This window comes from Rhodospirillum centenum SW (assembly GCF_000016185.1).
Lineage (GTDB): Bacteria > Pseudomonadota > Alphaproteobacteria > Azospirillales > Azospirillaceae > Rhodocista > Rhodocista centena.
Window position 1 is genome coordinate 2,135,317 of sequence record NC_011420.2, and the last position, 57,402, is coordinate 2,192,718.

Consider the following 57,402-nt stretch of genomic DNA (forward strand, 5'->3'; position numbering starts at 1 on the left):
GTGCCGCTGGAGGGCCACTGGTGGTTGCTGGTCGCCGGCGTCATCCTGGCCGGACCGCTGGTCTGCGCCACCAGCCAGGCCGTCAACGACTGGTTCGACCGCCATGTGGACGCCATCAACGAGCCGCACCGGCCGATCCCGTCGGGCCGGATGCCGGGCCGCTGGGGCCTCTATGTCGCCATCCTCTGGACCGCCGTCTCCCTGCTCTGGTCGATGATGCTGGGCCCGTGGGTGGTGTATGCCGCCATCGTCGGGCTGGCGCTGGCCTGGGCCTACAGCGCGCCGCCGTTCCGGCTGAAGCTGAACGGCTGGTGGGGCAATGCGGCCGTGGGCGCCTGCTACGAGGGCCTGCCCTGGCTGACCGGCGCCGCCGTGATGCTGATGCAGCAGCCGGACTGGCGCATCTTCGCGCTGGCCGGGCTCTACAGCTTCGGCGCCCACGGCATCATGACGCTGAACGATTTCAAGTCGATCAAGGGCGACACGAAGATCGGCATTGCCTCGCTGCCGGTGCAGCTCGGCGCCGACAACGCGGCCCTGATCGCCTGCGTCTTCATGGCGGCACCGCAGGTCATCGTGATCGCGCTGCTGCTGCAGTGGGGCCAGCCCCTGCACGCCCTGGCCGTCGCCGGGCTGCTGGCGGTGCAGGCCCTGATGATGGTGCGGTTCCTGAAGGACCCGATCAAGCGGGACGTCTGGTACAGCGGGTTCGGCGTCCCGGTCTATGTCTCCGGCATGATGGTCAGCGCGTTCGCGCTGCGCTACGCCCCCGACCTTGCGGCTGCGGTGACGCCATGATCCCTGGGACCTCCCTTCGGCCCCTGCCCCCGCTGGGGTGGCTGGGCATCGTGCGTCTGGCCCTGGTGCAGACGGCACTGGGCGCCATCGTGGTGCTCACCACCTCGACCATGAACCGGGTGATGGTGGTGGAGCTGGTCCTGCCGGCCATGCTGCCGGGCTTCCTGGTGGCGATGCACCACATCATCCAGATTTCGCGGCCGCGCCTGGGCTACGGCTCGGACGTCGGCGGCCGGCGCACGCCCTGGATCATCGGCGGCATGGCGGTGCTGGCCGCCGGCGGCGCCGGCTCGGCCGTGGCGACGGCGCTGATGGTGACCTCCCCCGTGCTCGGCACGGTGGTCGCCATCGTCGCCTTCCTGGCCATCGGCCTGGGCGTCGGCGCCTGCGGCACCTCGCTGCTGGTCCTGCTGGCCAAGCGGGTGCCCGCGCAGCGCCGGCCGGCCGCGGCGACGATCTGCTGGGTGATGATGATCATCGGCTTCATCGTCACGGCCCAGACCGCCGGCCATTTCCTGGACCCCTTCTCGCTCGGCCGGCTGGTGGCGGTGACCTGCACCGTCTCGGCCATCGCCATGGTCGTCACCGTGCTGGCCGTCTGGGGCGTGGAGGGCCGCGCCACAGCGCCGGCCCCGGCCGCGTCCGACGAGCCGGCGGTGCCCTTCGCGGTCGCCTTCCGGCAGGTCTGGGACGAGCCGGCGGCCCGCGGCTTCGCGGTCTTCGTCTTCGTCTCCATGCTGGCCTACAGCGCCCAGGACCTGATCCTGGAACCGTTCGCCGGCACCGTGTTCGGCATGACGCCGGGTGAATCCACGAAGATGGCCGGCATCCAGAACGCCGGCGTGCTGCTGGGCATGATCCTGGTCGGCGTGATCGGCACGCTGACCGGCGGCCGCTCGCAGAACGCCCTGCGCGCCTGGACGGTGGGCGGCTGCATCGCCTCGGCCGCGGCGCTGACGGCGCTGGCGGTGGGCGGCAGCGTCGGCCCGGGCTGGCCGCTGCTGCCGACCGTGTTCGCCCTGGGTGTGTCGAACGGCGTCTTCGCCGTGGCCGCCATCGGGTCCATGATGGAGCGCGTGGGGGCGGGCCGTGAATCCCGCGAGGGCGTGCGCATGGGCCTGTGGGGCGCAGCACAGGCCGTCGCCTTCGGGCTGGGCGGCTTCATCGGCACCGCCGCGGCCGACGCGGCCCGCGTCTTCTTCGAGACCCCCGCCACGGCCTACGGTGCCGTCTTCGTGGCGGAGGGGCTCCTGTTCCTCGTCTCCGCGCTGATGGCCCTGCGGCTGGGCGCGGACAGGCTCCAGGGGGCGGGCTCCCGTGCCGTCCCCGCTGGCGCGCGCTGAATTCTGTCAGGCTTGAGGGGGTGTGAACGCCATGTCTGACCTGGAGACCTTCGACGCGGTGGTGGTCGGCGGCGGGCCCGCCGGCGCCACCGCCGCCACCGATCTGGCCCGCGCCGGGCGCAAGGTGCTGCTGCTGGACAAGGCCGGCCGCATCAAGCCCTGCGGCGGCGCCATCCCGCCGCGGGCGATCCGCGACTTCGACATTCCCGACGCGCTGCTGGTGGCGAAGATCACCTCGGCCCGCATGATCTCGCCGTCCGGCAAGGCGGTGGACATGCCGATCGACGGCGGCTTCGTCGGCATGGTGGACCGCGACGTGTTCGACGAGTGGCTGCGCAAGCGCGCCGCCACCTCCGGCGCCGACCGCCGCACCGGCACCTTCGAGGCGCTGGACCGCGACACCGACGGCACCGCCATCGTGCGCTACCAGCCGAAGGGCTCGCCCGACGGGACGCTGGAGAGCGTGCGCGCCCGCGTCGTGATCGGCGCGGACGGCGCCAATTCCGCCGTGGCGCGGCTGGCCCTGCCGGACGAGCAGGTGCCGCTGGTCTTCGCCTACCACGAGATCATCGAGACCCCGGCGGACGCCCGGCCCGGCGGCACCGTGGACGGCGCCCGCTGCGACGTCTACTACCAGGGCAAGTTCTCCCCGGACTTCTATTCCTGGGTCTTCCCGCACGGCCCGGCGACCAGCATCGGCACCGGCAGCATGCACAAGGGCTTCTCCCTGCGCGGCTCCATCGCCGACCTGCGGGTGGCGCTGAAGCTGGACGGCTGCAGGACCATCCGCAAGGAGGGCGCGCCGATCCCGCTGAAGCCGCGCAAGCGCTGGGACAACGGGCGCGACGTGCTGCTGGCCGGCGATGCCGCCGGCGTCGTCGCCCCGGCCTCGGGCGAGGGCATCTACTATGCGCTGGCCTGCGGCCGCGTCGCCGCCGAAGCGGTGGACGGCTTCCTGAAGACCGGCGACGTGCGCGAACTGGCGCAGGCGCGCAAGCGCTTCATGAAGGCGCATGGCCGCGTGTTCTGGATTCTCGGCATCCTCCAGAAATTCTGGTACAGCAGCGACAAACGGCGGGAACGCTTCGTCAGCATCTGCCAGGACAAGGACGTCCAGAAGCTGACGTGGGAAGCCTACATGAACAAGGAACTGGTGCGCGCCCGGCCCGCCGCCCATGTGCGCATCTTCTTCAAGGATCTGGCGCACCTGTTCGGACTGGTGCCGCCCTGAGGCCGACGATGACCGACGCCACGATGACTGGAACCAAGGGACTGCGGGAGTGATGAAGAAGATGGATGCCGACTCCCCGGGCTCCGTGATGGAGCGCGCCCCCGCCGTCGCCGCGACGAAGGGGGCCGCCAAGCGCGCTCCCCGCGGCAAGCGGGCCGAGGAGACGCCGGTCGCGGCCCCGGCCGAGGCCCCCAAGCGCCTGCCCTTCCCCTTCTCAGCCATCGTCGGGCAGGAGGAGATGAAGCTGGCGCTGCTGATCGCCGCCGTGGATCAGAGCGTCGGCGGCGTCATGGTCTTCGGTGACCGCGGCACCGGCAAGTCCACGGCCGTCCGCGCCCTGGCCGCCCTGCTGCCGCCCATGCTGGCGATCGACGGCTGCCGCTACAACTGCGACCCGGCCAAGCCCTGCGCCGAATGCCGCGCCCGGGCGGCGGACGCGCCGCTGCACGCCAAGCGCGTCCCGGTGCCGGTGGTGGACCTGCCGCTGGGCGCCACGGAGGACCGCGTGGTCGGTGCGCTGGACCTGGAGCGCGCCCTGGCGAAAGGCGAGAAGGCGTTCGAGCCGGGCCTGCTGGCCCGCGCCCACCGCGGCTTCCTCTACATCGACGAGGTGAACCTGCTGGAGGATCACCTGGTCGATCTGCTGCTGGACGTCGCCGCCTCGGGCGAGAACGTCGTCGAGCGCGAGGGGCTGAGCATCCGCCATCCGGCCCGCTTCGTCCTGGTCGGCTCCGGCAATCCCGAGGAGGGCGAGCTGCGGCCGCAGCTCCTGGACCGCTTCGGCCTGTCGGTGGAGGTGAAGACCCCGACCGTGCTGCAGGACCGGATCGAGGTGGTGCGCCGCCGCGACGCGTTCGAGCACGATCCCGCCGCCTTCTGCGAGCGCTGGCACAAGGAAGAAGCGGCGCTGAGCCGCCGCATCGAATCCGCCCGCGACCATCTTTCCTCGGTCAAGGTGCCGGACACGGTGCTGGAGCATGCCGCCCAGCTCTGCATGACGCTGGGGGCCGACGGCCTGCGCGGCGAGCTGACCCTGATGCGGGCTGCGCGGGCGCTGGCCGCGCTGGACGGCGATGCGGAGGTGACGGACGCGCATCTGCGCAAGGTCGCCCCCGCCGCCCTGCGCCACCGCCTGCGGCGCAACCCGCTGGACGAGGCCGGTTCCTCCGTGCGCATCGAGCGGGCGTTGCAGGAGATGTTCGGCGAATGAGCACGGACGCCGCCCGCGCGACTCCCGGTGCCGATCCGCGCTGGGTGGACGCGGCGACGGCAGCCGCCCTGTTCGCCGTCGATCCCGTGGGCACCCAGGGCGTGGCCATCCGCGCCCTGGCGGGTCCGGTGCGCGACCGCTGGCTGGACCTGCTGCGCACCCTGATGCCGTCCGGCGCACCGATCCGGCGGATGCCGCTGCACGTCACCGACGGCAACCTGCTGGGCGGGCTGGATCTGGCCGCGACCCTCAGGGCCGGCCGCCCCGTCGTCGGCCGCGGCCTGCTGGCCGAGGCGGACGGCGGCGCCGTCGTCGTCGCCATGGCCGAGCGGCTGCCGCCCGGCACGGCGGCGAAGCTGGCGGCCGTGCTCGATTCGGGCGAGGTGCGGATGGAGCGCGACGGTATCGCGCTGAGCAGCCGCGCCGCGCTGGGCATCGTCGCCCTGGACGAGGGGATCGAGGAGGACGAGCGTCCGCCCGAAGCCCTGATGGACCGGCTGGCCTTCCACATCGACCTGGCCGGACTGCCCTACCGCGAGATCGACCTGACCCCTGTCGAGACCGACGAGGTGCTGGAGGCGCGCGCCCTGCTGCCGCAGGTCGTCCTCGGTCCCGAGACGGTGGAGGCGATGTGCTCCACGGCCATGGCGCTGGGCATCGACAGCGTGCGCGCGCCCCTGCTGGCCCTGCGCGTGGCGCGGGCCGCGGCCGCCCTGGCCGGCCGTACCGCCGTCGGGCGGGAGGAGGCGTCCATCGCCGCCCGGCTGGTGCTGGCGCCGCGCGCCACCATGCTGCCGCCGTCCGATGAGCCGCAGGAGGAGGACGAGCCCCCGCCGCCGGAGGAGCCGGACGAGCCCGAGACCCCGCCCGATCCGCCCGAACAGAACGAGGGCGACGAGAACAAGCCCCTGGAGGACGTGGTGCTGGAGGCGGCCAAGGCCGCCATCCCCGCCGGGCTGCTGGCGAAGCTGATGGCCGAGGGGCTGTCGCGCTCCCGCTCGCCCCAGGGCGGCCGGGCCGGCGCCACCCAGACCGGCGGCACCCGCGGCCGCCCGGCCGGCGTGCGCCGGGGCGAGCCCAAGGCCGGCACCCGGCTGAACGTGATCGAGACCCTGCGCGCCGCCGCCCCCTGGCAGCCGCTGCGCCGCCGCGCCGGCGGCGAGGGCCAGACCCGGGTCGAGGTCCGCAAGGACGACATGCGGGTCAACCGCATCAAACGGAAGTCGCAGACGGCGACCATCTTCGTCGTCGATGCCTCCGGTTCCGCCGCCTTCCAGCGGCTGGCCGAGGCGAAGGGCGCGGTCGAGCTGCTGCTGGCGGACTGCTACGTGCGCCGCGACCAGGTGGCGCTGCTGGCCTTCCGTGGCATGGAGGCGGAGCTGCTGCTGCCGCCCACCCGGTCGCTGGTGCGCGCCAAGCGCAGCCTGGCCGGGCTGCCGGGCGGCGGCGGCACGCCGCTGGCCGCCGGCATTGACGCCGCCGGCGCCCTGGCCGACGCGCTGCGCCGGCGGGGCGTCACGCCCACCGTGGTGATGCTGACCGACGGTCGCGCCAACGTGGCGCGCGACGGCGGCAAGGGCCGGCAGAAGGGCGAGCAGGATGCGCTGGCGGCGGCGAAGCAGTTCCGCATCACGGGGCTGACGGCGCTGGTGATCGACACCTCGCAGCGCCCCGACCCGGCGGCGCGGCAGGTGGCGGGGGAGATGGGGGCGCTCTACGTGCCCCTCCCCTATGCCGACGCGGCGGCCCTGTCGGGCGTCGTGCGGGCGGCGGCTCCCCGCCCGGCCTCGCAGGTCCGGTGAGGGGACGCATGCTCCGGAGTCGCCCCGCATGATCCCGATGAACGGGCCGGACTGGTCGCAGGAGGGCCGGGACTGGCCGAACCGCGAGTTCAGCAGCTTCGTCACGGCGGCGGGGCTGCGCTGGCATGTGCAGCGGATGGGCAGCGGCCCGGTGCTGCTGCTGGTCCACGGCACCGGCGCGGCGACGCATTCCTGGCGCGACCTCGCCCCGCTTCTCTCCAAGTGGTTCACGGTGGTGGCGCCGGACCTGCCCGGGCACGGCTTCACCGCGGCGCCGTCGGTCAGCCGGCTCTCGCTGCCGGGCATGGCGCGGGCGCTGGACGGGCTGCTGAAGACGCTGGGCGTCACGCCGTCGCTGGTGGTGGGCCATTCCGCCGGCGCCGCCATCCTGACGCGGATGGCGCTGGACGGCATGATCGCGCCGCGGGCGATCATCTCCCTGAACGGGGCCTTTCTGCCCTTCCGGGAGGAGCAGGGCCGGTTCTTCTCCACCCTGGCCAAGCTGCTGGTGCTGAACCCGTTCGTGCCGCGCCTGTTCGCCTGGCGTGCGGCCGACCGGCACTCGGTGGAGCGGCTGATCGCGGGCACCGGCTCCGCCCTGGGCGGGTCGGGGGTGGACTATTACACGCGGGTGCTGCGCTATCCGCGTCATGTCGCCGCCGCCCTGGGCATGATGGCGAACTGGGATCTGGTGCCGCTGGTCCGCGACCTGCCCCGGCTGAAGTGCCGGCTGGTGCTGGTGGCCGGCAGCGCCGACCATGCCGTGCCGCCGCATCAGGCCGAGCGGATCGCGGCACGGGTGCCCGAGTCGGACATCGAGACCCTGCCGAAACTGGGCCATCTGGCGCATGAGGAACGGCCCGACCTGGTGGCCGACATCATCCTGCGCGTGGCGCGGCAGACCGGCGTCATCCGCTGATCCGCCCTGCACCGCCCGCGGCGGCGTGCCTCACCCCCGCTGCTTGCGGGGCACCTTCCGCGGTCCAATGTGTTTGCCGAGGCAGACCGCGGACCGAAGGAGCCCTGCCATGACGCGTGCGTATTCCCCCCTGCCGCCGGCCGTCGCCGGCGATTTCCGCGAAACCGTGGGACGGGCGGGCCGGCTGGGATTCTATGTCGGCGGACCGATGCCGGGCGACGGCGAGCATCCCCTGCTGCTGATCCACTCCATCAACGCCGCCGGCTCCGCCTACGAGGTGCGGCCGATCTTCGAGCGCGCCGTGCGGACGCGGCGGGTCTTCGCCGTGGACCTGCCCGGCTTCGGCCGCTCTGACCGCAGCGACCGCCGGTACGACCCGCGGCTCTACACCGATGCGGTGCACGAGATGCTGGACGTGATCGCGGCGGAGCACGGGATGCGGCCGGTGGACGTGCTGGCCCTGTCGCTCTCTTCCGAATTCGCGGCCCGCGCCACGGCGGAACGACCCGAGCGGGTCCGCACCCTGACCCTGGTCACGCCGACCGGCTTCAGCCGCCCGGAGTCGCGGGTGATGCGCGTGCCCGGCGGGACGCGGGAGGTGCCGGGTCTCTATGCCGCCCTGTCCGTGCGGCTGTGGAGCCAGGGGCTCTACGACCTGCTGGTGAAGCCGCGGAGCATCCGCTACTTCCTGAAGCGCACCTGGGGGGCCGACCACTTCGACGAGGGGCTGGCCGACTACGACGACCTGACGACGCACCAGCCCGGCGCCCGCTTCGCGCCCTTGGCCTTCCTCTCCGGCCGGCTGTTCAGCGCCGACATCCGGCTGGTCTACGAGAAGCTGGCCCTGCCGGTCTGGGTGCCGCACGCGACCCGCGGCGACTTCCAGAACTTCAGCGGCGCGGGCTGGGCCCGGAACCTGCCGAACTGGCATTTCCAGCCCTGTCCGACCGGCGCCCTGCCGCATTTCGAGATGCCGGACGTGTTCATGGCGGATCTCTACCGCTTCCTGGCCCAGACGCGCGCCGAAGCCGCCTGAGCCTCGCCCGGCGACGGTGTCGCGGGGGAGGCGTCGGGGACCCTGTACCGCCGTGGGGGTAGGCGGATAAGCCTTTGGCCTGCAAAAGATTCCGCGGTTCTTCCGGAGATCGTCCGGGAGACCGCGATGCTATGTCGCCGGGCCTAGCCAAGTGTCCATTTCCTGGTAAATACTCATGCCATGAACGGACAGACTTCCCAGGGCACGCGGCACCCGCGCTCAACGCCGCCCCATGCGATCGTCATCGGCAGCGGCTTCGGCGGCCTGGCCGCTGCGGTCAGGCTCGGCGCGCGCGGCTACAGGGTCACGGTGCTGGAGCGGCTGGACGCGCCCGGCGGCCGGGCCTCCGTATTCCGGCAGGACGGGTTCACCTTCGACGCGGGGCCGACCATCGTGACGGCCCCGTTCCTGTTCGAGGATCTGTGGACGCTCTGCGGCAAGCGGATGGCGGACGATGTGGAACTGCGGGAGATGAACCCGTACTACCGCATCCGCTTCCACGACGGTGAGGTCTTCACCTACAGCGGCGACCCCGAAGCCATGCGGGCCGAGGTGGGGCGCATCTCCCCTGAGGACGTCGCCGGGTACGAGGGCTTCCTCAAGGCCAGCGAGGAGCGCTTCCGCATCGGCTTCACCGAGCTGGCGCACGCCCCCTTCGGCTCCGTCATGGACATGCTGAAGGTGGCGCCGGACCTGCTGCGCCTCTCCGGCTACCGTTCCGTCTACGATCTGGTGGCGAAACACCTGCGCAACGAACGGCTGCGGACCATCTTCAGCTACCATCCGCTGCTGGTCGGCGGGAACCCGTTCGCCGCCAGCTCCATCTACGCCATGATCGCGTATCTGGAGCGGCACTGGGGCGTCCACTGGGCCATGGGCGGCACCGGCAGTCTGGTGAAGGGGCTGGTCGGGCTGATCGAGGGCCAGGGCAACACGGTCCGCTGCAACGCCGACGTCGCCCGCATCCTGGTGAAGGATGGCCGCGCCGTGGGCGTCCGGCTCGCCTCGGGCGAGGAGCTGGCGTCCGACATCGTCGTCTCCAACGCCGATTCGGCCTGGACCTACCGGCATCTGCTGGCACCGGAGGAGCGCCACCGCTGGACCGACCGCAAGGTGGAGCGGTCGCGCTATTCGATGGGCCTGTTCGTCTGGTACTTCGGCACGAACCGCCGCTACGACGACGTCACCCACCACACGATCATGATGGGCCCGCGCTACCGCGGCCTGCTGGACGACATCTTCAACCGCAAGATCCTGGCGGACGATTTCAGCATCTACCTGCACCGGCCGACGGCGACCGATCCGGCGATGGCGCCGGAGGGCTGCGACACCTTCTATGCCCTGGTCCCCGTTCCCAACCTGGACGGCGGCCCGGACTGGAGCGGGCCGGCGGCCGAGCAGTTCCGCCAGCGGGTGCAGCGCCACCTGTCGGCGACGCTGCTGCCCGGGCTGGAGGAGACCGTCGTCACCTCCAAGGTGATGACGCCGCTGGATTTCCGCGACCGCTACCTGTCCCTCAAGGGGGCCGGGTTCGGGCTGGAGCCGGTGCTGCTGCAGAGCGCCTGGTTCCGCCCGCACAATGCCAGCGAGGAGGTCAAGGGCCTGTACCTCGTGGGCGCCGGCACGCATCCCGGAGCGGGCATGCCGGGCGTGCTCTCCTCCGCCCGGGTCCTCGATACGGTGGTGCCGGATGCAGCAGCCCTTGCTTGAGTCGGCCCCCCGGCCCGTCCTCAACCGCTTCGCGCCGGAGCGGGGCGATCTCGTCGTCTGTCGGGAGATGCTGCGGACGGGATCGCGCAGCTTCCAGGCCGCCTCGCTGCTGCTGCCGACGCAGGTGCGGGAGGCGGCGACCGGGCTCTACGCCTTCTGCCGCATGGCGGACGATGCCGTGGACCTGGGCGACGGCGGGCAGGACGTGCTGGACCGGCTGAACGAGCGGCTGGACCGTGCCTATGCAGGGACTCCCATCGACGATCCGGTCGATCGCGCCTTCGCCCGTGTGGTGGCCCGCTACGGCATCCCGAAGGCCCTGCCGGCGGCGCTGATCGAGGGCTTCGCCTGGGACGCTGCCGGCCGGCGTTATGAGGATCTGTCGGGCCTGTTCGACTATTCGGCCCGCGTCGCCGGCACGGTCGGCGCCATGATGACCCTGCTGATGGGGGTGCGCGACCCGGGGGCGCTGGCGCGGGCTGCCGACCTGGGCGTGGCGATGCAGCTTTCCAACATCGCCCGCGACGTGGGCGAGGATGCCCGCAACGGCCGCATCTATCTGCCGCTCTCCTGGCTGCGCGAGGCGGGGATCGACCCCGAGGCGTGGCTGGCCGACCCCGACGGCACCCCCGGCATCGACCGGCTGGTGCGCCGCCTGCTGAAGGTGGCGGATGATCTCTATGTCCGGGCCGAGTCCGGCATCGTCCGGCTGCCGGTGGGCTGCCGTCCGGGCATCTATGCCGCGCGCTTCCTCTATGCCGAGATCGGCCGCGAGGTGGAGCGGCTGGGACCGCAGGCGGTGTGCCGCCGCGCCGTCGTCTCCGGCCGGCGCAAGCTGGCGCTGCTGCTGCGGGCACTGGCCGCCAGCCCGCATCCGCGCGGCCCGGCCTCGGCCCCCCCGCTGGCGGAGACCGCCTTCCTGGTGGAGGCCGTGCGCAACCATCCCGCCCCGGCCCATCGCCACGCCGGTCCCCAGCGCCTGGAAGACCGGCTGATCTGGGTCCTGGATCTGTTCGAACGCCTGGAACGCTCCGAGCGCGAGTCCAATCCCGACTACCGATACCGTCGGCGGCCCGTGGTGGGCCTGGAAAACACCTGATCGTCTTCGACCCCAAGAGGGAAAGTCCGCGCCATGTTCAGCTTCGGCCTCCTCAAGATGACCTTCGCCTTCGGGCTGTTCCTGGCCTTCCTGTTCTACGAACTGTGGTCCATCCGGCGCGAACTCGCCCGCACGCGGGCACAGGCTGCCGCCGCACCGGTGGAATCCCCGGCCGCCGATTCGCCCCCCCTGGCCGCCGCCCCGGTCGCCCTGGCCGCTGCCGCCGTGGTGGCCGCGACCGCGGACACTGCCGCCGCCGCTGAAACCGCGGCAGAGCCGGTGGCAACCGACTCCGCTCCTGTCGAGCCGGTTTCTGCCGAAGAGCCGACGGCAGAGCCGGTGGCTACCGACTCCGCGGAGGAGCCGGCCACGCCCGGGACGGATACCGTGACCGCCGCCGCGGAGACGGACAGCGTCGCCATCGAGACCGCCGCCGAGACCGCCGCCGAGACCGAGGAGCCCGCGACGGTTCCCGCCGCCGGAATCAGCGCCTGAAACCCGACGACAGGGGGGCCGGCCACGGTCCGCCCCCCTGCCCCCTCTTCTGATCTTTTCTCCGGCCCTTGCCCGTTGCCCTGACGGCCCGCGGAACACCGCCCAGGGCTTCCCAGGGCCTCAGCCGGCAGACCCAGCCGTTGCGGGCCGTTCCGCGCGGCTGTCATCTTCCTCCCTTGGAGATCATCCCATCGGGAACGCCCGTCCGACCCGCCTGTTGAGCGCGGGAACGGGTGGGCGTGACCGCATGACGGCAGCCCGCCTCCCGAGACACTGACGGAGGACAGGCAGCCATGGGCGATCTCATGACCGGCAATTTCATCTTCATCCTGGCCCTTGGGACTCTGGTGATCGTGCTCGCCTACGCGGTCTACCAGTGGGCGCACATCCGGAAGAAGCGGAAGGACGCTGGCGAGACCGAAGGCGTCGGCGCCGGCACGCGCCAGGTCCTCATGGAGAACGAGGCCATCGCCCGCGAGAAGGGCAGCGCCACCACCCGCCCGGCCGGCGCCGACCGCCGGCCCTGACGGACCAGCTCCGGGGCGGTCGGCGTCAGAGCCGGCCGCCCCGGGCGTTCCTTTCGCCCTGGCCCGTCCGCGAGCCGCCCTTCAGCGGGCGAGGCGCGGCATCCGGAAGGGCAGCAGCACCTGCACCCAGGTACTGTCGAAGCGGTCCAGCGACAGGCTCTCGTGGATCGCGGTCACGTCCTGTCCCGCCATCCGGGTCGCCACCACCGAGCGCGCATAGAACGGCGCATCCACCAGGGTTTCCCTGACGGCCGCCGTGCCTCCCGATTCGCAGCGGACGCCGCGGTTGATCCGCCACCAGAAGCTTCCCGGCAGCGCCACGCGCGGCGGCACCGCGAACGACTCGACCTGGCCCGCCCGGTCGATCCGGATGGCGATGACCTTGCCGCTGCCGTCGCGCCGGCGCACGTCGTAGACGATGGCCGCTCCGTCTCGGCCCTGCGGTCCGACGGGGGCGCGACACCAGTCCCAGTCCGGGAAGTCCTGCGCCAGCGGCGCATCGCCCCAGTTGCAGTCGAAGTATCCGGCACCGCTCCAGCGCAGCGACGGGCGATCAAGCTCCACCTCGACGCGCGAGGCCGGAGCGACCGGCCACCAGCGATGGCGCCCCTCCGCGTCCAGTGTCTCCACATGGGAGGTCACGGCGGACGGGCGGACCCGGACCCGGCCGCGGACCCGGCCGGGCAGCGGCATGGTGGCCTCGTCGATCTCGAAGACCAGCCCCTCCCCGTCCCAGCGGACGGAGCTGGGGCCGATTCCCAGACCCTGCGACTCGGCGGTCAGGCTGGAGCGCCCGCGCTCGGTCATGCACCAGCGGTTGGCCCCCGGCCCGGAGAGCACGACGTTCAGGGAGCAGAAATTCTCCGGGTCGCCCTCGCCGCGGCGCCGCGCCCAGGCGTAGTAGGGCGAGAAGACGCTGCCGATGAAGGCGATCAGGGTCAGGCCGTAACGGCCGTCGTCGCTGAGCGCATCGACATACCACCAGGCATAGCCGTCGCGCGGGACCTTGCGGTCGAACCCGAGTCTCAGGCCCGCAGATCCCGCAGCAGGCTCTCCACCGCCATCCGGCCGGACAGGGCCGCCATCGGCACCCCCGGTCCCGGATGGGCGCTGCCCCCCGCCAGGTAGAAGCGTGGAATCCTGGTCCGCCCCGGCGGACGCTGGAACGACGCCTTCCAGCCGTGCGACGCCCGGCCGTACAGGGCTCCCCCCGTCGCCGGGAACATCCGGCCGAAGTCCGCCGGAGTCGTCACCACCGTGTCCGACCCGGTCCGGGTCACCGTCAGGCCGCAGCGTTCCAGCAGGCCGAAGGTCCTCTCCGTGCATCGTTCGATCTCCGCGGCATCGAAGGGGTTGGCGTCGCCGTCCGGCGGCGCGTTGACAAGGCAGAGCAGCCGCTCCCGGGTGCCGGGCGGCGGTGCTGCCGCGTCCAGGCCGGCGCCACGGTCCTGTGCACAGATATAGACAGTGGGCACACGGGGCAGGCGCCGGCGGACGAAGATGTCATCGAACTCGCCGGCATAGTCGTCGGAGAAGAAGACCGTGTGCCGCAGCAGCGGGAAGCCCGACGTCTCGGCCAGCATGGACCAGGTGACGGCGGAGAGCGACCGCTGCTCCCGCGCCACCGGCGCGACCGCCGGGGCGACACCGCTGCCCAGCAGCCCGTCCGCCACCGCGCCCACGTCGCCGTTGCAGATGACGGCATCGGCGTCCAGGCGCTCCCCGTCCGCCAGTTCGACTCCGCAGGCACGCCCGTCGCGCAGGAGCACCTGCCGGACCTCTGTCCCGTAGCGGAACGCCGCCCCGTGCGACCGGGCCAGCCCCTCCAGCGCCTGGGCGACCTTGTGCATGCCGCCCTGCACCAGCCAGACGCCCTCCTGTTCCACATGCGCGACCAGCATCAGGATCGCCGTCGCCTGGAACGGGGAGGACCCGCAGTAGGTTGAATAGCGGCCGAACAGCTGGCGCAGGCGGGGATCGCGGAAGTGGTCGCCGAGCGCGTTCCACAGCGTGGCAAAGGGTCGCGCCCGCAGCAGGTTCAGCATCCCGAACGGCCCGGCGGTGGTCGCCATGGTGCGCATGCCGGGGCTCGGGGCCCGCATGAAGGGGCGGTCCAGCGTGCGGAAGGTGCGGGCCGCGTCGCGGCAGAACCGGCGGTAGCCGTCGGCTTCCGCCGGGCCGGCGAAGGCGGCGATGGCATCCGCGGAGCGGTCGATGTCGGCGAACAGATCCAGCCGCCCGCCCTCGACCCAGGCATGGCGGGCAAGGATTTCCGCGCGTTCCAGGGTGAGATGGTCGCCCAGCGAGGCCCCGGCCTCGGCGAAGATCTGCTCCAGCACCGGGAGCATGGTGAAGACCGTGGGGCCGGAGTCGATACGGGCATCGCCGATGGCGATCTGGCGCATCTTGCCGCCAGGGGCCGGCCCCTTCTCCAGTACGGTGACCTGGAGCCCACGGGCGGACAACAGGACCGCGGAAACGAGCCCTGCGACACCGCCGCCGATGACCGCGACATGATAACGTGGCACGTCCGGTCCACTCCCGTGGAATGTCGTTGCGTTAACGGCAAGGGACTGTCAATATCACCTGACATACGGGCGTGACAACGCTTGTTTACACTAGGCGGTCACTGTCCGATACGGTCTGGAGGATCGGAATGGACGTGATGGCACGCATCGAACTGGCGCTTGAATCGGCAATCAAGGGGACCGAGGTCTCGGGGACACCCCCGCGACTCGCCGAGGCGATGCGATATTCGGTCTTCCCGGGCGGGCACCGTCTGCGCCCCCGCCTGTGCGTGGCCGTCGCCCGCGCCTGCGGCGACGACGCCCCGGAACTGACCGACGCCGCCGCCGCCTCCATCGAGCTGCTGCACTGCGCCTCGCTGGTCCATGACGACCTGCCCTGCTTCGACGATGCCAGCATCCGACGCTCCAAGCCGTCGGTCCACAAGGCGTTCGGGGAACCGCTCGCCGTTCTGGCGGGCGACGGACTGATCGTGCTCGCCTTCGATCTCCTGGCCCGCGCGGCCGCACAGCGCCCGGACCGGCTGATCCCCCTGATGGGGGTCGTCAGCCGCTCCGTCGGCGTGCCGTCCGGCATCATCGCCGGGCAGGCCTGGGAGTGCGAGCCGGAGGCCGACCTGTCCGAATATCACCGCGCCAAGACCGGCGCCCTGTTCGCCGGGGCGACGATGGCCGGCGCCGCCGCAGCGGGCGCCGATCCGACTCCGTGGCGCTTCCTGGGTGAGCGCCTGGGCGAAGCCTATCAGGTCGCCGACGATCTGCGCGACGTGGCCGCCGACCCGGAGGAGATCGGCAAGCCGGTGGGGCGCGATGCCGCGCTGGGCCGCAGCAGCGCGGTGCGCGAGCTGGGCATCGCCGGCAGCCTGAAGCGCCTGGACGAGCTGGCCGAATCCGCCATCGACTCCATCCCCGCCTGCCCCGGCCAGGCCGAACTGCAGGCCCTGATCCGGATGGAGTCCCGCCGCTTCCTGCCCAAGGATCTGGCGCGCGCCGCCGCCTGAAAGGATGGCGGCTCCCCGCCCGCCGACCGGTAAGGCGCCCACGACGGCGCCCCGGTTCTGCGGGCGGGGTCTTCCCTGCCGCCCCCGTCCCTGGGACCGGGGGCGGACTGATTTGCCGCAGACCGGCGCGGCGGCCGGAAGGCCCGCGCCGGCGGACGGAGAGACGAATGGCATCAGCGGATCATCCCGCGGCGGATCACCCCGCGGACGCTCCCGGCACGGGGGCTGCCCTGCTGGACCGGCTGCTTTCGCTGCGCGACCGGCTGGTCGCCAGCCCGCGCTTCCGCCACTGGGCGGCGCGCTTCCCCCTCACCCGCCCGGTCGCGCGGCGCCGTGCCCGGGCGCTGTTCGATCTCTGTGCCGGCTTCGTCTATTCGCAGGTGCTGCTGGCCTGCGTGCGGCTGAAGCTGTTCGACATCCTGGCCGAGGGGCCGCAGACGCCCGAGGCCCTGGCGCCCCGCCTGGACCTGCCGCTCGACTCGACGACGACGCTGCTGCGCGCCGCCGCGGCGCTGCGGCTGGCCGAAGCGCGCAGCGGCGGCCGCTACGGGCTGGGCCCGCTGGGCGCCGCCATGCTGGGCAATGACGGGCTGGCCGCCATGGTGGAGCATCACGGCCTGCTGTATGCCGATCTGGCCGACCCGGTTGCCCTGCTGCGGGCCGGGCGGACCCGGACGGGACTCGGCGGTTTCTGGGCCTATGCGGCGGCCGAGCAGCCCGCCGGCCTGGAGCGCGGCACCGTCACCGCCTACACGGCGCTGATGGCCGCCTCGCAGCCGATGGTCGCGGCGGAGGTGCTGGGCGCCTATCCGGTGCGCCGGCACCGCTGCATCCTGGATATCGGCGGCGGCAACGGCACCTTCCTGATGCAGGTGGCGCAGCGTGCGCCGAACCTGCGGCTGATGCTGTTCGATCTGCCCGCCGTGGCCGAGCAGGCGCGCGAGCGCTTCGCCGCCGCCGGGCTGTCGGAGCGCGCGACCGCGGTCGGCGGCAGTTTCCGCAGCGATCCGCTGCCGACGGGCGCCGACCTCATCACCCTGGTCCGCATCGTCCACGACCATGACGATGCGACCGTGCTGGCGCTCTTCCGGGCCATCGCCGAGGCGCTGGGCCCCGACGGCACGCTGCTGATCGCCGAACCCATGTCCGGCACCGCCGGGGCCGAGCCCGTGGGCGACGCTTACTTCGGTCTGTACCTGATGGCCATGGGCAGCGGCCGGCCGCGCACGCCGGCCGAACTGGAGGCGCTGCTGCGCCAGGCCGGCTTCGGCCATGTCGAAATGGCTAGGACGAGCACCCCCTTGGTGGCGAGCGTCCTGGTCGCGCGTCTTGGTCGCACCGGCTGAGTAGTAAGCCTGCCTTGACATTGGAACCTGTCAAGCTAGACTGACATTCATCAAATCGGACCCACCGTTTCGCGTGGTTGGCGGACCTTCATGAACACCCTTGCGGTAGTGCTGGAAGAGCCTGAGCGCCTGTCGTTGCGCCAGCTCGAACTCGCACCCCAGACGGATGACGACGTGACTGTCGATATCCTCTGGAGCGGGATCAGCACGGGCACGGAAAGACTGCTCTGGCAAGGCCGGATGCCCCCCTTCCCGGGGATGGGCTATCCGCTGGTGCCCGGGTACGAGTCCGTCGGCCGCGTCGTGTCGGCCGGCAGCGCCGCGGGGCGGCAGGTCGGGGAGATGGTCTTCGTTCCCGGCGCCCGCTGCTATGGCGAGGTGCGGGGGCTGTTCGGCGGGGCGGCGTCCCGGGTCGTGGTGCCCGGTGCCCGCGTCATCCCGGTGGACGAGCGGCTGGGCGAACGGGCCGTGCTGCTGGCGCTGGCGGCAACCGCGTACCACGCGGTGGTGGGCGGCGGCCGGCCGGACCTGATCATCGGACACGGTGTGCTCGGCCGGCTGCTGGCGCGGCTGGCGGTTGAGGCCGGCGGCGCGCCGGTGGTGTGGGAGACCAATCCCACCCGCCGCGGTGGCGCTGAGGGCTATGCCGTCGTCGATCCCGCCACGGACGAGCGCCGCGACTATCAGGCGATCTATGATGTCAGCGGGGATTCGAAGCTGCTGGACACCCTGGTCGGGCGCCTTGCCCGCGGCGGGGAGATCGTTCTCGCCGGGTTCTACAGCGAACCCCTCTCCTTCACCTTTCCCCCGGCCTTCATGCGCGAAGCGCGCTTCAGGGTCGCGGCGGAATGGCGTGACCCGGACCTGGTGGCGGTCAAAGACCTCATCGACTCCGGGAGGCTGTCTCTCGACGGCCTCATTACCCACAGGCAAGAAGCCAAGGACGCGGACGCTGCCTATCGGACGGCGTTCGGAGATCCGGCCTGCCTGAAAATGATCCTGGATTGGAGGGGTTAGTGATGACTGCTGTGCTGCGCGCGACGGAGACCGCGCCTGCCGCCAAGCCGGCGGTAGAGGCGCTGCGCGACCGCCTGCGGGCGGAGGCCGAGGTTGAGCCCGACCCGGTTCACACCGAGCCTGCGACCAAGAAGACCCAGATCATCGCCATCTATGGCAAGGGCGGTATCGGCAAGAGCTTCACGCTCGCCAACCTGAGCTACATGATGGCGCAGCAGGGCAAGAAGGTCCTGCTCATCGGCTGCGACCCGAAGAGCGACACCACGTCGCTTTTGTTCGGGGGCAAGGCCTGTCCTACAATCATCGAAACGTCCACCCGCAAGAAGCTTGCGGGTGAACAGGTCGAAATCGGTGATGTGTGTTTCAAGCGGGATGGCGTCTTCGCCATGGAGCTGGGCGGGCCGGAAGTCGGCCGCGGCTGCGGCGGGCGGGGCATCATCCACGGCTTCGAGACGCTGGAGAAGCTGGGGTTCCATGACTGGGGGTTCGACTTCGTCCTTCTGGACTTCCTGGGTGACGTCGTGTGCGGCGGTTTCGGCCTGCCGATCGCCCGGGACATGTGCCAGAAGGTGATCGTCGTCGGATCGAACGACCTGCAGTCTCTCTACGTCGCCAACAACGTCTGCTCCGCTGTCGAGTATTTCCGCAAACTGGGTGGCAATGTGGGCGTCGCCGGTATGGTCATCAACAAGGATGACGGCACCGGCGAGGCTGCGGCCTTCGCCGAGGCGGCGGGCATTCCCGTCCTCGCCTCGATCCCGGCGAACGAGGATATCCGGCGCAAGAGCGCGAACTACGAGATCGTCGCAAGGCCTGGCGCCCAGTGGGGGCCGATGTTCGAGGAGCTGGCGCGAAACGTCGCGGATGCTCCGCCGCGTCGCCCCTCCCCTCTCTCCCAGGACGGGCTTCTCGGCCTGTTCAAGGGCGAGAGCGTGGGCCGCAATGTGGTTCTTGAGCCTGCGACGATGGAGGACATGTGCGGAAGCACCGCAGTTTCTAAGCCGTCGCTTGAAGTAATCTACGACAACGTCTGAAGCCGCTGAGCAGAGACCGAGCAAGAGACCATGGACAAGTACGACACGGATACGGCGAAAGCCGCCAGGACGACGACGGAGGTCGTGTACGACCCCGTCGGCGCGGCGGCCCTGGCCGACCCTGTGCCGGCAGGGTCCTCGGCCGGCGGCTGCGCTCCCCAGACCGACGCTTCCGGCGACGGGCTCGGGTGCCACAACAAGATGGGAATGCGCGAGGCCGCTGCCAAGGCCGGCCTCGGCGATGTGATGCAGCGCTATGCGGAAGATTATCCGCAGGGCCCGCATGACCAGCCGCAGAGCATGTGCCCGGCCTTCGGGTCCCTGCGAGTCGGCCTGCGCATGCGCCGCACGGCGACGGTGCTGTCCGGTTCCGCCTGCTGCGTCTACGGCCTGACCTTCACGTCGCACTTCTACGGCGCCAAGCGCTCGGTGGGCTATGTGCCCTTCAGCTCCGAGACGCTGGTCACCGGCAAGCTGTTCGAGGACATCCGCGAGGCTGTCTACAAGCTGGCCGACCCGGAGAAGTATGACGCGGTGGTCATCACCAACCTCTGCGTCCCCACCGCCTCGGGCGTGCCGCTGCGGCTCCTGCCGAAGGAGATCAACGGCGTCCGCATCATCGGGATCGACGTGCCGGGCTTCGGCGTGCCGACCCATGCGGAGGCGAAGGACGTGCTGGCCGGTGCCATGCTGAACTATGCCCGGCTTGAGGCCGAGCAGGGTCCGGTGCAGGCGCCGCGCCAGGGCCGCAGCGAGCGGCCGACGGTCACCCTGGTCGGGGAGATGTTCCCCGCCGATCCGGTCGGCATCGGCATGATGCTGGAGCCGCTGGGTCTGGCCGCCGGTCCGGTCGTCCCGACCCGCGAGTGGCGTGAGCTGTATGCCGCGCTGGACTGCGCGGCTGTGGCGGCGATCCATCCCTTCTACACGGCCTCCTACCGGGAGTTCGAGGCGGCCGGCCGCGCCATCGTGGGCTCCGCCCCGGTGGGCCATGACGGCACCGCCGCCTGGCTGGAGGCCATCGGCAAGGCCTGCAACGTCTCCGACGATCTGGTCGCCGCCGCGAAGAACCGGTTCCTGCCGGCGATCCGGGGTGCCCTGTCGAAGATGCCGATCAAGGGCCGCATCACGCTGTCGGGCTATGAGGGCTCGGAGCTGCTGGTCGCGCGCCTGCTGATCGAGAGCGGGGCCGAGGTGCCCTATGTCGGCACCGCCTGCCCGCGCACCCGCTGGTCCGAGGCGGACCGCGAGTGGCTGGCCGAGCGCGGGGTGCATGTGCAGTACCGCGCCTCGCTGGAGCAGGACATCGCCGCCATGAAGGAGGTCCGGCCGGACCTCGCCATCGGCACCACCCCGGTGGTGCAGAAGGCGAAGGAAATGGCGATCCCGGCCCTCTACTTCACGAACCTGATCTCCGCCCGCCCGCTGATGGGTCCGGCCGGAGCCGGGTCGCTGGCCCAGGTCATCAACGCAGCACTCGGGAACAAGGCCCGCTTCGATACGATGCGGGAGTTCTTCGAGGGTGTGGGCACCGGCTTCGCGGCCGGTGTCTGGGAGGACGTGCCGCACGACCGCCCCGAGTTCCGCAAGAAGAACCTTGCTCAGTTCGCCAAGGCGGCGAAGGAGAAGGCTTCGGTCGCGGAGGACGCGCCATGCTGATCCAGGATCTGGACCGCGCCGGCGGCTACTGGGGCTCCGTCTACGTCTTCACGGCGATCAAGGGGCTGCAGGTCATCATCGACGGACCCGTGGGTTGCGAAAACCTGCCGGTGACTTCGGTGCTGCACTACACCGATGCCCTGCCCCCGCATGAGCTGCCGATCGTGGTGACCGGATTGGCCGAGGAGGAACTCGGCCAGCACGGGACCGAGAAGGCGATGAAGCGGGCGCACCGGACCCTGGACCCGGCTCTGCCGAGCGTGGTCGTCACCGGCTCCATCGCCGAGATGATCGGCGGCGGCGTGACCCCGGAAGGCACCGGCATCCAGCGCTTCCTGCCGCGCACCATCGACGAGGACCAGTGGCAGAGCGCCAACCGCGCGATGTACTGGCTGTGGACGGAGTATGGCGCCAAGCGTGGCGTCATGCCGAAGCCGCGGCCGCGCAAGGAAGGCGACAAGCCGCGGGTGAACATCATCGGGCCCATCTACGGCTACTTCAACACCTGGTCGGATCTCGCCGAGATCCGCCGGCTGGTGGAGGGCATCGGGGCCGAGATCAACATGGTGTTCCCGCTGGGCACGCACCTCTCGGACGTGCCGCGGCTGGTCGATGCCGATGTGAACATCTGCATGTACCGCGAGTTCGGCCGCCTGCTCTGCGAGGCGCTGGACAAGCCCTACCTGCAGGCCCCCATCGGGCTGCATTCGACGACGAAGTTCCTGCGCACGCTCGGCGGACTGCTGGGGCTTGACCCCGAGCCGTTCATCGAGAAGGAAAAGCACACGACCATCAAGCCGCTCTGGGATCTCTGGCGGTCGGTGACACAGGACTTCTTCGGCACGGCGAGCTTCGGCATCGTCGCCAACGAGACGCATGCCCGCGGCATCCGGCACTTCCTTGAGGAGGAGATGGGGCTTCCCTGCACCTTCGCCTTCTCGCGGCGGCCGGGGCTGAAGCCCGACAACGACGCGGTCCGGCAGGCGATCCACGAGAAGACCCCGCTTGTGCTGTTCGGCAGCTACAACGAGCGCATGTACCTGGCGGAGATCGGCTCCCGGGCCATCTTCATCCCCGCCTCGTTCCCTGGCGCTCTGATCCGGCGGCACACCGGCACGCCCTTCATGGGGTACGCCGGGGCGACCTTCCTCGTGCAGGAAGTCTGCAACGCGCTGTTCGACGCCCTTTTCCACATCCTCCCGCTGGCGACCGATCTGGACCGGGTAGAGGCGACGCCTTCCCGTCTGCACGCGGAACTGCCGTGGGACGATGCGGCCAAGGCGGCCCTGGATGCCGCCGTGGAATCCCAACCCGTGCTCGTCCGCATCTCGGCCGCCAAGCGGCTGCGCGATGCGGCAGAGCGCGAGGCGCGCAAGGCGGGGGAGGACCGGGTCACCGCGGCCCGCTTCTCGGTCACCCGCACCCTCGTCACGGAGGGACGCGCCGCATGATTACGATGTCCCCTTCCCTGGATGCCGGCCGCGCGACCGCGGCTGCCCATGGGGCGCATCGCACGAGCTACGCCTGCTGCGCATCCGCGCCGGGCGTGAAGAGAAGCCGCAGCGCTGTCTGCTGCGGTGAAGGCCACGTGGAAACGCGTGGTAACGGCCTAACGGCCATTTATCAGGAGGTAACCAATGCCTGAAAATACCTCATTGTCGGGCTTGACGGAGACGGAAGCGAAGGAGTTTCACAACCTCTTCGTCACCGGCTTCATCATCTTCACCGTGGTCGCGATCATCGCGCACTTCCTCGTCTGGTCCTGGCGTCCTTGGATCCCGGGCCCGCAGGGGTACGCTGAGCTCGTCGATGGCGTGAAGCTCGCCCTCGGCACCGTCACGAACTTCATCGCCTAAGGAGGATACTATGTGGCGGTTGTGGCTTCTTTTCGATCCGCGCAGGACTCTCGTGGCTCTGGCCACCTTCCTGTTCGGCCTTGCGGTCCTGATTCACTTCATCCTGCTGAGCACGGACCGCTTCAACTGGCTGGAAGGCGCCAGCGCTACGCGCGCTGCCGTTGCGCAGTACTCGCCGCTGAACTGACGGCCAGTACGCCGGATATCGCCGGTGGCGGGCGGGAGCGGAAGCTCCCGCCCCGTCCGTCGCCGGCGGTACTCTTCAACGCCTTTCCCTACGGGCCGCCTGACGGGGGATCCGACGATGGCCATGCTCAGCTTCGAAAAGAAATACCGCGTCCGTGGAGGGACGCTTATCGGGGGAGATTTGTTCGACTTCTGGGTGGGGCCTTTTTACGTTGGCTTCTTCGGGGTCACGACAATCTTCTTCACCTTCCTGGGGACCGCGCTGATCATTTACGGCGCCGCTCTGGGACCGACCTGGAACATCTGGCAAATTAATATCGCGCCGCCGGATATCAAGTACGGCCTGGCGCTTGCGCCGTTGAAGGAGGGTGGGCTCTGGCAGCTCATCTCCATCTGTGCCTTGGGTGCCTTCGTCTCGTGGGCCCTGCGGCAGGTGGAAATCTCGCGCAAGCTCGGTATGGGGCTGCACGTGCCGGTGGCCTACAGCGTCGCGGTTTTCGCGTATTTCACGCTGGTCGTCATCCGTCCTGTCCTGATGGGTGCCTGGGGTCATGGTTTCCCCTACGGCATCTTCAGCCACTTGGACTGGGTGTCGAACGTCGGTTACCAGTACCTGCACTTCCATTACAATCCTGCTCACATGATCGCGGTGTCGTTCTTCTTTGCGACGACATTCGCGCTGTCCCTGCACGGGGCGCTGGTCCTCTCCGCCGTGAACGTCGGCCCGGACGAGGATGTGATCAAGACGTCCGAGCACGAGAACACCTTCTACCGAGACACTATCGGCTATTCCATCGGTACGCTCGGCATCCACCGCATCGGTCTCTTCCTGGCTCTGTCGGCCGCGTTCTGGAGCGCCGTCTGCATCGTCATCAGCGGACCGTTCTGGACCCGCGGGTGGCCGGAATGGTGGAGCTGGTGGCTGAACCTGCCGATCTGGCCGAAGTGAGGAGGCTGTCATGGCAGAATATCAGAACATCTTCACCCAGGTTCAGGTCCACGGACCGGCGTATGAAGGGATTCCCCTTACGCGCGGGTCCTGGGTCCGGACGCTGAAGCCGCGGTTCTCCTACCTGATGGGCAAGATCGGCGACAGCCAGATCGGGCCCGTCTATATCGGTTTCCTGGGGTGGCTCTCGATCATCTTTGGCGTCGTCGCCATCGAGATCATCGGCCTGAACATGTGGGCCTCGGTCAACTGGGACCCCATCGAGTTCGTCCGCCAGCTCTTCTGGCTGGCGCTTGAGCCGCCTCCGGCCAAGTACGGCCTGACCATCCCGCCGCTCTCCGAGGGTGGCTGGTGGCTGATGGCCGGGTTCTTCCTGACCCTGTCGATCCTGCTGTGGTGGGTCCGCACCTACCGGCGCGCGCGCATGCTCGGTCTGGGCACGCACACCGCCTGGGCCTTCGCGGCGGCGATCTGGCTGTACCTGGTTCTCGGCTTCATCCGGCCGCTCCTCATGGGGAGCTGGAGCGAGGCGGTGCCCTTCGGCATCTTCCCGCACCTGGACTGGACCGCGGCCTTCTCGATCCGGTACGGCAACCTCTTCTACAACCCGTTCCACGCCCTCTCGATCGCCTTCCTCTACGGCTCGACCCTGCTGTTCGCGATGCACGGTGCCACCGTTCTCGCCACCAGCCGGTTCGGCGCCGAGCGTGAGGTCGAGCAGATCGTCGACCGCGGCACGGCCTTTGAACGCGGCGCCCTCTTCTGGCGCTGGTGCATGGGCTTCAATGCCACGGCCGAGTCGATTCACCGCTGGGCCTGGTGGTTCGCCGTCCTCTGCCCGCTGACGGGTGGTATCGGCATCCTCCTGACCGGCACCGTGGTCGATAACTGGTATCTCTGGGCCGTGAAGCACGGCGTGGCCCCGGCCTACCCGGCCGTGTACCCCGCGCTGACTGACCCGGCCTTGCTGCAGGGGGTCCTGCCATGAGCATGACGTTCCGCATCGCAATCGCCGTCGTAGTCGTCTACTGCATCGGCCTGCTGTTCACCTTTGAGCGTCCGCCGGTCGATGTCACGCAGACCGGGTATCGGGGCCTTGCCCAGCAACAGGTCAAGAACCCGCGTACCGAGGCCGAGAAGGTCGCCGCCAACAAGGTTCCGGCGCCGATCGAAGCGGTCGACTCCACGGGTCCGCTGGCCGGCGAGATCTACAAGAACGTCACCGTTCTTGGCGATCTGCCCGACGCCCAGTTCCTGCGGTTGATGTCCGCCATCACCGAGTGGGTGTCGCCCGAGCAGGGTTGCGCCTACTGCCACGTTGAAGGCGAGGATCTCGCCGCCGACACCCTCTACACGAAGGTGGTGTCCCGGCGGATGATCGAGATGACCCGCCACATCAACACCAAGTGGGAGAGCCACGTCGCTCAGACCGGCGTGACCTGCTACACCTGCCACCGTGGCCAGCCGGTTCCCGCCGGGATCTGGTTCACGGACCCCGGCCGGAAGCACACCCCGGGCATGGCTGGCTACACGGCCGGCCAGAACGAGGCTGCTCCCGCCGTCGGTTACGCCGCGCTGCCGGTCGATCCTTTCACCACCTTCTTCCAGGGTGGCGAGAAGAACTCGATCCGGGTGATCAGCACGGCGGCCCTGCCGACGGACAACAAGGCCGACATCAAGCAGACGGAGGCGACTTACGCCCTCATGTTCCATCTCTCGGAATCCATGGGCGTGAACTGCACCTTCTGCCACAACAGCCGCTCCTTCGCTCAGTGGGACCAGAGCCCGCCGCAGCGTGCGACGGCTTGGTACGGCATCCGACTGGTCCGCGACCTGAACGACGCCTACCTGAATCCGCTGCAGTCGACGTTCCCGAAGAACCGTCTTGGCCCGCTCGGCGATGCGCCGAAGGTCAACTGCACGACCTGCCACCAGGGTGTGAACAAGCCCCTGTACGGCAACGCCAGCCTGCTGGCTGCCCATCCGGAACTGGATCGGGAAGCTGGTGTGGTCCCGGCGAAGGCTCCGGCTCCGCAGCCGGCGCCGGCGGAACAGACCCCGCCGCAGCAGTAAGCTGACCGCTGCTGATGAGGGCCGCCCCCGAAAGGAGGCGGCCCTTTTCTTATGTGCGCGCCCAGCTTCTCACAGGCATCTGACGTCAGCGGCCTTCAGCCGGGCGGCTACGGGCGGCACGTCCGGCCCGGGGAGTGGGCGGGCAGCTCGTCCCCTCCCCCATCCATCTCCCATCCATTCCCCGGACAGCGGCCCGCGCGAGAGGCGGCGGCGTGTAACGGCGTCTGCCGGGCGTCTGCCCGGCATCCCGGAAAACGTCCCGACCGATCCGCTGCGACCAAGGCGAGCTTGACGCAGGCGCGACAATTTGGAACGAGTCCAGGTGCCGCGGCACCGCGGCGTCTTTTCGGCGTTGTCTCCTCGGGATACAAAGCCATTCTCCCGGCGTCCGGGGGACATCGGTCCGCCAGATTCCGGGAGCAACCTGACCCTAAGCGGCCAACCCGCCGGCCCCTTGACCATATGGTCGGACGCCCGACTTCTCTGCCGTCACGACCGGCGTCATGTCCCAAGGCCCCGCCCGGGGCCGCTGAAGGGGCCGCACTGAAGGAGGAACTGATCATGAAAGCTTTCGTCGCCGCCGCGATTCTCGCGGGAACCGTCCTCGGCGCCACCCCGGCGCTGGCTCAGGATGGCGATCCCGCGAAGGGCGAAGCCGTGTTCAAGAAGTGCATGGCGTGCCACCGCGTCGGCCCCGATGCCAAGAACCTGGTCGGCCCGGCCCTCACGGGTGTCATCGACCGCCAGGCCGGCACGGCCCCCGGCTTCAACTACTCGGCCATCAACCATGCGGCCGGCGAAGCCGGGCTGCACTGGACGCCCGAGAACATCATCGCCTACCTGCCCGATCCGAACGCCTTCCTGCGCAAGTTCCTGGCCGATGCCGGCCATGCCGAACAGGCCAAGGGCTCCACGAAGATGGTCTTCAAGCTCCCGGACGAGCAGGAGCGCAAGGACGTGGTCGCCTACCTGAAGCAGTTCTCCCCCCAGTAAGGCGGCCTCAGGACGCGGCGGGGCGCCTGCTCCGCCGCCCGGGCCGGCTCAGCCTGCCCGGGAGATCAGACGCAGGGGCACCCGCCCCCGTCGCAATCCCCCGCCCTCTCTCTCTCCGCTGCCCCCGCCGGGGGGCAGAGTCTCCCCGCCGGGGGGTGCCTTCAGCCCCGCCCGGCGGGCTTCCGGATGCCCTCCGGAGGCTGTCCCCAGGGGGAGCAGGGGAGCAGGGGAGCAGGGGAGCAGACAGAAAAAGGGCCCGCCGGCGATGCCGCGGGCCCTTTTCGCTGCCCGGCGCCACAAGGGCGCCGGGTATCGTCCTTCGCGTGGCGGTCAGGCCACCGCCGCCTGCGTGCGCAGCAGGCCGACCTCGCCCCAGATGTCGGACAGCGCACCGACCAGCGCGTCGATGTCCGCATCGGTGTGCATCGGGGACGGCGTGATGCGCAGGCGCTCGGTCTTGCGCGGCACGGTCGGGTAATTGATCGGCTGCACATAGATCCCGTACTGGTCCATCAGACGGTCGGAGATCAGCTTGCAGCAGACGGCGTTGCCCACCATCACCGGCACGATGTGGCTGGGGTTCTGCATGTGCGGGATGCCGGCGATATCCAGGCGGCGGCGGAACGTCGCCACGCGCTCCTGGTGGCGCTCCCGCTCGATCGTGCTGGTCTTCAGGTGCCGGATGCTGGCCACGGCACCGGCGGCGACCGACGGCGGCAGCGCCGTCGTGAAGATGAAGCCCGAGGCGAAGCTGCGGACGAAGTCGCACAGGGCGTTGGAGCCGGTGATGTAGCCACCGACGACACCGAAGGCCTTGCCCAGCGTGCCCTCGATCACGGTCAGCCGGTGCGCCACCCCGTCACGCTCGGCGATACCGCCGCCGCGGGCGCCGTACATGCCCACCGCATGGACTTCGTCCAGGTAGGTCATGGCGCCGTGCTTGTCGGCCACGTCGCAGATCTCGGCGATCGGGGCGATGTCGCCATCCATGGAGTAGACCGACTCGAAAGCAACCAGCTTCGGCACGTCCGCCGGCAGCATGGACAGCTTGCGGTCCAGGTCCTCGACATCGTTGTGCTTGAAGATATGGCGCTGGGCGCGGCTGTGCCGGATGCCCTCGATCATCGAGGCGTGGTTGCCCTCGTCCGACAGCACCACGCAGCCCGGGATCTGCGACGCCAGCGTGCCCAGCGCCGCCCAGTTGGAGACGTAGCCGGAGGTGAAGAGCAGCGCCCCTTCCTTGCCGTGCAGGTCGGCCAGCTCTTCTTCCAGCAGCACATGGTAGTGGTTGGTACCGGAGATGTTGCGGGTGCCGCCGGCCCCGGCCCCGCACTCGTCCAGCGCCGCGTGCATCGCGGCCAGCACCTTGGGATGCTGTCCCATGCCCAGATAGTCGTTGGAGCACCAGACCGTGACTTCGCGGCAGTCACCATCCTTGTAGAACTTGGCCCTCGGGAAGCGGCCCGCCTGCCGTTCGAGATCGGCGAAGACGCGGTACCGGCCTTCCTGGCGCAGTCCGTCGAGCTGCTGGCGGAAGAAGGCCTCGTAATTCATGGTTGCCTCCAAAGGGTCTTGTGTTCCTGTACCGGACGGGAACCGCAGGGATTGTGCTGCTGGCCATTTCTGTCCCCGGCCAGCGTGGAAGGGAGGGTAGACGGTAGACGGCAGAAGCAGGTCATGGGCCGGCGCACCCTTCGACCGGCTTGGCCCGCGTGTCGAAACCGGGGTCGCGGGACGTCCGTTCGGCAGTGTTGTGCACCGCCGGAGGGGGCTCCGTGGCCCGGGGCCCGAGATACCAGCCCCACAGCGCCAGGGCGGAAATCGGCAGGACCATCAGCCAGTGTTCCAGCAGCGCCAACGCCGTCAGCGCCGCCAGCAGCGAGAAGCCGACCAGCTCCGCATCGGTGGCGAAGGGGTCGATGGCCGCCCGGCAGAGCAGCAGCGTTCCCACGGTGATGATCGTCACCGACACCGGGAACAGCATGTTCATCGGACGTTGACGGAAATAGCTGCTGAGATAGGTCAGATGGGACGGCAGGAATTCCTCGGAGAGGTTCGGCACGCCCAGGAAGACGTTCAGCTTTGCGCTGACCCGCAGACCCCAGAGCAGGAAGAAGGTCCAGGTTCCGATCTGGTTCTCGCCGCCCCAGGTCAGCAGCACCACCAGAACCGCCGACGCGGCGATGCCCAGTTCGTGCCAGGCGATGGCCGCCAGCGCATAGCCGAGACGCTTCAGTCCCCGGGACCCGACCGGCAGTGCGATGCGTCGCGGGCCGGTGACGATCCCCAGAAGGAAGCTCATCTCGTGCCAGCCCCAGAGCATCAGGGCAGCGGTGAAGCCGACATAGGCGCCGGTGATGCTGTCATCCGTGCTGACCTCGGCCAGCATGTACAGCGATCCGACGGCCAGGATCGTCGAACCCAGCATGCTCCAGCGGAACGTATGACGCGGAAGCCCGTCCAGGTAAGCGATCAGCCCGGTGCTGAACCACCAGACCAACAGTGCATAGAGCACCGGGAGACCGAATTCGATCACGACTACGCCCCTCCCTTCATCACCAGGCCGGAGCCAGCCTGATCTGGCGGGGGAGCGTGTTCGACTTGGTCGGCAGCAGATAGAGCCGCAGGAACGTCCAGGCCCCCTGGAGCCCCAGACCGGCCTGCTTCACAGCGCCCACGACACCGCCCTTGGCCTTGGCGTCAGCCGTCGCCTCGGCGATCCGGCAGAGCTTCTCCATGCCGGCGGCGAACTGCGGATTGTCGATGTCCAGCGTCACCGGGAAGACCTGCTTGCAGATCTCCGTCGTGATGCGGAACACCGTGAAGTCGTATTCGGTGGGGTCCACGCCCAGTGCATCATGGAAGGCCGGCCGCATGTGGTCGCGGACATACATCGTGGCGAACACGGCCAGCAGGAAGAAACGGATCCAGAGCCGGTTGACGCCCGTCAGCAGGTGCGGATTCGCACGCATCAGCAGCGCGAAGGCCTCGCCATGGCGGAACTCGTCGTTGCACCACTGCTCGAACCACTTGAAGATCGGGTGGAACCGCCTGTCCGGGTTCCGCTCCAGGTGGCGGAAGATGGTGATGTAGCGCGCATAGCCGATCTTCTCGGACAGATACGTCGCGTAGAAGATGAACTTCGGCTGGAAGTAGGTGTACTTCTTCGCCTTGGTCAGGAAGCTCATGTCGACGCCGATGCCGACATCCTTAAGCGACTCGTTGATGAATCCGGCATGGCGGGATTCATCACGGGCCATGAAGGTGAACAGCTTCTTCATGTCCGGATTGCTGACGCGCTTCTTCGCCTCGGCATAGAGCACGCAGCCGGAGAACTCGGCCGTCAGCGAGCTGACCAGAAAATCGGTGAATTCCTTACGGAGGTCGGCCGGCATGTCCTGCCAGGCGTCCTTGAACTCCTCGTCCCTGGTGAAGTGGCGGCGGTTCTCGTCCCGCGCCAGCTCATCCAGCAGGGCATCCCACTCGGCGCGGACCGGACTGACATCGACCTTGTCCAGCGCTCTGTAATCGGTGGTGTAGAACCGGGGGCTCAGCAACGTATCCGTCTGAGCCTTCCGGGTCGTCATGTTCGGGGCGCTTCCGCCCTCCGTTGTGATCATGTCTCATACCCTCCCGGGGGAAAAGCTGACTTCGTACAGTTCAGTAAGCCCGAGATATGCCGCGACGCGGATCAGGGTGCGCTCGAACAGGCTCGCACGGATCAGCGTGGCACGGCATTGATGCAGCCCCTTGTGCCCGAATTCGATGTCGGTCGGGGCCCCGTGCACCAGCAGGGTGTCGCCGGGGCCGACCTCCACTCCCTCGAGTTCTACATGGGCGTGCAGGCTGTCAGCGGTGTTCTCGATATCCACCGTGCAGGGGATGTCAGCGATCACGGAGCCCTGCGGCAGCCAGCGGGGGCCGATGGGGGCTTCGATCATGATTGACCTTCCTTGCCTTCCTTGGCGGTGAGAAGCCGCACGAACGTCTCTGTCTGGGTCCGCCCGAAGGCGCCCAGGTCGATGCTGCGGTTGGTCGTCGGATCGATCAGCAGCAGCCGACCGTCCTCGAACAGGGTAAGGTTGAAGGCGGGCCGGGCACCGATGTCGCGCCGCAGGCGCTCGCGGTTGAGACCGCGCAGCGCCCCGCGGATGAAACCGTTGGTGCCGGGGGCGACGATCTCGACGACCTCGTCGGTCGCCGCATCATAGATCGCCACACCCCCGTCGGCGCGATCCTCGAACCGGAGAGCCCGGGACTCGGTCACGGCTCCGGTCGGGAGGGCGACCACCCCGTCATCGGTGAGCCGGGAGGCCCCGGCCACCATCAACGAGACGAGAACAAGGCCCGCAGCCCCGTACAGGGCGACCTTCGGAAAGACCTGGCGGGCGTGGGTGCTGTTCATGCCCGGGCACTCCCCACGGCAGCGGCAATGGCCGGCTGCTCGTCGGTATCGGTGGACGTGGTGTCGGTGGACATGGCGCCGGCGGACGCGACTGCGCCCGCAGCCCCGGTTTCGGAGGCAGCGGCGGTCGTGCCGCCCTGCCCCGCCCCGGCCGGAACGGAAGCCGGGGCGGCCGAAACCGCCTCCGGCTGCTCGTTCGCCGGCTGCTGCGCCGCGGATTCAGCCGCGGCGGCCGCCAGGGCATCGGCCAGGATTCTGCCGACAGCGGCGGCGTCGGGAATGGCCCGGAGCATCGGCTCCGGATTCCCGATCCGCCACGGCCGGACATAGGGCCAGGTCACCATGTAGGAAACGCGGTTCTTGCCCGTAATCGACAGCGGAATGTCACCCGTGCCGTCGGCATGGACCTTGAGGCCGGCCGAACCCACCACCTTGTAGGGCAGGTTCAGCACGACCGGGAGGGCCACGCCGGTCCGGATGATGATCCGGCGGCTGGTGACGGTGAACAGCGTCGAGCGGGCAGAAAGCCAGGCAAGAAGAATGAGGATGGCGATAGCCGCCACGCCAAGCGGCAGCAACCAGAGGGCACCCCTGGCCGCCGCACCAACCGTACCCCCGTCCATCAACGTGCTGGTGACGCTCCAAGCCATCAGCAGCACGAAGTAGAGGGAGACGGCCTGGACATGGTAGGCCCGGCGGGCAAGAGCCCGCCAGTCCGGCCCACCCTGCCAGAGCTGGCTTTCGCCCGACGGAAGCGGTGCGGGGAGACCCCGCACCGGTTCGTCCTCATGCTCCATCATATCAGCGGCTCCTGCCGGGCCGGCGTCGCATAGAGATAGCCGCCGGCGAAGTAGCCGGTGATCATGTCCTCTTCCAGCTTGGTCACCTGATTCGGGTTCTTCAGGCCCGGAATGTCGGCGAACTGGCTGGCCAGGATCGCACCCGTGCGGACTTCGCGGCGGGCGCCGTTGATCTTCAGCATGGTCATCGGCATCAGCACGGTGCGGGTGCCTTCGGCCACCGGAACCTCGACCTCGAGGTAGCGGACGCCCGGCTCGGTGCGGTCGATCCACAGCTCGCGGACGACGCCGGCGACCTGGTTGTCAGCACCCAGGACGCGCATGCCGACCGGGTTCGGATCGCGCGGATCGACATGATGATCCGGGGCGACGCGGATCGGAACGATACGCGGCTTGTCCAGGACCGTCAGGTCGGGCGCGTCCTCGCGCATGGCATAGGCGGCCGGACCGACGCCATCCACCAGCGGGTTGCCGGTCGGCGCCAGCGGCGCACCGGGCCAGGGCGCGGTCGGCTTAGCGGCAATCGGCCGCTCGTCCACGTTGCCCGGAGGAGCCTGGTAGGTGGTCATGTTCCGCAGGGTGAAGGTCTTCGGGGGCGGCACGGCCGGGAAGCCCTGCACGACCACGCGGCCGTTCGTCCGGTCTTCAGCGACCAGAGGATAGCCTTCACGCTTGTTCTCCCGGTGCAGGTAATAGACCAGGCCCGCGAAGAAGATCCAGAAAGCGTAAAGGGCGACTTGAGCAACGTCCATATATTCAGTAAGGGCGCCGGTAGGCATGATGACCTCCGCAGGATGGTTCCGATCAGCCGGGGAATTCCGCCAGACCGAACCGAGAGGAAGACCGCTTCAGGGTTTCGTCCGGATACCGGACAAGGGGACCCATGGCGATCAGGGTTGCGACCAAAAGAGCGAGTTCGATGTGGTAGACGACACCGTAGCCGACGGCGGGACCCGTCAGCGCCGGCCCTAACAGGCCTTGCGAAGCAAAGCCCGTGACCAGATCCCGGAGCGCACCGCCCAGGGCGATTGCAACGCCCGAAGCAGTGGCCTGAACCGCCCCCCACGCCCCCAGCGCAAGACCGCTGTGGCCGTCGCGGGCCAGGGCCATGGCCGCCGTCAGTGTACCAACGGAAAACAGCCCGCCACCGAGACCGATCAACGCAGTCCCCAGACGGAAGAGGTTCACCGACCCGAACGGGTCGGAGAAGATCACCGCCGAGAAGGCGGGCAGACCGATGACCACGCCCAGCGCGGCCAACCGGAAGGGCTCGATGCCGCGGGCCAGCAGGTTGGCCGCCAGCGCGAAACCGCCCAGCGTGCCGCCCGCCATCAGCGCCGTCAGCGCCGTGGTCTGGCCAACGGACAGTTTCAGCACCTGCCCGCCATAGGGTTCGAGAAGAATGTCCTGCATGCTGAAGGCGGTCGTCCCCAGGGCGACCGTGATCAGGATGCGCAGGATGCGGCCCTGGCCGCGGAACGCGCGCCAGCTTTCGCGGAAGGAGGGACGCGGCCGATCCGGCCGCGTGCGCGACGGATCGCGCGGCTCCTGCTTCCACAGGGCCACAAGATTCAGAATCATCGTCAGGGCGCCGGCGCCCTGGATCACCTGGATCAGCCGGACCTGCCGGAAATCTTCCAGCAGATCTCCGAAGATCAGGGCGCTGCCGACCATGCCCAGCAGCAGCATGACGTAGAGCAGCGCCACCACCCGCGGCCGGACATGCTCCGGCGCAAGGTCGGTGGCGAGCGCCAGACCGGCGGTCTGGGTCGTGTGCAGGCCGGCGCCGACCAGCAGGAAGGCCAGGGCCGCGCTGATATGCCCCACGATCAGCGGCCCCGTCGTGTCGCCCGACAGGATCAGCAGCGCGAACGGCATGATGGCGAAGCCGCTGAACTGCAGCAGCGTGCCGAACCAGATGAACGGCACGCGGCGCCAGCCCAGGGCGGAGCGGTAGTTGTCCGAGCGGTGCCCGATCAGGGCGCGCAGCGGCGCGAAGATCAGCGGCAGCGACACCATGAGCGCGACCAGCCAGGTGGGCACGCCCAGCTCGACCACCATGACGCGGTTCAGGGTGCCGTTCAGCAGCACCACCGCCATGCCGACGGACACCTGGAACAGGGCCAGTCGCAGCAGACGGCCGAGCGGCAGCTCCGGCGTCGCCGCGTCGGCGAACGGCAGAAACTGCGGACCGACCTTCGTCCAGTTCCGGGCGATCCTGTCGGACAACCGGCTCATGCGGGGACGAGCTCCATGGCCTGCGAGGTGTAGAAGCCGCTGACGATCCGTTCCGTCCGCCCGCAGCGCCAGCCCTTCAGCCCCGGCTCGGCCGCGATCAGGCGTCGCAGGGTCTGCTCACCGACCGGCACGATGGCCGGCGCCCGGTCGCCGCGGGGGAACAGCTTGCCCACCGCATGCATCACCGTGAGCGCCGCCGTGCGCGGGGCGAAGGTGAAGACGATCGAGCCGGAGGTGCGGGCCGCCAGCTTCGCCAGGGCCGCCGTGATGTCGGCGGCCTCGTAGTGGATCAGGCTGTCCATGGAGACGACATGGTCGAACCGGCCCAGCGCCGGGTCCAGCATGTCCCCGACGCGGAAGTCGATGTGGCCGACGCCCAGATCGTGCGGCAGCCGCTCGCCGGCCAGCCCGACCAGGGTGGGCGAGATGTCGATGGCCGTGACATGCGCGCCGCGCTTCGCCGCCTCCACCGACAGCATGCCGGTGCCGCAGCCCGCGTCCAGCAGGCGCCGGCCGGCCAGATCCTGGGGCAGCCAGGACAGCAGCGTCGCCCGCATCCGGTCGCGCCCGGCGCGCACGGTCGCGCGCACGCGACTGACCGGCGCATCGGAGGTCAGCCGCGACCAGGCATCGGCCGCCGTGCGGTCGAAATAGGTCTCGATGGCCTCGCGCCGCTCCAGATAGGTCGCGTTCTCCATCAGTCGAACCCCAGCAGGTCGAAGATGTCGCGGTCGCGCAGGGGTGCGGGGGCCAACGGCTCCGTCCCCGCCAGCAGGGTCGCGGCGAGGCGCAGATACTCCTGGCGGGCACGCTCCAGCTCCGGCTCGTCCTCCATCTCGAAGACGGTGCACTTCTTCAGCCGCGAGCGGCGGATGCCGTCCAGATCGGGCAGGTGCGCCAGCGTGTTCAGGCCGACGGCGGCGTTGAACTTGTCGATCTGGTCGGTGGCGGCGCTGCGGTTGCAGATCACCCCGCCGAGCCGGACCTCGTAGTTCTTCGACTTCGCCTGGATGGCCGCGACGATGCGGTTCATGGCGAAGATGCTGTCGAAGTCGTTGGCGGCCACGATCAGGGCGCGCTGCGCATGTTGCAGCGGTGCGGCGAAGCCGCCGCACACCACGTCGCCCAGCACGTCGAAGATGACGACGTCGGTATCCTCCAGCAGGTGGTGCTCCTTCAGGAGCTTCACCGTCTGCCCGACGACATAGCCGCCGCAGCCGGTGCCCGCCGGCGGTCCGCCCGCCTCGACGCACATGACGCCGTTGTAGCCCGGATAGACGAAGTCCTCGGGCCGCAGTTCCTCGGAATGGAAGTTCACCGACTCCAGCACGTCGATGACCGTCGGCACCAGCTTCTTGGTCAGCGTGAAGGTGCTGTCATGCTTGGGGTCGCAGCCGATCTGCAACACCCGTTTGCCGAGTTTCGAGAAGGCCACGGACAGGTTCGACGACGTGGTGCTCTTGCCGATCCCGCCCTTGCCGTAGACCGAGAACACGCGCGCGGTCCCGATCTTCAGATTCGGGTCCATCTTCACCTGCACGCTGCCCTCCCCGTCCTGCCGCGACGGCAGGATCGCGGGAGCAGCGGGTCTCTCCAACACGGAGCTCATGCGACCGCCCTTTCGTTGATACCCTCCAACCTATCCTCCAGCGCCTCACCCGCCTCGCGCAGCGCCTCCAGCATCTTCTCGTCCGGAGTCCAGTAGCTGCGGCGGGAGGCTTCCAGCAGGCGGTTGGCGACCCGGGCCGAGGCCTTCGGGTTGAGCGCCGCCATGCGCTCACGCATCTCTTCGTCCAGCATGAAGGTCTGCGCAAGCTGCTGGTACACCCAGGGCGCCACCTGGCCCGTCGTTGCGGACCAGCCCATGGTGTTCGTCACGTGCACCTCGATCTGGCGCACGCCCTCGTACCCGTGCTTCAGCATCCCCTCGTACCATTTGGGGTTCAGCATGCGGGTACGGGTCTCCAGAGCGACCTGTTCGGAGAGCGTGCGGACCGTGCCCTCGCCCTTCGTCTGGTCGCCGATATAGACGGGGACGGTACCGCCGCGCGCGCGGCTGGCGGCGCGGCTGATGCCCCCGAGGCTGTCGAAGTACTGGTCGATCGTGGTCACGCCCAGTTCGACCGAGTCCAGGTTCTGGTAGGCCAGGGCCACGTCACCCAGCGCGCTCTCCAGGATCGCCGACTGGCGCACCGGCTTGCCCGAGCGGCCATAGGCGTAGCACTTGCGCTTGGTGTAGGCGTCGGCCAGCTCGTTCTCGTCGTCCCAGACGCCGCCATCGACAAGCTGGTTGACGTTGGCGCCATAGGTGCCGTCGGCGTTGGAGAAGACGCGCAGGGACGCCGTCTCCAGGTCGCAGCCATGCTTCTCCTGATAGGCCAGGGCATGCTTGCGGACCAGGTTCATCTCCAGCGGCTCGTCCGCCGCGGCGGCCAGATAGCAGGCCTCGGCCAGCATCTGGGTCTGCAACGGCAGCAGGTCGCGGAAGATGCCCGACAGGGTCAGCACCACGTCCACGCGCGGCCGGCCCAGCTCGGAGAGCGGGATCAGCTCCGCCCCGGACAGGCGGCCGTAGCTGTCGAAGCGCGGCCGGGCGCCCAGCAGGGCCAGCGCCTGGGCGATCGGGCCGCCCTCGGACTTCAGGTTGTCCGTGCCCCACAGCACGATGGCCACGCTCTCCGGCAGGCCGTGCCCTTCCTGGGCATGACGCTCCAGCAGGCGCGCGGCCTGCTTGGCACCGTCGGCCACGGCGAAGGCGCTGGGGATGCGGAACGGGTCGAAGCCGTGCAGGTTGCGCCCGGTCGGCAGGATGGCCGGCGTGCGCAGCAGGTCGCCGCCCGGGGTCGGGCGGATGTAGCGGCCGTCCAGCGCGCGCAGGATGGCGGGAAGCTCATGGTCCACCGCCAGCAGGCGGTCGGACGAGGCCAGCTCGCGGAACAGCGTCAGGTTCGCCTCGGTGCGCGCCTCGCCGCCGATGGCCAGGGCCTCCTCCGGCTCGCTGCCGCGGACCAGGGCCTCCACGGCCGCGCGGGCGGGCGTCGCCCCGTGCGTCGACTCGGCCATGGCGAGCAGCAGGTCCACCCGCTCCTCCACCGACGGCGGCTCGCCGACGACATGCAGCCCGTGCGGGATCAGCGTGTATTCCAGCTCCAGCACCTGTTCGGTCAGGGCCTGGACGCGGGTGTCCGCCTCCTCCCCGGTCCAGGCCGGTTCCGCCGGCACCAGTTCCAGCGCCGCGGCCTGGGCCTGGATCACCTCGATCAGGGTGGTGCGGTCCTCCGCTGCGTCGGGCGCCAGCCCGCGCCAGCTCTCGATCGACCCCTTCAGGTCCAGCAGGCCGCGGTAGAGGCCGGCATGGGCGATCGGCGGGGTCAGGTAGCTGATGAGCGTCGCCGCCGAGCGCCGCTTGGCGATGGTGCCCTCGGACGGGTTGTTGGCGGCGTAGAGATAGATGTTCGGCAGGTCGCCGATCAGCCGGTCCGGCCAGCAGGAGGCGGACAGCGCCGTCTGCTTGCCCGGCATGAACTCCAGCGCGCCGTGCGTGCCGAAATGCAGCACCGCGTTGGCGCGGAAGTCCTCCCGCAGCCAGCGGTAGAAGGCGCTGAAGGCGTGCGTCGGGGCGAAGCCCTTCTCGAACAGCAGCCGCATCGGGTCGCCCTCGTAGCCGAAGGCGGGCTGGATGCCGACGAAGACGTTCCCGAACTGCTCACCCAGCACCAGGATGGAGCGGCCGTCGGTCTGCAGCCGACCGGGGGCCGGCCCCCACTGGGCCTCGATCTCGCGCAGCCAGGTCTCGCGGCGGACATGATCGTCCACGGCGACCCGGGCATGCACGTTGGCATCGGTGCCGAAGCGCTCGGAATTGCCCTTCAGGATGCGGTCCTGCAACTCCTCGACGGTGGCCGGAACATCGACCGTGTAGCCCTCGGCCCGCATCGCCGTCAGCGTCCGGTGCAGCGAGGCGAAGACGGAGAGGTAGGCCGCCGTGCCGGTGCTGCCGGCGTTGGGCGGGAAGTTGAACAGGACCACCGCCACCTTGCGCCGGGCCCGCTCGGCCCGCCGCAGCTCGACCAGCCGGGCGACGCGGGCGGCCAGCATGCCGGCACGGTCCGGGCAGGGGTGCATGTCGGTGACGTTGTCCGACTCCTTGACGACGCACTTGCGCTCGCAGCCGGCGCAGGGCACGCCGAGAGCGCCGGGGCGGCCGCCGAACACCATGGAGCCCATGCCGCCGTCCAGCTCCGGGATGGCGACCATCATGGTCGCCTCGACCGGCAGCAGGCCGCGATCCGACGAGGCCCAGGTGGCCATCGTCTGGAACTCCAGCGGGTGCGCGGCGAAGAACGGCACGTCCAGGGCGGCCAGCATCTCCTCCGCCGCCTTGGAGTCGTTGTAGGCCGGGCCGCCGACCAGCGAGAAGCCGGTGAGCGACACCACCGCGTCCACCACGGCGCGGCCGTTCTTCATGAAGAATCGCTCGATCGCCGGGCGCGCGTCCAGGCCGCTGGCGAAGGCCGGCACGACCTTCAGGCCGCGCGCCTCCAGCGCCTTGATCACGCCGTCATAGTGCCCGGTGTTGCCCGGCAGCACGTAGGAACGCATGACCAGCACGCCGACCGTGCCCGTCGTCTCCTTGCCCGGGGCCGGCAGCTTGTCCAGCTTGTCGGCGATGCGGCCGGACATGCGCGGGTGGTAGACGCCGATCTCCGGATACTCGGCCGGGGCCTGGGCCTTCAGGGTGCCGCGCAGATGGGCGCGCGGGCCGTCGGCGTAGCGGTCCACCAGATAGCGGACCATGTTCACGACGTTCTCGTCGGAGCCGGCCAGCCAGTACTGGAGCGTCAGGAAATAGGCGCGCACGTCCTGGGCCGGACCCGGGATGAAACGCAGGATCTGCGGGATGCGGCGGAGCATGGCCATCTGGCCCGCGCCGCTGGACCCTTCCTTCTGCGACCCGCGCAGCTTCTTCAGCAGCGCCAGCGGCCCCTTGGCCTCGCCGCTCATGCTGAAGCGGCCCAGCCGGGTCAGCCGCATCACCTCGCCCGCCGACATGCAGCAGACCATGGCGTCGCAGTTGTCCCGCCGCGCCTTCAGGGCCGGCATCACCGCCTGGATGTGCGGCTCCATGAACAGCATGGTGGCGATGATGATGTCGCCCTGCGCGATGTCCTCGCGGCAGCGCTCCAGCGCCTCCGGGTCGTCGCCCCATTCCGCAGCGGAATGCAGGCTGAGCGCCAGACCGGGGATGTCCTTCGCCAGAGTCCGCCCCGCCCGCTCGACCGACCCTGCAAGGTGGTTGTCGAGCGTCACGATGACGACGCGCACGGGCGTGCGGCTATCGGCCAAAGTGTGCTTTTGCATCGTAAAGGGTCTCGACGGTGATGAGCGCGATGCCATGGTCCTTGGCATAGCGCTCGGTGTTGCGGCGGGCCTTGCCGCGGACGAAGAACGGGATCTTACCGAGTTCCTTTTCCGCCTCCGGCGTCCAGCGCGTCTCCAGCTCGCCGGCCGGAGCCGCGGGTGCAGCAGCGGCAGGCGCCGCGGCAACCGGGGTCGGCGGGACGGCGGCCGGATCGGCGGCCGGGGGGACGGCAGCGGCCGGACGGGCCGGCGCGATACCGCCCAGGTGCGACGGGCCGGCCTCGTCCTGGAACTCGAAGTCCTCCCGGAACATGGCCAGCAGGTGCTCCTCCAGTCCCATGACCAGGGGATGCACCCAGGTGTCGAAGATCACGTTGGCGCCCTCGAACCCCATCTGGGGCGAGTAGCGGGCCGGAAAGTCCTGCACATGGATCGGCGCCGAGATGACGGCGCAGGCGATGCCCAGGCGCTTGGCGATGTGCCGCTCCATCTGCGTGCCCAGCACCAGCTCGGGCTGCAGTTCGGCGACCTTCGCCTCGACCTCCAGATAATCGTCGGTGATCAGCGCCTCGACGCCGTAACGCTGCGCGGCCTCGCGCACGTCGCGGGCGAACTCGCGGCTGTAGGTGCCCAGGCCGGCGATGGCGAAGCCCATCTCCTCCGTGGCGATGCGGGCCGCGGCCAGGGCATGGGTGCCGTCGCCGAAGATGAAGACCCGCTTGCCGGTCAGGTAGGTCGAATCGACCGAGCGGGAGTACCAGGGCAGGCGCGACCCGCCGGCCGACTCCAGCGCCGCCACCGGGTCCAGCCCGGCCAGACCGGCAACCTCGGCCACGAAGTCCTTCGTGGCGCCGAAGCCGATCGGCACGACCTTGGTCGCCGGCTGGCCGAAGGTGCGCTGGAGCCAGGAGGCGGCGGTGCCCGCCACCTCCGGATAGAGCACGACATTGAAGTCCGCCTCGCCCAGCCGGGCGATGTCGGCGGGACTGGCGCCCATCGGCGCCACGACATGCACGTCCACCCCGATGCGGCCCAGCAGCCGGGTGATCTCCGTCACGTCGTCGCGGTGGCGGAAGCCCAGCGCCGTCGGGCCCAGCAGATTACAGCGCGGCCGCACGCCGGGCGCCCGGGCCGGGCGCGGCGTGCCGGGCGGCGGCGCATGGGGGCCGGCCAGGGCGCGGACAAGCTGGTAGAACGTCTCCGCCGCGCCCCAGTTCTCCTTCTTCTGGTAGGCGGGCAGCTCCAGCGGAATGACGGGAACCGGCAGGGCGAGCGCCCGGGCGAGACCGCCCGGATCGTCCTGGATCAGCTCCGCCGTGCAGGAGGCGCCGACGATCATCGCCTGCGGCCTGAACCGCTCATAGGCCTCGCGAACCGAGGTCTTGAACAGTTCCGCCGTGTCGCCGCCGAGGTCGCGCGCCTGGAACGTGCTGTAGGTGACCGGCGGGCGCTTGGCGCGCCGCTCGATCATCGTGAACAGCAGGTCCGCATAGGTGTCGCCCTGCGGCGCGTGCAGGACATAGTGCAAGCCCTCCATGCCCGTCGCGATGCGCATCGCGCCGACATGGGGAGGGGCTTCATAGGTCCAGACGGTGAGCTGCATCGGGTCAGGCCACCTTGAGTTGGGCACGCCGCCGGAGCGGCCGGGCGAACAGTTCGGCGAGGTCAGCCGCCTGCTCATACCCCTGCACCGGAGTGAAGAGCAGTTCGATAGACCATTTCGTCGCTGTCCCCTCCGCCTCCAGCGGATTGGCCAGCCCCAGACCGCAGACGACGAGATCGGGACGGGCGGCGTGGCAGCGGTCGAGCTGGCGTTCCACGTCCTGGCCTTCGCTGAGCTGGGCGCCCGCGGGGAGCAGCTCCAGCTCCGGCGCCAGATGCTGGCGGTGCAGGTAGGGCGTGCCGACTTCCGTCAGCTTCATGCCCAGTTCGCGCGAAACGAAGCGCGCGAGGGGGATTTCCAGCTGGGAATCGGGGAAGAAGAAGATCCGCTTGCCTTCCAGCTCCGTCCGCAGGCGGGAGAGGGCGCGGCGGGCGCGCTCGGCCCCCGGCTCCGTCGCCGCGCGGAAACGCTCGGCCGGAACGCCCCAGGCGCGGGCGGCCGCGGCCAGCCAGGCGGTGGTCCCCTCCACCCCCAGCGGGAAGGGTGCGACAAGTCGCTGCGCCCCCCGCGCCTCCAGCAGACGGGCGGTGTCGCCAAGGAAGGGCTGCGCCAGCAGCATGCGGGTGTTCGGGCCGACCGAGGGCAGGTCGTCCGCCCGCCGCGGCGGCAGGAACTTCACCGGACCGACGCCCATCTCGTCGAAGATGCGGCGGAGCTGATCCTCCACCACCTCGGCCAGGGCGCCGACGACCAGCAGCGACGGCGGGTCCTGCGGCTCCTCATAGGGCATGGAGGGCACCAGGGCGGCAAGGCAGGCATCCTCGCCCTGGGTGAAGGTCGTCTCGATGCCGCTGCCGGAATAGGCCAGGATCTTCACGTCCGGCGCATGCCGGCGCGACAGGCGCGAGGCGGCGCGGGCGAGATCGAGCTTGATCACCTCGGACGGGCAGGAGCCGACCAGGAACAGCAGCTTGATGTCCGGCCGGCGCGAGAGCAGCCGGTCCACGACCTTGTCCAGCTCGTCGTTCATGTCGGCGAGGCCGGCGAGGTCCTTTTCCTCCATGATCGCGGTGCCGAAGCGCGGCTCCGCGAAGATCATGACACCGGCGGCCGACTGGATCAGGTGCGCGCAGGTGCGCGAGCCGACGACCAGGAAGAAGGCGTCCTGGATCTTGCGGTGCAGCCAGATGATTCCGGTCAGGCCGCAGAAGACTTCGTGCTGACCGCGCTCGCGCAGCACGGGCGCCGTGCTGCACCCCCCGAACGGGGTTGCCCCGGAGGCGGTCAGGGCGTCACTACCACTCATGAGGGCTGTTCCACGGTTTGACCGGACGCAGGACCGGAAGCACCGCCGGCCGCACCCTCAAGGCGCGCCAGCCGCAGCTTCCAGACGAACTGCACGGCATTGATGACGTAGGCGGCATAGGCGGCCAGCGCGAGATACATCTGCCCGGCCGGCTCCAGCGACCCGCTGAAGAGCGACCAGAGATAGGCCGTGTGCAGCGCCAGCACCAGCATGCTGAACACGTCCTCCCAGAAGAACGGACGCGCGAACAGGAACTTGCCGAAGACCACCTTCTCCCAGATCGAGCCGGTGATCATGATCGTGTAGAGCACCAGGGTCTTCACCACGATCGAGACCGTGGCCGCCTCCAGGCCCGCACCCGTGGCAAGATAGCGCAGCACGAGCCCGAGGCTGACGAGAAAGACCACGAACTGGACAGGGGCAAGCACTCCCTGTACCACCGTCCAGGACGAGGCATCCCGCCGACGACGCTCTTCAGGCGTATAGAGAGGCTGCCCGCGGGTATGCACAAACGGTGGAAAATCCATCGCTTTCTCCTGCCCCCGCCGGGGGTTTCTGCCGGCCGGGAAGGTCCGCGACGAACGCAACGGACCCGCTTCTGCCGTCTTCCGGGAAGGCTAGACGTGAACGGTCAGGGTGTCAACAGGACGGAACGTAAATTAGAGTTGACAGTGGATTGCTGTCAGGATGGCGTATGGTCGCGGCCCTCTTCCCTACGCTTTCGGTTTCGCATAACTCAGGCGCGCCCGCCCCGGGGTGCTCCAGGGGTGACGCGAGGTGAATCGTCTTGCCCCCGCCGTGGTCGCGGGTGTACTTTCAATCATCCCCAGCCAGGGGGCGGAAAATGAACGACTCCGTCGAATGGGTCGCCGCAGGGAGTGCTTGGCCGGACGCCGGAAGTGACGCGGATGACAGAAATCTGGCATCCAAGTCTGCTGACGCCCGCTACGGCGACTGCGACGGAAACCCCGTTTCATTGTGCGGTAATGCCGGAAGTGAATCGTTCACCCGGTTAATATTGTCGCAATCCTCGCTGACTGCCTGTTGCTGCCAACAGGCCTGTCAGCGTTCCACACCCGGCGATGTCGATGTCGCCCGGTTCGCGTCCCTGATTCTTGAGAACGATATCGCGGCGGCCACGGCCTTCATTGAGGACTGGCTGGCGCGGGGCGTCTCCCTGGACACGATCTACCTGGATCTCCTCGCCCCCACGGCCCGCCATCTCGGGTCCCTGTGGGACGATGACATGTGCGACTTCGCCGACGTGACGGTGGGGCTGTGCCGGCTTCAGCAGGTGCTGCGGGGCCTGAGCACCACCTTCGTGGGGGAGGCTGACCGGCCCGACCCGCGGCGGCGCATCCTGCTGGTGACGGTGCCGGGGGAACAGCACTCCTTCGGCCTGCTGATGGTGGCGGAGTTCTTCCGTCGCGCCGGCTGGGACGTGACCACGGCCATGCCCACCTCGCGGGATGATCTCTCCACCCTGGTCCGCAGCGAGTGGTTCGCCCTGGTCGGCCTGTCGGCAAGCTGCGACAGCCGCCTGGACACCATGGCCGCGGCCATCCGGTCGGTCCGGCGCGCCTCGCGCAACCGCCTGGTCGGCATCCTGGTCGGCGGCCCCGTGTTCGACGGTCACCCCGAGTACGTGACCGCCGTGGGCGCCGACATCATGGGGAGAAACGGCCAGGAGGCAACCGTTCAGGCACAGAACCTTCTTGCCCTGATGCCTGCGGGCTGCTGAAACCCGACATTGCCGGTGTGTGTTGGAACGGGCGGGAGACCGCCCGTTTTTGTCGTGCGCGCGCCGTCCTTCGCTCCCGGAGGGCGAATGTCAATTTTTGTGTACGTAAGGCTGGCTTGACAAACCGGGTCCGCGATGCCCCAATGAGCATGCGCCAGCCTTAACGCATCGGACCGGGGGGGGTCCCGAGGAACCCGAGAACCTTGGCAGGCGTACGTCAAGGTATCGAGCTAGGAAGGCGCGCCGCCCGTGAGGCATTTCCAGGCGCCGAGTCAATCGCTGGGGAACCTGAACGCCGAGGCGGTCGCCGCCTTGATCGCGTCGGCCGGTGACATCGCCCTCGTCGTGGACCACCGTGGGCTGATCCTGGACATGGCGTTCGGGAACGACGCCCTGGCCCGCGAATGGGATGACGGCTGGCTGGGCCGCCAGTGGCAGGACACCGTCACCTCCGACAGCCGGGCCAAGGTCGATGCGCTGCTGCGCGAGGCCGAATCGGGCGCTCCCTCCCGCTGGCGCCATGTCAACCACGCCTCCGCCCGCGGGTTGGACGTTCCCATCCAGTACACCGCCGTCAAGGTGATGGACGACGGCAAGGTCGTCGCCATCGGCCGCGACCTGCGTGCCACCGCGGCACTGCAACAGCGGCTGGTGGAAGCGCAGCAGTCGATGGAGCGGGACTATTCCCGCCTGCGCCAGATGGAGATGCGCTACCGGCTGCTGTTCCAGACGACGCCGGAGGCGATTCTCATCGTCGATGCCACCAGCTTCAAGGTGACGGAGGCCAATCCCGCGGCCGCCACCCTGCTGGGACACGAGCTGAACCGCATCGTCGGCCGCCCCCTGCCGGAAGCGTTCCCGGCCGCGGCCGAGCAGTCGATCCAGTCCTTCCTGGCCGGGGTCCGTGCCACCGGGCGCACGGAATCGACCCAGGTCGCAGCCCCGGCCGGGATGGCCGGCTTCTCCGTCACCGCCTCGCTGTTCCGGCAGGAGGGGGTGTCGCTGTTCCTGGTGCGGATCGGTGCGGCCGCGACGGAGACTCCGGCCGCGCCGGTCGTGCGACCCCGCTTCGTGCAGGTGGTGGAGAGCCTGCCCGACGGGGTCGTCATCACCGATCCGGAAGGCCGCATCCTGGAGACGAACGCCGCGTTCCTGGACCTCGCCCAGCTCGTCACCGAGGAGCAGGCGCGGGGCGAATCGCTGGAACGCTGGCTGGGCCGGCCGGGCGTCGATCTCAGCGTGCTGATCGCCAACCTGCGCCAGCACGGGGCCGTCCGGCTCTATGCCACCACCCTGCGCGGCGAGTACGGCGACACCGCCGAGATCGAGGTCTCCGCCGTCTCCATCGGCAACGGCGACCGGCCCTGCTTCGGCTTCGCCATCCGCAATGTCGGCCGGCGCCTTGCCGCCGATTCCCGCAAGCGGGAACTGCCCCGCTCCGTCGAGCAGCTTACCGAACTGGTCGGCCGCGTCCCCCTGAAGGATCTGGTGAGGGAGACGACCGACGTGGTCGAGCGCCTGTGCATCGAGGCGGCGCTGGAGCTGACCGGCGACAACCGCGCCTCGGCCGCGGAGATCCTGGGGCTCAGCCGGCAGAGCCTGTACGTCAAGCTGCGCCGTTACGGCCTGGGCGACATCGAGCCCGAATCGACCTGAGCCGCTTACCCCTCCCGTTCCGGGAGCGTTCGTTCCTGCCGTCTGTTGACCGGGCCCGACCCGCACGTCCGATCCGCATGCCCGCTCCGGGCGTCCGGGCGGGCGTCAAGCCAGCAGGTGAGCGATGCCCGCCCGGACCGCGCCGGAGTCCCCCGATGCCGCCCGCCCGACCGGCGGCCCCCCCTTCCCCACCGAGGATCCGTCGCTGCTGCAGTTGGCCGAGGCCATGCTGCCCGACTTCCTGCTGCGGCAGCGCTGGTATCCGGCGAAGGACGCCGGCCAGCCGCGGGTGTCGCTGCTGGCCCAGGTGCCGCTCCCCGGCCTGGAGCATCCGGCCGCCCTGGCCGTCTGGTCCGTCGAGCCGCCGGAGCGCCGGCCGCTGCGCTGTCTGGTGCCGCTGACCATCCTGCCCGCGGACGGCGTGCCCGACGCAGCGGTGATCGCGCCGCTGCACCCGGCCGGCGGCGGTCAGGTGCTGGCGGACGCGCTGCTGGCCGACGACACCGTGATCGCCTTTCTGGCGCACCTGCTGCTGGCCCCCGACGCCGAAACCCCGCCCGGCCTGACCGCGGGCCGGACGGGGGCGTCGGCCGGCGGACCCACGGCACGACCGGCGATCCGGCGCGGCTCCGTGGAGCAGTCCAACAGTTCCTTCCGGGTCGGTGACCAGGGCATCCTGAAACTGTTCCGGACCCTGGAACCCGGCATCCATCCCGAGCTGGAGATCGGCCGTTTCCTGACCGACCGGGCGCGCTTTCCCGCCGTCCCGGCGCTGGCAGGGTGGCTGAACCTGGCCACCGGCGCCGGCGGGGCGGAAGCCACCCTCGGCGTGCTCCAGGCCTTCGTTCCCAACGCGGGCGACGGCTGGGGCTGGGTGCTGGACCGATTGGCCGAGGGACGGGAGCAGGAGACGCTGCCCTGGATCGCCGCCCTGGGCCGGCGGGTCGCCGGGCTGCACCGCGCCCTGGCCCTGGATACGGACCCGGGCACGGACGACGAGGCCTTCCGTCCCGCGCCCGTGGACGGCGAGGACCTGGACGGCTGGGTCGAATCGGCCAAGGCGATGGCGCGGCGCGCCCTGGACTCGCTGGACGGGGCGGTCGCCGTCCTGCCCGCCGCCGCCCGGCCGATGGCGGAGGCGCTGCTGGCCCGCCGTTCCGAGCTGCCGGGGCTGTTGCAGGCGCTGCTGCCCGTCACCGCCGTCGCCCGGACGCGCCACCATGGCGACCTGCATCTGGGGCAGGTGCTGGTGACACCGGACGCGGCGGACGCCGTGATCGTGGATTTCGAGGGCGAGCCGCTGCGCCCGTTGGCGGAGCGGCGGGCCCGGCACAGCCCGCTGCGCGACGTGGCGGGAATGCTGCGCTCCTTCTCCTATGCGGCGGCCTCCGCCGGACGGCAGGCCGACCGGGCACGGCAGGACGCCCTGGCGCGCTGGGCCGGAGAGGCGGCCGGAACCTTCCTGGAAACCTATCTGACGGCGGCCGAGGGCAGCCCCGGCTGCGCCGCCACGCCGGGGGAGACGGTGCGGCTGGTCCGCTTCTTCATGCTGGAGAAGGCGCTGTACGAGGTCGCCTACGAGCTGGCGAACCGGCCCGACTGGGTGGAGATCCCGCTGGCCGGTGTGCTCGCCATCCTGGACGACGGGGAGGCCGGCGTGCCCTCCCCCCGGACCGGGGCCGTCCGGCGGCACCGGATGCCGTTCGGGGCGGAGCTGCGCGAGGGCGGCGGCGTGCGCTTCCGCCTCTGGGCGCCGGCGCAGACGGCGCTGCGCCTGGAACTGGACGGCGGGATCCTGGACATGGCCCCGGTGGAGGGGGGCTGGCACGAGCTGGTGAGCGAGCGCGCCGGCCCCGGCAGCCGTTACCGCTTCCTCCTGCCCGACGGTACGGCCGTGCCCGATCCGGCCTCCCGCCACCAGCCCGAGGACGTCCACGGCCCCAGCGAGGTGATCGATCCGGCCGCCTACCGCTGGCAGGCCGCGGACTGGCGCGGCCGCCCGTGGGAGGAGGCGGTGCTCTACGAGCTGCACATCGGCGCCTTCACGCCGGAGGGGACCTTCCGCGCCGCCATCGGAAAGCTGGACCATCTGGCCGCGCTGGGCGTGACGGCGGTGCAGATCATGCCGGTGGCCGACTTCCCCGGCACCCGCAACTGGGGCTACGACGGCGTGCTGCCCTACGCCCCGGACGGCAGCTACGGCCGCCCGGAGGATCTGAAGGCCCTGGTGGACGCGGCCCATGCCCGCGGCCTGATGGTCATGCTGGACGTCGTCTACAACCATTTCGGGCCGGAGGGGAACTATCTGTCCCTCTACGCCCCCGCCTTCTTCACGGAGAAGCACCATACCCCCTGGGGGGCGGCCGTGAACTACGACGACACGGGCAGCCGCACCGTGCGCGACTTCGTCATTCACAACGCCCTCTACTGGATCGAGGAGTTCGACCTGGACGGGCTGCGGCTGGACGCGGTCCACGCCATCATCGACGAGACCGAGCCCCACCTGCTGACGGAGCTGGCGCGGGAGGTGCGCCACCGCTTCCCCGGCCGGCACGTCCACCTGGTCCTGGAGAACGAGGAGAACGAGGCCGCCCGGCTGGACCGCGCCCGCGACGGGGCCACGGCCCTGTTCACCGCGCAGTGGAACGACGACGTCCACCACGGGCTGCACGTCGCCGCCACGGGGGAAAGCGCCGGCTACTACGCGGAGTATGCCGGCGATCTGGACAAGCTGGGCCGCGCGCTGGCCGAGGGCTTCGCCTTCCAGGGCGAGATGATGGCCTACCGCGGCGCCCCCCGCGGCGAGCCGAGCGCCCACCTGCCGCCCACCGCCTTCGTCGCCTTCCTCCAGAACCACGACCAGATCGGCAACCGCGCCTTCGGAGACCGCATCACCGCGACCGCCCCGGCGAAGGCGGTGAGGGCCGTCGCCGGGCTCTACCTGCTGGCGCCGCAGATCCCCATGCTGTTCATGGGGGAGGAATGGGCGACCGGGCGCCCCTTCCCCTTCTTCTGCGATTTCGGCCCCGAGCTGGCGACCGCCGTGCGCGAGGGCCGGCGCAAGGAGTTCGCCCGCTTTCCCGAGTTCCGCGACGAGGCCGCCCGCGCCCGCATCCCCGATCCCACGGCGGAGGCGACGTTCCTGTCCGCGAAGCTGGACTGGGAGGCCCTGGAGCGGGAACCGCACGCCCGCCGGCTGGACTGGTACAGGCGGATGCTGGCCCTGCGCCGGGCGGAGATCGTGCCCCGTCTGACCGGCGTCGGCGCCGGGGCCGGCCGCTACGAGCGGATCGGGGAGAGCGGGCTGGTGGTGCGCTGGCGCCTGGGCGGGGGGGAGACCCTGGCCGTCGCCGCCAACCTGTCCGCCGGGCCGGAGGACGGCTTCCCCGCCGCCGCGGGCCGGACCCTGCACCGCGAGGGCGAGGCCGGGGATGCGACCGGCGGCGGCCGCTACGGTCCCTGGGCCGTGCGCTGGTGGATCGAGGGGGAGCCGGACAGCGGCAGCAGGGAACGGGCGGAGACCGGAGCAGAGACCGGGGCAGAGGCCGGACCGGAGACCCGGACGGAAGCCGGTGAGCCGGGGGACACGGCGCTGACGCGGCTGGCCGGGCGCTGCGGCATCGAGCCCGGCTTCGACAACGCCCATGGCGAGCGGGTGGAGACATCGCCCGCGACCCGCCGCCGCCTGCTGGCCGCCATGGGCATCGACGCCGCGGACGAGGCGGCGGCGGAACGGGCGCTGGACGCCCTGGACCGGGAGGACTGGCAGGGGCCGCTGCCCCCCGTCGCCGTCTGCCGGCGCGATGCCGGGCCGCCGTCGGTGGCGCTGACCCTGCCGGCCGGAACGGGCACCGTCGCCTGGCGGGTGGCGCTGGAGGAGGGCGGCGAGCGGGGCGGCAACGCGGACATCGCCGCCCTGGACCTGGAGGCGGTGCGGGAACTGGACGGCCGGCGGCTGGAACGGCGCCGGCTGCCCCTGCCCGCCGACCTGCCGGACGGCTACCACCGGCTGCAGGTGGCCGGGGCGGAAACGTCCCTGGTGCTGAGCCCCGGCCGCTGCTGGCTGCCGCCGGAGGTGGCGGCGGGCCGGCGGCTCTGGGGACTGGCGGCGCAGCTCTACACCCTGCGCTCCGATACCGACTGGGGCATCGGCGACTTCGGCGACCTGCGCACCCTGGTGGACCTGGCCGCGGCCCGTGGTGCCGCCGCGGTCGGGCTGAACCCGCTGCACGTCGCCTTTCCCGACGATCCCGAACAGGCCAGCCCCTATTCCCCGGCCAGCCGGCTGCTGCTGAACGTGCTGAACATCGACGTCACGGCCGTGCCGGAATTCGCCGCCTGCCCCGACGCCGTAGCTCTGGTCGCGTCGGCGGAGATGGCCCGGCGGCTGGCGGACTGCCGGCGGTCGCCGCTGGTGGACTACACGGCCGTGGCGGACCTGAAGATGCAGGTGCTGGCCCTGCTGTTCGAGACCTGCCGCGACGCCGTGGACCGCACCCGGGCGGACGCCTTCGCCGCCTTCCGGCGGGAGGCCGGGCCGGCACTGGAGACGGCCTGCCTGTTCCTGGTCCTGCGCCGGCATTTCGCCGGGCGCGGCACGCCCGACTGGCACGGCTGGCCGGACGAATACCGCAGCCCGGCCTCCCCGGCCGTGCTCCGCTTCGCGGCGGAGCACCGGCACGAACTCGACTTCATGGCTTGGCTGCAATGGGTGGCGGACGGGCAGCTTGCCGCCGCGGCGACGCGGGCGCGGGAGGCCGGCATGGCGATCGGGCTCTACCGCGATCTGGCGGTGGGGGCGGACCGCTCCGGGGCCGAGACCTGGATCAACCCGCAGGCCGTCGTCTCCGCCGCCCATGTCGGCGCCCCGCCGGACATCTTCAACCCGGCCGGACAGGACTGGGGCCTGCCGCCCCTGAACCCGCGCGCCCTGCGGCAGGAGGGCTACCGCAGCTTCATCGACCTGCTGCGGGCGAACATGCGCCATGCCGGCGGGCTGCGCATCGACCATGCCATGGCCTTGCAGCATCTCTACTGGATTCCGGAGGGCGGGTCCCCCGCCGACGGCGCCTATGTCGCCTACCCGCTGGAGGACATGCTGGGCATCCTGGCGCTGGAGAGCACCCGCCACCGCTGCCTGGTGGTGGGGGAGGATCTGGGCACGGTGCCGGAAGGCTTCCGCGAGCGGATGGCGGCGGCGGCCGTGCTGTCCTACCGGGTGCTGTATTTCGAGCAGGAGTCCGGGACCGGCGCCTATGCCGCGCCGGAGGACTATCCCCCGCTGGCGCTGGCGGTGATCGGCAGCCACGACCTGCCGACCCTGCGTGGCTGGTGGGAGGGCAGCGACATCGCCCTGAAGGAGCGGCTGGGCCTCTATCCCGGCGCGGGCGAGGCGGAGCGTCAGCGGAGCCGCCGCGAGCGCGACCGGGACTGCCTGCTGGAGGCGCTGAAGCGGGAGGGGCTGGTGCCGGCGGCGGCCACGGTCGGGCCCCTGCCGATGGAGACCCTGCACGCCGCCGCGCATGCCTTCCTGGCCCGCAGCCACAGCGCCCTGGCCATGGTGCAGCTCGACGACCTGACGGACGAGGCGGAGCCGGTGAACGTGCCGGGTACGGCGGCGGAGCATCCGAACTGGCGGCGCAAGCTGTCCCTGAGCCTGGAGGCGCTGTCGCAGAGCCCCCGCTTCCAGACGGTGGCGGAGATCATGGCGGCCGGGCGCTGAACGGCCGGTCCTGCCGGTGCCCCCGGGGCTTCCGCCCCCGGGGACACCGGCTCCGGACCCGGCAGCCCTCAGACCTGGATGAACGTCCGGAAGCCGCCATGGATCATGCGTCTGCCGTCGAACGGCATGTCGTCCACGCTGCCCTTCAGGCGCGGGTCCTGCATCACCTTGGCATTGATGGCGTCCCGCTCTTCCCGGGAGGCATAGACGATCCAGGAGAAGACGACGACCTCGTCATCCGTCGCCTGCACGGCGCGGGGGAAGGAGGTCAGGGTGCCATAGGGCACGTCGTCGCCGATGCACTCGGCATAGGCGAGGGCACCATGCTCCTTCCAGACCTCCGCCGCGGTGCGGGCCAACGCCGTGTAGGCGTCCAGCTTCGCCCTGGGCACCGCCAGCACGAAACCGTCCACGTAGGTGCCCCCCGGCGACGTTCCGCCGGCGGGTGTGTCTCCGGACCCGTCGTCCATCCCAGCCATCTGCGTCCTCCCTGTCTGCGTAAGCGCCAGCGACCCGGCCGGCGCCTTGTGAAACGGCGGGACCTCCCGCCGGCGTTCCACCCTCCCCCTATTCCCCCCGGGGTTCCCGGCGGCCCCGCGGCGGGCGCAAGGCCGGAACGCTGTCCTGCGTTGACAAAACGCAACGTGCTCCGGGCGGCGATCGGTTAGGGTGTGCGCGCCCCTGAGAGGGCAAGCGGAGAAACCACCGATGACCTGCCGCCGCGACATGGAGCCCTGTGGCTGCTCCACACCGGAAGGGCACGGGCGCTGCCTGACCGACGCCGCCCGGGCGGCGCTGCTGGCGGCGCTGGACATGGAGTACCGGGCCGCCGCCGTCTACGAGGCCGTGCTGCGCCGCTTCGGGCCGATGCCGCCCTTCACCCATGTGCTGCGCTCCGAACAGCGCCACGCCGCCGTCCTCGGCGCCCTGCTGGAAGGGCACGGGGTGGCCGCCCCGCCCTCGTCCTACGACCCGGCCCAGGTGTCGCTGCCGGCCAGCCTGTGGGAGGCCTGCGAGGCCGCCGCCGCCGGCAAGGAGGCCAGCGCCGAGCGCTACGACCGCGACCTGCTGCCCGCCGCCGAGGGGCACGAGGAGGTGCGGACCGTGTTCCTGCGCCTGCGCGATGCCGCCCTGCACTGCCAGCTTCCGGCCTTCCGCCACTGGATCGAACTGCACCGGCGCGAGGAACCCACCGGCGACGCCGCCTGAGCGCAACGCAGTCTCCCGCCGCGCCCCATTGATTTCCCGCCTCGGCCGCCGCAGATAGCGGCCGACCGCATCGTGGCGGCAGGGAGGACACGACATGGCCGACGGGGAAACACCGCAGACGGCACCCGCCGGCGACGATCCGGACCTGGTCTACGCCATCGCCCGCATCCATCCCGAGGTCGTGCCCCTGCACCGGCTGGGGCTGGACCGGATGGAGCAGGCGGGCATGCTGGGCATGGTGCCGCTGGGGCTGCCGCTGCCCAAGGGCCGCCGCGATCTGGTGGTGGCGGAGGAGCGGCGCGAGGCCGTGCTGCTGGAGATCGCCGGCAAGATCGCCCGCGCGCAGCGCCGGGCCGAGGTGCTGGAGCGCGGCCGCCGCGCGCTGGAAGGCACCGATGCCGCCCTGGCCGTGGCCGAGGCGCGCGACCGCATCCGGATCCGCCTTGCCGACGCCGTCCACTGGACCGGCATGCCCGGCCCGATCCAGCTGGAGGTGTCCCGCGCCGTGGACGTGGACGAGCTGTCCGGGCTGGACGAGGCGGAGCTGCGCAGCCGCCTGCCGGCCGATCCCGAGCTGCGCCAGCGCCTGGACCGGGCCATGGCCGACGTGGCCCAGCGCCTCTGGGCCCTGCAGGAACTGGCGGGGGAGCCGGAGGACAGCTGGACCTTCGAGCATCTGGCGCAGCGCCTCTACAGGGTCTGCCGCACCAACCACCAGCCCAACGACATCCTGCGCCGCTGGACCGAGATCGAGGAGACCTGGCGGCACGAGCGCGCCGTGGCCCGCGGCCGCGACTACGTCAACACCGAGTTCGACTTCGCCCGCTTCGAGCGGCTGTTCCCCCTGGCCCGTGCCCTGGGACGCAGGCTGGTGCTGGTGATCGGCCCGACCAACTCGGGCAAGACCCACCGCGCCATGCAGGCGCTGCGGCAGGCACCGACGGGGGTCTATCTGGCGCCGCTGCGCCTGCTGGCGCTGGAGGTGATGGACCGGCTGAACCGCGAGGGCACGCCCACCACGCTGCTGACCGGGGAGGAGGAGATCCGCGTGCCGGACGCACGCCACCTCTCCTCCACCATCGAGATGCTGGACCCGGAGGCGACGGTGGACGTCGCCGTGATCGACGAGGTCCAGATGCTGGCCGATCGCGACCGCGGCTGGGCCTGGACGGCGGCGCTGATGGGGGTGCCGGCGAAGACCGTCTACCTGCTGGGTGCGCCGGAGGTGCGGCCCCTGGTCGAGCGGGCCGCGGCCCATCTGGGCGAGCCGCTGGAGGTGGTCGAGCTGGAGCGCAAGCAGCCGCTGCACATGATCGAGGAGCGGCTGGAATGGTCCGACGTGGGCCGCGGCGACGCCCTGATCGCCTTCTCCCGCCGCGAAGTGCATGCGGTGCGTGACACGGTGCAGGCGCGCGGGCTGACGGCGGCGGTGATCTACGGGGCACTGGCCCCGGACGTGCGCCGGCGCGAGGCGGAGCGGTTCAACACGGGCGAGGCCGACGTGGTGATCGCCACCGATGCCATCGGCATGGGCCTGAACCTGCCGGTGCGGCGGGTCCTGTTCACCACGCTGGAGAAGTTCGACGGGGTGGAGATGCGGTCGCTGCACCCGGCGGAGGTGAAGCAGATCGCCGGCCGTGCCGGCCGCTTCGGGCATTTCGAGGCGGGCGAGTTCGGCGTCGTCGGGCGCGGCACGCCGCAGGCCCTGCGCATGATCGTCACCCGTCCGGACACCAGCTTCGGGCCGAAGACGGCGCTGACCGTGCGGCCCACCCGCGCCATGGTGGCCCGGCTGGCCGGCCGCGTCGGCAGCCACAGCCTGTCGCTGCTGATCGACTGCTTCGCCGCGGCGCGCACGGCGGGCTCCCCCTTCCGGGTCGCCGACCTGGAGCCGCTGCGCAAGCTGGCCGCCGTGCTGGACGAGAAGGAGATCGGCTTCGAGGACAAGCTGAGCCTGCTGTTCGTTCCGGCCGACCTGGACAAGGACGTGGACGCCCGCTTCTTCCACCGCATCTGCCGGGCGGTGGAGACGGGCGAGGCGGTGCCCGTCGGGCTGGTCGTGCCGGCCCGCGTCGGCATGCTGGACGACATGTCGCTGGAGGAGCTGTCGCGCACCTGCGACCTCTACTACTGGGCTTCGCGCAAGTTCCCCAGGCAGTTCCCCGACCGCACCGTGGTGCAGGAGCGCCGGGCCGAGGTCAGCCGGCGGCTGTCGGAGATCCTGGCCGCCGCGGCGCGCACCCGCGGCCGGACGCCGAAACCGAAGCAGGGCTTCCGCGGCGCCCCGCGCAAGCGCTACGGGCCGCGGCGGGGATAGCGTCTCCCGTGTCCCGTCAGGCCGTAGAGGCCGGGGCGGCCGGCAGCGTCTCCGCCGGCGCCGGCTGGATCTCCTCCGACAGCGGCAGCTCCAGCCGGCAGAGCAGGCCGTCGGCCTGGAAGTCCAGCATGGCGCGGCCGCCCAGTTCGTAGGCCACGCTCTGCCGGATCAGGACGGAGCCGAAGCCGTTCTGCGGCGGCGCCTGGATGGGCGGGCCGCCATGCTCCTTCCAGGTGATGTGCAGCCGGTCCCCGCCCTCGCCGCGGCGCAGGCCCCAGCCGATCTCGACATAGCCGCCGCGCAGGAAGGCGCCGTACTTGGCGGCGTTCGTCGCCAGTTCGTGGAACACCAGCGCCAGCGCCAGCGCCGCCTTGGGCCGCAGGGCGACGGCCGGGCCGGACAGGCGGACATCGGTCCCGCCCGGCCCGGCATAGGGCCGTACCTCGTGCGACACCACCTCGGACAGCCGGACCCATTCCCAGTGATGGTCGGCCAGCAGGTTGTGCGTGGCCGACAGCGCCCGCAGCCGGCCCTCGAAGGTCGGCCAGAAGCTGGTCAGCTCGGCATGGCGCCGGCGCGTCTGGGCGCCGATGGAGATGACCGTCGCCAGCGTGTTCTTCACCCGATGGCTCAGTTCCGCCATCAGCAGCGCCTGACGCTCCTCCGCCTGCCGGCGTTCGGTGACGTCCACGATCTCCAGCACCATGCCGGACGGGCCGGACTCGCCGGTCAGCAGCGCCACCGAATAGACGACGGGGACGCAGCCCCCCTCCGGCCGCTCCAGCATGGCCGCGGCCTCGCGGACGGGCTTCGGCAGGGTCCGGCCGGGCGGGAGCGGAATGCCCAGGCGCCGGACCAGGGCACCGTCGCGCAGGTCTGCCTCCGACATCCCCAGCAGCGCCCGGGCCGGCGGGTTGAGGAAGGTCACGCTGCCCGCGGCATCCGTCATGAGCAGGGCGGAGGTGACGTTGTCCGTGATGGTGCGGGTGACCAGCGCCTGTTCCGCCAGCCGCCGGTTGGCGTCCGCAAGCCGGGTGTTGGCCCGCTGAAGCTGGTCGGCCAGCGCCGCCCGCGCCTCGGCCGCGTTGCGCTCGGCCTCCAGCCGCAGGGTCAGGCTCTCCCGCCGGCGGAAATCCTCCAGCAGACGCCGGTTCTGCTCCTGGAGGAAGCGGCGGCGCAGGATCGCCCGCAGCCGCGCGCGCAAGGGGGCCAGGGGCCGGTCCAGGAAGAAGACGTCGTCCACGCCCGCCTCCAGCAGGCCCTGCACGGCGTCCAGCGGGTCGGGATCGTCCAGCCCGCCGGGTCCGCCGGGCCGCAGCAGGATCAGGGCGGGCGCGTCATCCGCTCCCGGCGGCGGACTCTGCTGCACCGCCCGGCAGAGGTCGATCCCCGCCATGTCCGGCAGCGTCTCGGCCACGAAGGCACAGTCGTAGGCGCGGTGCCGCAGCGTCTCCAGCGCGTCGGCCGCGGTGGCGCGATGATCGACGATGCAGCCCTCTTCCCGCAGATGGGCGTCGAGCAGGCGGAAGCGCTCGTCCGGCGTGCCCACGACCAGCGCCACGGGACGCCGGAACTGCGGATGCGGCAGCACGTCGGGCTCGCCGTCCCGGCTGGCATGGCGCAGCAGGTTGCGCACGCGCAGCAGCAGCACGCCGCTGTCGGCCGATTTCGGCAGGAAGTCGTCGGCACCGCTGTCCAGCCCCTCGCGCTGGCGCCCCGGCGTCTCGTCCGCCGTCAGGATCAGGATCGGCATGGAGAAGGTGGCGACGTGCAGGCGGAGCTGCCGGCACAGGTCAGCCCCCTGCAATCCCGGCAGGTGGTGGTCCACGATCAGCAGGTGCGGCAGGCGCCGGTTCAGCACCTCCAGCGCCTCCTCGGCGCTGGCGACATGGTCCACCTCGTAGCCCTGGCGCTGCAAGGTGTCCTGCAGGCGCAGGGCCTGGGTGGGCGAATCCTCGACCAGCAGGATGCGCAGCGCCGTCATGCTCCGGTCCTCCCCGTCCGCGCCAGCAGGGTCAGGATATGGGGGGCGATGGCCGGCAGCGGCAGCAGCGCCTTCACCGCCCCCAGGTCCACGGCCGCCGCGGGCATGCCGTAGACGACGGCGGTGGCGGCATCCTCGGCGATGGTGTAGCCGCCGGCACGGCTCAGCTCGCGCAGCCCCTCGGCCCCGTCGCTGCCCATCCCGGTCAGCACGGCGCCGATGCCCTGGCGTCCCGCCGCGGCGGCGACCGA

47 protein-coding genes (2 of these 47 cut by a window edge) are annotated in these 57,402 nt (G+C 70.5%); 28 read left to right on the plus strand and 19 right to left on the minus strand.

Annotated elements, in window-relative coordinates; translation table 11 throughout:
• From chlG to RC1_RS10035, 11 genes are all read left to right on the plus strand, one after another.
• Positions 1 to 798, plus strand: partial view of a chlorophyll synthase ChlG gene (gene chlG, locus RC1_RS09985; protein ID WP_012567253.1) — the 3' portion only. The gene continues 99 nt to the left of window position 1, outside the view; 798 of the gene's 897 nt are visible here — the last part of the coding sequence; its start codon lies beyond the left edge, outside the window; the stop codon is at positions 796 to 798.
• Positions 795 to 2,141: a BCD family MFS transporter gene (locus RC1_RS09990; RefSeq protein WP_012567254.1), complete on the plus strand. Its 1,347-nt coding sequence runs from the start codon at positions 795 to 797 to the stop codon at positions 2,139 to 2,141. Before chlG ends, RC1_RS09990 begins: the two co-directional genes overlap by 4 nt.
• A 31-nt stretch (positions 2,142 to 2,172) precedes the next feature.
• A complete protein-coding gene (locus RC1_RS09995; protein ID WP_012567255.1) occupies positions 2,173 to 3,372 on the plus strand; it encodes a geranylgeranyl diphosphate reductase in 1,200 nt (399 codons plus the stop codon).
• A gap of 61 nt (positions 3,373 to 3,433) precedes the next feature.
• Positions 3,434 to 4,582, plus strand: a complete 1,149-nt coding sequence (gene bchI / locus RC1_RS10000; protein WP_012567256.1) for a magnesium chelatase ATPase subunit I — start codon at positions 3,434 to 3,436, stop codon at positions 4,580 to 4,582.
• Entirely contained in the window at positions 4,579 to 6,384 is a 1,806-nt protein-coding gene (locus RC1_RS10005; RefSeq protein ID WP_012567257.1) for a magnesium chelatase subunit D, read from the plus strand. Before bchI ends, RC1_RS10005 begins: the two co-directional genes overlap by 4 nt.
• Before the next feature lie 28 nt (positions 6,385 to 6,412).
• Positions 6,413 to 7,303: an alpha/beta fold hydrolase BchO gene (gene bchO, locus RC1_RS10010; protein WP_012567258.1), complete on the plus strand. Its 891-nt coding sequence runs from the start codon at positions 6,413 to 6,415 to the stop codon at positions 7,301 to 7,303.
• A gap of 109 nt (positions 7,304 to 7,412) precedes the next feature.
• Positions 7,413 to 8,339 (plus strand): alpha/beta fold hydrolase, encoded by a 927-nt coding sequence (locus RC1_RS10015; RefSeq protein ID WP_012567259.1) that lies wholly within the window; start codon positions 7,413 to 7,415, stop codon positions 8,337 to 8,339.
• Between the two features lie 180 nt (positions 8,340 to 8,519).
• On the plus strand, positions 8,520 to 10,049 hold the full coding sequence (locus RC1_RS10020) for a phytoene desaturase (RefSeq protein WP_012567260.1): 1,530 nt from the start codon (positions 8,520 to 8,522) through the stop codon (positions 10,047 to 10,049).
• Entirely contained in the window at positions 10,030 to 11,148 is a 1,119-nt protein-coding gene (locus tag RC1_RS10025; RefSeq protein ID WP_041785290.1) for a phytoene/squalene synthase family protein, read from the plus strand. The genes RC1_RS10020 and RC1_RS10025 overlap by 20 nt, the downstream gene beginning before the upstream one ends.
• A gap of 33 nt (positions 11,149 to 11,181) precedes the next feature.
• Entirely contained in the window at positions 11,182 to 11,643 is a 462-nt protein-coding gene (locus RC1_RS20095; RefSeq protein WP_012567262.1) for a hypothetical protein, read from the plus strand.
• Positions 11,644 to 11,936: 293 nt separating this feature from the next.
• Positions 11,937 to 12,170 (plus strand): hypothetical protein, encoded by a 234-nt coding sequence (locus RC1_RS10035; RefSeq protein WP_012567263.1) that lies wholly within the window; start codon positions 11,937 to 11,939, stop codon positions 12,168 to 12,170.
• Between the two features lie 81 nt (positions 12,171 to 12,251).
• Here the strand turns inward: RC1_RS10035 and RC1_RS10040 are convergent, their stop codons facing one another.
• The gene (locus RC1_RS10040; protein ID WP_234703854.1) at positions 12,252 to 12,977 is read right to left on the minus strand and encodes a carotenoid 1,2-hydratase; all 726 of its coding nucleotides are present in this window, start codon (positions 12,975 to 12,977) and stop codon (positions 12,252 to 12,254) included.
• A 218-nt stretch (positions 12,978 to 13,195) separates the two neighbouring features.
• Positions 13,196 to 14,698 (minus strand): 1-hydroxycarotenoid 3,4-desaturase CrtD, encoded by a 1,503-nt coding sequence (gene crtD, locus RC1_RS10045; protein WP_012567264.1) that lies wholly within the window; start codon positions 14,696 to 14,698, stop codon positions 13,196 to 13,198.
• 128 nt (positions 14,699 to 14,826) lie between these two features.
• On the opposite strand from crtD, the gene RC1_RS10050 reads away from it, so the two are divergent.
• The 12 genes from RC1_RS10050 to RC1_RS10105 all read left to right on the plus strand — a co-directional run bounded on the left by RC1_RS10050 (position 14,827) and on the right by RC1_RS10105 (position 26,809).
• Complete coding sequence (locus tag RC1_RS10050; RefSeq protein WP_012567265.1) at positions 14,827 to 15,696, plus strand: polyprenyl synthetase family protein; 870 nt, start codon at positions 14,827 to 14,829, stop codon at positions 15,694 to 15,696.
• 167 nt (positions 15,697 to 15,863) lie between these two features.
• Entirely contained in the window at positions 15,864 to 17,042 is a 1,179-nt protein-coding gene (locus RC1_RS10055) for a methyltransferase (RefSeq protein WP_012567266.1), read from the plus strand.
• Between the two features lie 90 nt (positions 17,043 to 17,132).
• Positions 17,133 to 18,059, plus strand: a complete 927-nt coding sequence (gene bchC / locus RC1_RS10060; RefSeq protein ID WP_012567267.1) for a chlorophyll synthesis pathway protein BchC — start codon at positions 17,133 to 17,135, stop codon at positions 18,057 to 18,059.
• A 2-nt stretch (positions 18,060 to 18,061) separates the two neighbouring features.
• Entirely contained in the window at positions 18,062 to 19,093 is a 1,032-nt protein-coding gene (locus RC1_RS10065; protein ID WP_012567268.1) for a chlorophyllide a reductase iron protein subunit X, read from the plus strand.
• A 30-nt stretch (positions 19,094 to 19,123) separates the two neighbouring features.
• Complete coding sequence (gene bchY, locus RC1_RS10070) at positions 19,124 to 20,752, plus strand: chlorophyllide a reductase subunit Y (protein ID WP_012567269.1); 1,629 nt, start codon at positions 19,124 to 19,126, stop codon at positions 20,750 to 20,752.
• Positions 20,746 to 22,203 (plus strand): chlorophyllide a reductase subunit Z, encoded by a 1,458-nt coding sequence (gene bchZ, locus RC1_RS10075; RefSeq protein ID WP_012567270.1) that lies wholly within the window; start codon positions 20,746 to 20,748, stop codon positions 22,201 to 22,203. The genes bchY and bchZ overlap by 7 nt, the downstream gene beginning before the upstream one ends.
• A gap of 186 nt (positions 22,204 to 22,389) precedes the next feature.
• Positions 22,390 to 22,608, plus strand: coding sequence for a light-harvesting antenna LH1, beta subunit (pufB, locus tag RC1_RS10080; protein ID WP_012567271.1), 219 nt, complete (start codon positions 22,390 to 22,392; stop codon positions 22,606 to 22,608).
• Between the two features lie 10 nt (positions 22,609 to 22,618).
• The gene (pufA, locus tag RC1_RS10085) at positions 22,619 to 22,795 is read left to right on the plus strand and encodes a light-harvesting antenna LH1, alpha subunit (RefSeq protein WP_012567272.1); all 177 of its coding nucleotides are present in this window, start codon (positions 22,619 to 22,621) and stop codon (positions 22,793 to 22,795) included.
• Between the two features lie 117 nt (positions 22,796 to 22,912).
• Positions 22,913 to 23,743 carry a photosynthetic reaction center subunit L gene (gene pufL / locus RC1_RS10090; RefSeq protein ID WP_012567273.1) on the plus strand — a complete coding sequence of 277 codons (831 nt, stop codon included), beginning with the start codon at positions 22,913 to 22,915 and terminating at the stop codon, positions 23,741 to 23,743.
• Positions 23,744 to 23,753: 10 nt separating this feature from the next.
• Complete coding sequence (gene pufM / locus RC1_RS10095) at positions 23,754 to 24,731, plus strand: photosynthetic reaction center subunit M (RefSeq protein WP_012567274.1); 978 nt, start codon at positions 23,754 to 23,756, stop codon at positions 24,729 to 24,731.
• A complete protein-coding gene (gene pufC, locus RC1_RS10100) occupies positions 24,728 to 25,816 on the plus strand; it encodes a photosynthetic reaction center cytochrome PufC (protein WP_012567275.1) in 1,089 nt (362 codons plus the stop codon). Before pufM ends, pufC begins: the two co-directional genes overlap by 4 nt.
• Positions 25,817 to 26,377: 561 nt before the next feature.
• A complete protein-coding gene (locus RC1_RS10105) occupies positions 26,378 to 26,809 on the plus strand; it encodes a c-type cytochrome (protein ID WP_012567276.1) in 432 nt (143 codons plus the stop codon).
• A gap of 330 nt (positions 26,810 to 27,139) precedes the next feature.
• Here RC1_RS10105 and hemA read toward each other — a convergent pair whose 3' ends face one another.
• The 14 genes from hemA to bchF form a co-directional block, all read right to left on the minus strand.
• Positions 27,140 to 28,363: a 5-aminolevulinate synthase gene (gene hemA, locus RC1_RS10110; protein WP_012567277.1), complete on the minus strand. Its 1,224-nt coding sequence runs from the start codon at positions 28,361 to 28,363 to the stop codon at positions 27,140 to 27,142.
• 121 nt (positions 28,364 to 28,484) lie between these two features.
• Entirely contained in the window at positions 28,485 to 29,345 is an 861-nt protein-coding gene (gene puhE / locus RC1_RS10115) for a putative photosynthetic complex assembly protein PuhE (RefSeq protein WP_012567278.1), read from the minus strand.
• A 19-nt stretch (positions 29,346 to 29,364) separates the two neighbouring features.
• Positions 29,365 to 30,396 carry a magnesium-protoporphyrin IX monomethyl ester (oxidative) cyclase gene (acsF, locus tag RC1_RS10120; protein WP_012567279.1) on the minus strand — a complete coding sequence of 344 codons (1,032 nt, stop codon included), beginning with the start codon at positions 30,394 to 30,396 and terminating at the stop codon, positions 29,365 to 29,367.
• A 36-nt stretch (positions 30,397 to 30,432) separates the two neighbouring features.
• Positions 30,433 to 30,750: a hypothetical protein gene (locus tag RC1_RS10125; protein ID WP_012567280.1), complete on the minus strand. Its 318-nt coding sequence runs from the start codon at positions 30,748 to 30,750 to the stop codon at positions 30,433 to 30,435.
• Entirely contained in the window at positions 30,747 to 31,214 is a 468-nt protein-coding gene (gene puhC, locus RC1_RS10130) for a photosynthetic complex assembly protein PuhC (protein WP_012567281.1), read from the minus strand. Before puhC ends, RC1_RS10125 begins: the two co-directional genes overlap by 4 nt.
• Complete coding sequence (gene puhB / locus RC1_RS10135; RefSeq protein WP_012567282.1) at positions 31,211 to 32,014, minus strand: photosynthetic complex putative assembly protein PuhB; 804 nt, start codon at positions 32,012 to 32,014, stop codon at positions 31,211 to 31,213. The genes puhC and puhB overlap by 4 nt, the downstream gene beginning before the upstream one ends.
• Positions 32,011 to 32,793 carry a photosynthetic reaction center subunit H gene (gene puhA / locus RC1_RS10140; RefSeq protein WP_012567283.1) on the minus strand — a complete coding sequence of 261 codons (783 nt, stop codon included), beginning with the start codon at positions 32,791 to 32,793 and terminating at the stop codon, positions 32,011 to 32,013. The genes puhB and puhA overlap by 4 nt, the downstream gene beginning before the upstream one ends.
• Positions 32,794 to 32,818: 25 nt before the next feature.
• Positions 32,819 to 34,252, minus strand: a complete 1,434-nt coding sequence (locus RC1_RS10145; RefSeq protein WP_012567284.1) for a BCD family MFS transporter — start codon at positions 34,250 to 34,252, stop codon at positions 32,819 to 32,821.
• On the minus strand, positions 34,249 to 34,950 hold the full coding sequence (bchM, locus tag RC1_RS10150) for a magnesium protoporphyrin IX methyltransferase (protein WP_012567285.1): 702 nt from the start codon (positions 34,948 to 34,950) through the stop codon (positions 34,249 to 34,251). The genes RC1_RS10145 and bchM overlap by 4 nt, the downstream gene beginning before the upstream one ends.
• A complete protein-coding gene (gene bchL / locus RC1_RS10155; protein WP_012567286.1) occupies positions 34,950 to 35,861 on the minus strand; it encodes a ferredoxin:protochlorophyllide reductase (ATP-dependent) iron-sulfur ATP-binding protein in 912 nt (303 codons plus the stop codon). The genes bchM and bchL overlap by 1 nt, the downstream gene beginning before the upstream one ends.
• On the minus strand, positions 35,858 to 39,613 hold the full coding sequence (locus RC1_RS10160) for a magnesium chelatase subunit H (RefSeq protein ID WP_012567287.1): 3,756 nt from the start codon (positions 39,611 to 39,613) through the stop codon (positions 35,858 to 35,860). The genes bchL and RC1_RS10160 overlap by 4 nt, the downstream gene beginning before the upstream one ends.
• Positions 39,588 to 41,216 (minus strand): ferredoxin:protochlorophyllide reductase (ATP-dependent) subunit B, encoded by a 1,629-nt coding sequence (gene bchB / locus RC1_RS10165; RefSeq protein WP_012567288.1) that lies wholly within the window; start codon positions 41,214 to 41,216, stop codon positions 39,588 to 39,590. The genes RC1_RS10160 and bchB overlap by 26 nt, the downstream gene beginning before the upstream one ends.
• Before the next feature lie 4 nt (positions 41,217 to 41,220).
• Positions 41,221 to 42,522, minus strand: a complete 1,302-nt coding sequence (locus tag RC1_RS10170) for a ferredoxin:protochlorophyllide reductase (ATP-dependent) subunit N (protein WP_012567289.1) — start codon at positions 42,520 to 42,522, stop codon at positions 41,221 to 41,223.
• Positions 42,519 to 43,049: a 2-vinyl bacteriochlorophyllide hydratase gene (bchF, locus tag RC1_RS10175; protein WP_012567290.1), complete on the minus strand. Its 531-nt coding sequence runs from the start codon at positions 43,047 to 43,049 to the stop codon at positions 42,519 to 42,521. Before bchF ends, RC1_RS10170 begins: the two co-directional genes overlap by 4 nt.
• 491 nt (positions 43,050 to 43,540) lie before the next feature.
• Here bchF and RC1_RS10180 point away from each other — a divergent pair, with 491 nt between their 5' ends.
• The 3 genes from RC1_RS10180 to treZ all read left to right on the plus strand — a co-directional run bounded on the left by RC1_RS10180 (position 43,541) and on the right by treZ (position 51,641).
• Positions 43,541 to 44,263, plus strand: a complete 723-nt coding sequence (locus RC1_RS10180; protein WP_012567291.1) for a cobalamin B12-binding domain-containing protein — start codon at positions 43,541 to 43,543, stop codon at positions 44,261 to 44,263.
• Between the two features lie 249 nt (positions 44,264 to 44,512).
• Positions 44,513 to 45,919 (plus strand): transcriptional regulator PpsR, encoded by a 1,407-nt coding sequence (ppsR, locus tag RC1_RS10185; protein ID WP_012567292.1) that lies wholly within the window; start codon positions 44,513 to 44,515, stop codon positions 45,917 to 45,919.
• A 124-nt stretch (positions 45,920 to 46,043) separates the two neighbouring features.
• Positions 46,044 to 51,641: a malto-oligosyltrehalose trehalohydrolase gene (gene treZ, locus RC1_RS10190; protein WP_012567293.1), complete on the plus strand. Its 5,598-nt coding sequence runs from the start codon at positions 46,044 to 46,046 to the stop codon at positions 51,639 to 51,641.
• A gap of 68 nt (positions 51,642 to 51,709) precedes the next feature.
• Here the strand turns inward: treZ and RC1_RS10195 are convergent, their stop codons facing one another.
• Entirely contained in the window at positions 51,710 to 52,120 is a 411-nt protein-coding gene (locus RC1_RS10195; protein WP_012567294.1) for a DUF1428 domain-containing protein, read from the minus strand.
• A 229-nt stretch (positions 52,121 to 52,349) separates the two neighbouring features.
• Between RC1_RS10195 and RC1_RS10200 the strand changes: the two genes are divergently transcribed.
• Together RC1_RS10200 and RC1_RS10205 are read left to right on the plus strand one after the other, a co-directional pair.
• Entirely contained in the window at positions 52,350 to 52,850 is a 501-nt protein-coding gene (locus RC1_RS10200) for a ferritin-like domain-containing protein (protein ID WP_012567296.1), read from the plus strand.
• 94 nt (positions 52,851 to 52,944) lie between these two features.
• Positions 52,945 to 55,167 (plus strand): helicase-related protein, encoded by a 2,223-nt coding sequence (locus RC1_RS10205; RefSeq protein ID WP_012567297.1) that lies wholly within the window; start codon positions 52,945 to 52,947, stop codon positions 55,165 to 55,167.
• A gap of 16 nt (positions 55,168 to 55,183) precedes the next feature.
• Here the strand turns inward: RC1_RS10205 and RC1_RS20100 are convergent, their stop codons facing one another.
• Both RC1_RS20100 and RC1_RS10215 read right to left on the minus strand, forming a co-directional pair.
• On the minus strand, positions 55,184 to 57,151 hold the full coding sequence (locus RC1_RS20100; RefSeq protein ID WP_012567298.1) for a response regulator: 1,968 nt from the start codon (positions 57,149 to 57,151) through the stop codon (positions 55,184 to 55,186).
• A protein-coding gene (locus tag RC1_RS10215) for a chemotaxis protein CheB (protein WP_012567299.1) crosses the window boundary here: on the minus strand, positions 57,148 to 57,402 show its end. The gene runs 822 nt beyond the window's last position; the window shows 255 of its 1,077 coding nt (coding positions 823-1,077); its start codon lies off the right edge, out of view — the gene reads right to left on this strand; its stop codon occupies positions 57,148 to 57,150. Before RC1_RS10215 ends, RC1_RS20100 begins: the two co-directional genes overlap by 4 nt.

What these genes read in the sequence shown, in the direction of transcription:
- RC1_RS09990 (WP_012567254.1), top strand. Translation starts at nt 795, where the DNA reads ATGATCCCTGGGACCTCCCTTCGGCCCCTGCCCCCGCTGGGGTGGCTG.
- RC1_RS09995 (WP_012567255.1), top strand. Translation starts at nt 2,173, where the DNA reads ATGTCTGACCTGGAGACCTTCGACGCGGTGGTGGTCGGCGGCGGGCCC.
- bchI (WP_012567256.1), top strand. Translation starts at nt 3,434, where the DNA reads ATGGATGCCGACTCCCCGGGCTCCGTGATGGAGCGCGCCCCCGCCGTC.
- RC1_RS10005 (WP_012567257.1), top strand. Translation starts at nt 4,579, where the DNA reads ATGAGCACGGACGCCGCCCGCGCGACTCCCGGTGCCGATCCGCGCTGG.
- bchO (WP_012567258.1), top strand. Translation starts at nt 6,413, where the DNA reads ATGATCCCGATGAACGGGCCGGACTGGTCGCAGGAGGGCCGGGACTGG.
- RC1_RS10015 (WP_012567259.1), top strand. Translation starts at nt 7,413, where the DNA reads ATGACGCGTGCGTATTCCCCCCTGCCGCCGGCCGTCGCCGGCGATTTC.
- RC1_RS10020 (WP_012567260.1), top strand. Translation starts at nt 8,520, where the DNA reads ATGAACGGACAGACTTCCCAGGGCACGCGGCACCCGCGCTCAACGCCG.
- RC1_RS10025 (WP_041785290.1), top strand. Translation starts at nt 10,030, where the DNA reads ATGCAGCAGCCCTTGCTTGAGTCGGCCCCCCGGCCCGTCCTCAACCGC.
- RC1_RS20095 (WP_012567262.1), top strand. Translation starts at nt 11,182, where the DNA reads ATGTTCAGCTTCGGCCTCCTCAAGATGACCTTCGCCTTCGGGCTGTTC.
- RC1_RS10035 (WP_012567263.1), top strand. Translation starts at nt 11,937, where the DNA reads ATGGGCGATCTCATGACCGGCAATTTCATCTTCATCCTGGCCCTTGGG.
- RC1_RS10040 (WP_234703854.1), bottom strand. Translation starts at nt 12,977, where the DNA reads ATGACCGAGCGCGGGCGCTCCAGCCTGACCGCCGAGTCGCAGGGTCTG.
- RC1_RS10050 (WP_012567265.1), top strand. Translation starts at nt 14,827, where the DNA reads ATGGACGTGATGGCACGCATCGAACTGGCGCTTGAATCGGCAATCAAG.
- RC1_RS10055 (WP_012567266.1), top strand. Translation starts at nt 15,864, where the DNA reads ATGGCATCAGCGGATCATCCCGCGGCGGATCACCCCGCGGACGCTCCC.
- bchC (WP_012567267.1), top strand. Translation starts at nt 17,133, where the DNA reads ATGAACACCCTTGCGGTAGTGCTGGAAGAGCCTGAGCGCCTGTCGTTG.
- RC1_RS10065 (WP_012567268.1), top strand. Translation starts at nt 18,062, where the DNA reads ATGACTGCTGTGCTGCGCGCGACGGAGACCGCGCCTGCCGCCAAGCCG.
- bchY (WP_012567269.1), top strand. Translation starts at nt 19,124, where the DNA reads ATGGACAAGTACGACACGGATACGGCGAAAGCCGCCAGGACGACGACG.
- bchZ (WP_012567270.1), top strand. Translation starts at nt 20,746, where the DNA reads ATGCTGATCCAGGATCTGGACCGCGCCGGCGGCTACTGGGGCTCCGTC.
- pufB (WP_012567271.1), top strand. Translation starts at nt 22,390, where the DNA reads ATGCCTGAAAATACCTCATTGTCGGGCTTGACGGAGACGGAAGCGAAG.
- pufA (WP_012567272.1), top strand. Translation starts at nt 22,619, where the DNA reads ATGTGGCGGTTGTGGCTTCTTTTCGATCCGCGCAGGACTCTCGTGGCT.
- pufL (WP_012567273.1), top strand. Translation starts at nt 22,913, where the DNA reads ATGGCCATGCTCAGCTTCGAAAAGAAATACCGCGTCCGTGGAGGGACG.
- pufM (WP_012567274.1), top strand. Translation starts at nt 23,754, where the DNA reads ATGGCAGAATATCAGAACATCTTCACCCAGGTTCAGGTCCACGGACCG.
- pufC (WP_012567275.1), top strand. Translation starts at nt 24,728, where the DNA reads ATGAGCATGACGTTCCGCATCGCAATCGCCGTCGTAGTCGTCTACTGC.
- RC1_RS10105 (WP_012567276.1), top strand. Translation starts at nt 26,378, where the DNA reads ATGAAAGCTTTCGTCGCCGCCGCGATTCTCGCGGGAACCGTCCTCGGC.
- hemA (WP_012567277.1), bottom strand. Translation starts at nt 28,363, where the DNA reads ATGAATTACGAGGCCTTCTTCCGCCAGCAGCTCGACGGACTGCGCCAG.
- acsF (WP_012567279.1), bottom strand. Translation starts at nt 30,396, where the DNA reads ATGACGACCCGGAAGGCTCAGACGGATACGTTGCTGAGCCCCCGGTTC.
- RC1_RS10125 (WP_012567280.1), bottom strand. Translation starts at nt 30,750, where the DNA reads ATGATCGAAGCCCCCATCGGCCCCCGCTGGCTGCCGCAGGGCTCCGTG.
- puhC (WP_012567281.1), bottom strand. Translation starts at nt 31,214, where the DNA reads ATGAACAGCACCCACGCCCGCCAGGTCTTTCCGAAGGTCGCCCTGTAC.
- puhB (WP_012567282.1), bottom strand. Translation starts at nt 32,014, where the DNA reads ATGATGGAGCATGAGGACGAACCGGTGCGGGGTCTCCCCGCACCGCTT.
- puhA (WP_012567283.1), bottom strand. Translation starts at nt 32,793, where the DNA reads ATGCCTACCGGCGCCCTTACTGAATATATGGACGTTGCTCAAGTCGCC.
- RC1_RS10145 (WP_012567284.1), bottom strand. Translation starts at nt 34,252, where the DNA reads ATGAGCCGGTTGTCCGACAGGATCGCCCGGAACTGGACGAAGGTCGGT.
- bchM (WP_012567285.1), bottom strand. Translation starts at nt 34,950, where the DNA reads ATGGAGAACGCGACCTATCTGGAGCGGCGCGAGGCCATCGAGACCTAT.
- bchL (WP_012567286.1), bottom strand. Translation starts at nt 35,861, where the DNA reads ATGAGCTCCGTGTTGGAGAGACCCGCTGCTCCCGCGATCCTGCCGTCG.
- RC1_RS10160 (WP_012567287.1), bottom strand. Translation starts at nt 39,613, where the DNA reads ATGCAAAAGCACACTTTGGCCGATAGCCGCACGCCCGTGCGCGTCGTC.
- bchB (WP_012567288.1), bottom strand. Translation starts at nt 41,216, where the DNA reads ATGCAGCTCACCGTCTGGACCTATGAAGCCCCTCCCCATGTCGGCGCG.
- RC1_RS10170 (WP_012567289.1), bottom strand. Translation starts at nt 42,522, where the DNA reads ATGAGTGGTAGTGACGCCCTGACCGCCTCCGGGGCAACCCCGTTCGGG.
- bchF (WP_012567290.1), bottom strand. Translation starts at nt 43,049, where the DNA reads ATGGATTTTCCACCGTTTGTGCATACCCGCGGGCAGCCTCTCTATACG.
- treZ (WP_012567293.1), top strand. Translation starts at nt 46,044, where the DNA reads ATGCCCGCCCGGACCGCGCCGGAGTCCCCCGATGCCGCCCGCCCGACC.
- RC1_RS10195 (WP_012567294.1), bottom strand. Translation starts at nt 52,120, where the DNA reads ATGGCTGGGATGGACGACGGGTCCGGAGACACACCCGCCGGCGGAACG.
- RC1_RS10200 (WP_012567296.1), top strand. Translation starts at nt 52,350, where the DNA reads ATGACCTGCCGCCGCGACATGGAGCCCTGTGGCTGCTCCACACCGGAA.
- RC1_RS10205 (WP_012567297.1), top strand. Translation starts at nt 52,945, where the DNA reads ATGGCCGACGGGGAAACACCGCAGACGGCACCCGCCGGCGACGATCCG.
- RC1_RS20100 (WP_012567298.1), bottom strand. Translation starts at nt 57,151, where the DNA reads ATGACGGCGCTGCGCATCCTGCTGGTCGAGGATTCGCCCACCCAGGCC.